This window comes from Citrobacter tructae (assembly GCF_004684345.1).
Classification (GTDB): domain Bacteria; phylum Pseudomonadota; class Gammaproteobacteria; order Enterobacterales; family Enterobacteriaceae; genus Citrobacter; species Citrobacter tructae.
Window position 1 is genome coordinate 2697576 of record NZ_CP038469.1, and the last position, 57310, is coordinate 2754885.

The window sequence follows — 57310 nt, forward strand, 5'->3', positions numbered from 1 at the left end:
TATCGCGACGATGTCCCCAGGAAGAGTCGAAATCAACGAAGTTAGTGAAGACAATGGTCTTATCACCCGCTTCTTTCATTTCTTTGATGGTGGCGTCAAACAGCGCGTCCAGACCGGTAGCTTTCACTTTTTTGGTAATGCCACAGTTAGCGTAGATATCCGCGATTTTACCTACGGAAACCACGTGACCGTCTTTCTCGTCGACCAATTTCTGCAGAACGGTCGCCGCTGGCGGTTCTACGGCCAGATCGTGACGGTTACCGGTACGCTGGAAGTTACCGGCTTTATCGCCGATAAACGGACGGGCAATTACGCGACCAATGTTGTAGCCGCCTTCGGTCAGTTCTTCACGGGCGATTTCGCAAAGCTCGTAGAGTTTATCCAGGCCATAGGTCTCTTCGTGACAGGCAATCTGGAACACGGAGTCAGCGGAGGTATAAAAAATCGGCTTGCCGGTTTTCATATGTTCTTCGCCCAGTTGATCCAGAATGACCGTACCGGAAGAGTGGCAGTTGCCGAGGTAGCCCGGCAGATTAGCACGCTTAACCAGCTTATCCAGCAGCTCCTGCGGGAAGCTGTTTTCATGATCGGAGAAGTAACCCCAGTCAAAGAGAACCGGCACACCGGCGATTTCCCAGTGACCAGACGGCGTGTCTTTGCCGGAAGAGAGTTCATGTGCCCATGCGTAGGCACCAATCACTTCTGCATTACCGTCCATCCCGGCAGCAATTTTACCGGTAGAACCTTCGTGAGCTTTCACCAGGCCCAGACGGGTCAGGTTAGGCAGATTCAGTGGACCTTTGCGACCATTGTCAGCTTCGCCTTTAGCACAAGCTTCTGCAATATGTCCCATAGTGTCTGAGCCTACGTCGCCAAAGCGATCCGCATCTTCAGTCGCACCAATACCAAAGGAGTCCAGCACCATAATAAATGCACGTTTCATCTTGTTCTCCATACATCTGCGCCGCAAAAAAGCGATCAGATCAGTATACAGTTATTCGGTAATACGACGATAGACTGTCGGTGTAATTTCTGGCGCTTTGTCGTCAAGGCTGATTGCCGCTTTGACCGCTTTCGCCGCTTCCTGCCAGCTGGCTTCGTCTTTGGCGTGGATTACCGCCAGAGGGCGCTGGCCGTCTACGCTGTCACCCAGACGCGCCATGTCGCTAAAGCCGACGCTGTAATCAATGGTGTCCGATGCCTGACGACGACCGCCGCCCATGGAAACTACCGCCATCCCCAGCGCACGGGTATCCATTGCGCTGACAAAACCTTCGGTATCAGCATATACCGCTTTGCTGAGCATTGCCGTCGGCAGATACTTCGCATAATTTTCCACGAAGTCGGTCGGGCCTTTCTGTGCCGCAACCATACGGCCAAAAATTTCCGCCGCTTTACCGTTATCCAGCACCGCCTGCAGCTTCGCGCGGGCTTCAGCATCGTCTTTCGCCAATTTGCCGGAGATCAGCATTTCCACGCACAGCGCCATGGTAACGTCTAACAAACGCGGATTACGGTATTCACCTGTCAGGAACTGTACGGCTTCGCGGACTTCTACCGCGTTACCGGCGCTCGAGGCCAGCACCTGGTTCATATCGGTTAACAGCGCGGTAGTGCGTACCCCCGCACCGTTCGCCACGCCGACAATCGCTTCGGCAAGGGCTTCGGAAAGCTCATAGGTCGGCATAAAGGCACCGCTGCCGACTTTCACATCCATTACCAACGCATCCAGCCCTTCTGCCAGCTTTTTCGCCAGGATGGAACCGGTGATCAGCGGAATGGAATCCACCGTCGCGGTAATATCGCGAGTGGCATAAAAACGTTTATCCGCCGGTGCGAGCGAGCTGGTTTGCCCAATAATCGCCACACCCACGTCTTTAATAATTTCACGGAAACGCGCGTCGTCCGGGAAGATGTCAAATCCCGGAATGGCTTCCAGTTTATCCAGCGTACCGCCAGTATGGCCCAGGCCACGACCGGAAATCATCGGAATATAGCCGCCGCATGCTGCGACCATCGGGCCTAACATCAGTGACGTCACGTCACCCACGCCGCCGGTAGAGTGTTTATCCACAATCGGGCCGTTCAGCTGCAGGCTTTTCCAGTCAAGCACGGTTCCTGAATCACGCATTGCCATGGTCAGCGAAACGCGCTCAGGCATTGTCATATCGTGGAAGAAAATGGTCATCGCCAGGGCGGCGATTTGCCCTTCAGAGATGGTGTTGTCGCGAATCCCATTGATAAAGAAACGAATTTCTTCATCGCTCAGCGCATGACCATCACGTTTTTTACGAATAATTTCTTGTGCGAGAAACAAGGTAACCTCCCGATTATGGGCCGGGTAAGCAATGTGCCACCCGGCAAGTCGTATTAATGCCGGATAGCGGCTTACGCCTTATCCGGCCTACGATGGGCAATGAAAACTTAGTAGCTGCTTGCGCTCTTACCGTCGCCGTGACCCAGCGCTTTCAGCAGGCTTGCCAGCAGGCTGGATGCACCGAAGCGATAGTGACGGGAATCCGCCCAGTCGGCACCGAACAGTTCGTCAGCAATGGCGAGAAACTGCTGTGCGTCTTCCGCAGTACGTACGCCACCTGCCGGTTTGAAGCCAACGGTTTTAGATACGCCCATATCGCGGATCACTTCCATCATGATGCGTGCGCTTTCCGGCGTCGCATTGACCGGTACTTTACCGGTAGAGGTCTTGATGAAATCAGCCCCTGCTTTGATGGAGATTTCAGACGCTTTGCGAATCAACGCTTCTTCTTTCAGCTCACCGGTTTCGATGATCACTTTCAGCAGCACGTTTGCCGCCGCACACGCGTCTTTACAGGCTTTAACCAGATCGAAACCAATCTGCTCGTTACCGGCAATCAGCGCACGATACGGGAATACCACGTCAACTTCGTCAGCGCCGTAGGCAATCGCCGCGCGAGTCTCCGCCAGCGCAATGTCGATATCGTCGTTGCCATGCGGGAAGTTGGTTACTGTTGCAATACGGATGTCCGGCGTGCCCTGCTCGTTCAGCGTCTTACGCGCAATAGGGATGAAACGCGGATAGATGCAGATTGCCGCCGTGTTACCTACCGGGGTTTTTGCCTGATGGCACAGCGCGATCACTTTTTCATTGGTGTCGTCGTCATTCAGGGTGGTCAGGTCCATCAGTTTCAGGGCACGCAGGCTGCTTGCTGTTAAATCGGTCATAACATTCTCCAACGGCATCGCCGTATAAAATTTCACCTTGCGAGTTTGTTAGTATTCTAACATCCGCTCGCTATTACACTTCGATATACATCACAGTTAATGAAAACCACATACAGATTTGCATTACTCTAATGAGATCCACTTCAAATAAATCACCTTTCCAGAGGTGATGCGTTGGCATCAGGCGCATCCGGATCAAAGGTTGTGGCGGCGTTGCTTTCTACAATGGCGTTACACCTTCGGGATAAAAAGGAATCAACGATGCCCACTTCAAGCGAACTCGCGCTGCAACAGCGTTGCCAACAAATCGTGACCAGTCCGGTGCTCAGCCCTGAGCAGAAACGCCACTTTTTGGCGCTGGAGGCTGAAAACGCGCTGCCTTACCCGCAACTATCTGCCGAAGCACGCCAGGCGCTGGATGACGGGGTTATCTGCGATATGTACGAAGGTCATGCCCCGTTCAAACCGCGCTATGTTTTACCCGACTACGCGCGTTTTCTGGCCAACGGCTCATCATGGCTGGAGCTGGAAGGAGCACAGGATCTTGATGACGCGTTATCCTTACTCACCATCTTGTACCACCACGTACCATCAGTGACGTCGATGCCGGTCTACCTCGGTCAACTCGACACCCTATTGCAACCATATGTTAGAATTCTAACACAAGATGAGATCGATATTCGAATAAAACGTTTCTGGCGTTATCTCGACAGAACCCTGCCAGACGCCTTTATGCATGCCAATATTGGCCCAACCGACACGCCGATTACACGCGCAATTTTACGAGCAGATGCAGAGTTAAAGCAGGTTTCACCTAATCTTACCTTTATTTATGATCCGCAAATCACCCCTGATGATCTGCTGCTCAACGTGGCACAAAATATCTGCGAATGCAGTAAACCGCACATTTCTAACGGCCCTGAAAATGATAAAATTTTCACAAAAGGCCACTATGGCGTCGTCAGTTGTTACAACTCACTGCCGCTGGCTGGCGGTGGAAGTACGCTTGTCAGGCTGAATCTGAAAGCCATCGCAGAGCGCAGTACATCTATCGATGACTTCTTTACGCGCACCCTACCGCACTACTGCCAGCAGCAAATCGCCATCATTGATTCGCGGTGTGAATTCCTCTATGAGAAATCACATTTCTTTGAGAATAGCTTCCTGGTGCAGGAAGGGTTGATTGATCCCGAACGTTTTGTGCCTATGTTCGGTATGTATGGCCTGGCGGAGGCGATAAACTTGCTGTGTGAGAAAGCCGGACTGAACGCACGCTACGGAAAAGATGAGCACGCCAATGAGTTGGGCTATCGTGTCAGCGCTCAGCTTGCCGACTTTGTCGCAAACACGCCGGTGAAATACGGCTGGAAGCAGCACGCGATGCTGCATGCGCAGTCGGGGATCAGTTCCGACATCGGCACCACGCCGGGTGCACGTCTGCCTTATGGCGACGAGCCGGATCCCATCACCCATCTGCAAACCGTAGCACCGCATCACGTGTATTATCACGCCGGGATCAGCGACATCCTCACGCTGGATGAAACCATTAAGCGTAATCCCCAGGCGCTGGTACAGCTTTGCCTGGGGGCGTTTAAAGCCGGAATGCGTGAATTTACCGCCAACATCAGCGGCAACGATCTGGTTCGCGTCACCGGTTATATGGTGCGTCTGTCGGATCTGGAAAAATACCGTACCGAAGGCTCACGCACCAACACCACCTGGCTGGGCGAAGAGGCCGCGCGCAATACGCGTATTCTGGAACGTCAACCTCGTGTGATTAGTCATGAACAGCAGATGCGCTTCAGTAAGTAAAATCATCCCTTTCTCCTGCGTCGACGGGCCAGGCAGTCGTCTGGCCCTGTTCCTGCAGGGGTGCAATCTGCGCTGTAAGAATTGCCACAATCCGTGGACGATGGGCCGCTGCAATGATTGTGGGGAGTGTGTGCTGCATTGTCCGCATGACGCACTAAGTCTGAGTGCAGGGAAAGTATGGTGGCAATCCGATGTTTGTCAGCAGTGCGACACCTGCCTGCAGATGTGCCCGCAGCAAGCCACGCCGATGGCACAGACGATGAGCGTCGATGAGGTGTTGCGACATATTCGTAAGGCATCGTTATTTATTGAAGGGATTACCGTTAGCGGCGGTGAGGCAACGACACAGCTTCCCTTTGTGATTGCGCTGTTCTCAGCGATCAAAGCAGCTCCTCAGCTGCAGCACCTCACCTGCATGGTGGACAGCAACGGCTGGCTTGGTGAAACCGGCTGGAAGAAGCTACTGCCGGTTTGCGACGGTGTGATGCTGGATTTAAAAGCCTGGGACAGCGCATGTCATTTACAGCTTACCGGACGCGATAACGCGACGATCAAACGCAGTATTCTCTTTCTGGCTGAGCGAGGAAAACTGGCGGAGCTACGCCTGCTGGTGATCCCCGACCAGGTAGATTATCTGCAACATATCGATCCGCTGGCGGCGTTTATTAACCGCTTGGGCAACATACCCGTGCGGCTTAACGCGTTTCATGCACATGGCGTGTATGGTGAAGCTAAAGCCTGGTCGAGCGCTTTACCTGAGGATGTGGAGCGACTGGCTGGCGCATTGCAGGATCGAGGAGTGGATAACCTGATTTTCCCGGCGTTATACCTGTAGGTTTGTCAGCCGACAATCAAACATCAAACAACGTCGTCGTATTGCGATACAGCGCCTCGGCAATTACATCCGCCGGTTCCGGGCGCAGTTGGCATAATACGTCAAACACCCCGACTACCTGCTCCGGACGATTAGGCTGCCCCTGAAAGCCGTTCAGTGGCATATCCGGCGCGTCGGTTTCCAGCAGTAGTGATTCCAGCGGTAACCGCGCCATTACCTCTCGCGTTTTGCTGGCGCGGGGATAGGTAATGGTCCCGCCCACGCCAATTTTATATCCCAGTTGCACAAAGCGCTCCGCCTGCTGCATGCTTCCTGCAAAACCGTGTACTACACCGGTTCGCGGGAGGGCGTGGTGTTTAAGATGCATCGCCAGCTTGTCATGGGTGCGGCGCGAATGCAGGATCACCGGCATATCGTAGCGTTTCGCCAGTTGAAGCTGCGTATCCAGCACCCGCTCCTGCTTGTCAAACTGCGGATCGTCACGATACAGATCCAGTCCTATCTCCCCCACCGCCACCAGCTTTTGCGGGCGCTTTTCCAGCACCTGTTGCAGCCGGTCCAGGGCGTCGTCGTTATGATGTTCAATCACAATCGGATGTAAACCCAGCGCGGCAAACAACGGGGGGTAGGTTTGCGCTAACGCCAGCACACGGGTAAAGTTCGCCGCCTCGGTAGCCGGAACGATAATACTGCCCACACCGGCTTCACAGGCACGTTGCAGGCTGGCGGATTCGTCTCCGGTAAAAGGCGGAAAATCAAAATGACAATGCGTATCGATGAACCGATAGCTCACGCCAGATCCTCATGGTTAAACGTGGTGTCGTTGGCCTGAGGCGCATCGGCTACCACTGGCGCAAGAACATCGTTGGCAACTGGCGCCGGAGGGACCACCACCGATCCAGGCACCATAATCTTCGGCGTCTGGCGGGGCAACGGCACATTTTTCGCCAGCAGTTTACCGATGGTTGCCAAAAAGTAGCGTCCGCACAGGCGCCCGGTTTTGTAGTCTTCACGCAGGGCCGGGATACGGCTCCCCAGCGCCATACTGTGGAGCGGTTTTGGCGGATAGATCTCAAAGAGACGCAGCTTACCCGGCGGTTTTTCAATAAAGCTTTGAATCGCGCGGTAGCTGGCCTCATGGTGCTGAACCAGATTCACTAATGGCTGCAGGCTGCTTTCCCCCAGCCAGCGCTCCATGCGCTTAAACCACTGTGGGGTGTAGTACATTTGCGACGGCACGGTGCGGATCACCACCAGCGTTTTTGCCCCCTGCTTTACTGCTTCCTGAACAGGGATGGCGTCACTTACCCCACCGTCCAGATAGTTCACACCATCCAGGGCTACCCCGCTACGATAAAATCCCGGAATGGCGCTGGACGCACGGAGGAGGTCAAGCCAGTTTTGTCGGTTCGGTGCAAAATAGCCCGGTGTGTAGTCATCACCACGACAGGCGCACATGTAAAACGCTTTTCCTGCGGCAAACAATTGTTCTGCGTTGTCTATTGCCAGCGGCATCTGCGCGGCGGTGGCTTCCACTAGCCAGTCGAGATCGATAAGATTTCCCCCGCGCACAAACCGAACCGGGTCAAAGAATTCGCGTCGGGTGGTGTAGCGCATAATCACTTTGCGCCCGTAACCCGGTTGGTTGCAGAGATAGGCCGAAAGATTTTGTGCGCCAGCGGACGTTCCGTAGAAGAGATCGAAGGGATTAAACTGCGCGCGCATGAACTCATCCAGCACACCTGCGGTGAAAATCCCCCTTTGTCCTCCGCCCTCACACACCAGCGCCATACTGCCAGGTTGAAACGGACGTAACGATAACGGCGCAATATTACCGAGCGTGACGGGTATTCTCTGCCCCACCTCTGCCTTCCTGTTATTTTTTTATGATAGAGCGACAAAGTAACGCAAATTGCGCATCACTAAAACCGTAAAAGCCAGTCCACTGGACTGGCTTAGTAGCAATTTTTCTTTACGGTTGGTACAGCTAGGGTCGTTTACGTCCGGTGAACAAGCTTACCAGGAACAGAATAATCCCCACGACGAAGACAATTTTTGCTGCACCTGCAGCGGTACCCGCCAGTCCACCAAAGCCCAGAGCGGCAGCAATTAACGCGATAACCAGAAATATGATGCCCCAACGAAACATACGCTTCTCCTTTACCATAGTTAATGTCAACCGCTTGAAATGGGCGCTCAGGCCGCCCATTGCGATATTTTAGTGTGGTGCACAACGCGCCTTCCGACAAACATCAGGACGGTGAATTAAGTCGAATTACTGAGTTTTGAGGTCATTTTTGACGCTTTTCACGCCATCAACGGCTTTGGCGATGCTCTCAGCACGCTCGCTTTGCGCCTGTGAATCGACGGTTCCGGAAAGCTGAACCACACCATCGGTAGTCTCCACTTTCACTTTACGGGAAGGGACTATGTCATCAGCCAGCAGTTTCGCTTTCACTTCGCTGGTGGTTGCCGTATCGCCTGCATAGCCTTTTACAGTCGTACTTTTGCTATCCCGAACGTGCAGTTTGTCGCTAACGGAGGTCACACCTTCAACGCCTTTCGCCACCTTCACAGCCTCTTCAGCCTGCGCCTGGCTTTCAACAAATCCGCTTAGGGTGACCACTTTCTGGTCTGTTTTGACGGAGATATCGGTGCTCTTGATGCTTTCGTGATCCACCAGCGCGGCTTTCACTTTTGCGGTGATGGAGCTGTCATCCATGAAATCACCGACTTTGTTCATCGAGCTATCGACTTTCTGCCCTGCGCTTTCAAGACCGGATTGCCCTTTATCTGTCGTCGCGTTTTCTGCAAATGCAGAACCCGTTGCAACAGCAGAGGTCAGCATCACAGCCAGCAGCGTTTTAGAAATCTTCAATTTTGTCATTGTCATCGATGTAATCCTTTTTTGCTCATATCGATGCTCTGCCGCTTATCGGGCTGAGCCAGCAACTAATCTCGTAATCAAAATAAATATCAGCTAAAACAACTAAGATGAGAATTTAACGTAGAATTTAAAGCCGATATTTATGTCATCACATTGTTAAATATAGATCACAATTTTGATGTCGCAGATAAATACGGTTAAAAAACAGACAAAATGAGGAAAAAGCGCGGGATTTAAGAACATTCCGTAAGGGATTAATAAGGCAGGGAAAGTCACAGGGTACGGCACAAGCCGCACCCTGGAGGGTCGATTAGTGTTCGCGCGTTTTACGGAACGTAACGTCAGGATAACGTTCCTGGGTGAGGTTCAGGTTAACCATGGTAGGCGCGATATAGGTGAGATTATCGCCGCCATCCAGTGCCAGCTGAATTTCGTTTTTACGCTTAAACTCTTCGAATTTCTTCACGTCTGAGCATTCTACCCAGCGCGCAGTTGCCACATTGACCGACTCGTAGATTGCTTCAACGTTGTACTCGCTTTTCAGACGCGAAACGACAACGTCAAACTGCAGCACACCGACGGCGCCGACGATCAGGTCATTGTTAGCAATCGGACGGAAAACCTGCACCGCGCCCTCTTCAGAAAGCTGCACCAGCCCTTTCAGCAGCTGTTTTTGCTTCAGCGGATCTTTCAGGCGAATACGACGGAACAGTTCTGGCGCGAAGTTCGGAATGCCGGTGAACTTCATCATTTCACCTTGAGTAAAGGTGTCGCCGATCTGAATGGTGCCGTGGTTGTGCAGACCAAGGATATCCCCCGGATACGCTTCTTCCACATGAGAACGGTCGCCAGCCATAAAGGTCAGTGCATCGGAAATCACCACGTCTTTACCAATACGCACCTGGCGCATTTTCATGCCTTTCTCGTACTTGCCGGAAACCACGCGCATGAACGCCACGCGGTCGCGGTGTTTCGGGTCCATATTGGCCTGAATTTTAAACACAAAACCAGTGAACTTCTCTTCTGCTGCCTCGACCACGCGGGTATCGGTTTTGCGTGGCATTGGCGCAGGCGCCCACTCCACCAGACCGTCCAGCATATGGTCAACGCCGAAGTTACCCAACGCAGTCCCGAAGAAGACCGGGGTGATTTCACCGGCAAGGAACAGCTCCTGGTCAAACTCGTTAGAGGCGCCCTGCACCAGTTCCAGTTCGTCACGCAGCTGCTGCGCCAGATCTTCGCCCACGGCGGCATCAAGATCCGGGTTGTTCAGACCTTTAACAATACGAACGTCCTGGATAGTGTGGCCTTTACCGGTCTGGTACAGGTAAGTTTCGTCTTTATACAGGTGGTAAACACCTTTGAACAACTTACCGCAGCCAATCGGCCAGGTAATCGGCGCGCAGCCGATTTTCAGTTCGTTTTCGACTTCATCCAGCAGCTCCATCGGATCGCGGATATCACGGTCGAGTTTGTTCATAAACGTCAGGATCGGCGTATCACGCAGACGCGTAACTTCCATCAGCTTGCGGGTACGGTCTTCGACACCTTTCGCGGCGTCGATGACCATCAGGCAACAGTCGACCGCCGTCAGGGTACGGTAAGTATCTTCGGAGAAGTCTTCGTGTCCCGGGGTATCCAGCAGGTTGACTAGGCAATCATGATACGGAAATTGCATGACAGAGGTGGTAATGGAGATACCACGCTGTTTTTCCATCTCCATCCAGTCAGATTTCGCGTGCTGGTTTGAACCGCGGCCTTTTACTGTACCGGCGGTCTGGATAGCCTGTCCGAATAACAGCACCTTTTCGGTGATAGTTGTTTTACCGGCATCCGGGTGAGAAATAATGGCAAAAGTGCGGCGTTTGGCCACCTCTTGCAAAAAAGGAGACAACGTCATAGTCAAATCTTCTTAGGTAAGCACGGCGTCAGGCCGGGCATGTTGAATACGAAAAATTGCGGCTATTTTACCCATCAACGGGGGGGAGGCAATCAGTGTTTACACAGCAGTTGCTCCAGTTCGCTTAATGAAGCCACGGTCCAGGTCGGCTGGATGCCCGCCGGTTGCACGCGTTGGTGCGCATTTAGCCAACAGGTTGATAACCCGGAATTGATGCCACCCAGAATATCGGACTCCGCCGTATCACCGACCATCAGCACGCGAGAGCGGTCAGGATTACCCGCCTGCTCCAGCGCATAATCAAAAATGCGCGGGTCGGGTTTTGCCACGCCAACCTCTTCAGAAATGACCATCAGGTCGAAGTGGTCACGCAGCCCGGTGCGTTCAAGACGGATTTGCTGCAATGCGGTAAAGCCGTTGGTAATAATGCCGATTTTCGTTTTGCCACGAATCGCATTCAACAGCGACACCGCCCCCGGTAACGGAGAGCAAATTTCTGCCATCGCATTAATAAAAGCATCATTGAGAGAACCCGGCGGCACGTTCAGACGTTCAGCCCAGCTCAGGAAACGGGCATGTTGCAGTTGTAATGAAGTAATCGCACCATTTTGATAATCCACCCACAGTGGTTTATTCACGGCCTGGTAGTCCTGAAAATCCTCAGCGGTAAAGGTAATGCTGTAGTCAAGAAACATCCGCTGTAGGCCGGTAAACGCATCAAATGTGAACAGCGTTTCGTCGGCATCAAAGAAAATCCAGTCCCACTTCATCATCATTACACCTTGTCTTACATACTGATTGGCAATGCCATAATAATGGCGTCTTCGTGACCGTCGGCTGTCGGATAGTAATTGCGGCGGATCGTCGCCTCGTTAAAGCCCAGGCTTTCATACAGCGCAATCGCCGCAGCGTTCGAGGCACGCACTTCTAACCACAGCGTCAGAATGCCACGTTTTTCCAGCTCGTCGATCAGGTACTCCAGTAGCTCACGCCCCAAACCCCGCCGCTGAAAATCAGGATCGACGGCGATGTTAAACAGCGTTGCTTCATCCAGCACAACCTGCGTGATCGCAAAGGCGGCCATCGTTCCGTCAACCGTTAACTGATAGTTGAGATAGCGATCGCCCTGGTTGCTGGCAAATGTTTTTTCGCTCCACGGAAAGGCGTGGGCGCGTTTTTCAATCTGAAATGCTGCAGGTAAATCAGTCGGGCTGAGGGAAGAAATCGTGTTCATATGCGCAGATTTGTTGCCATAACGCGGCGCGTGCCGCTGGGTTTTCCCGTAATTCATTAAACGCAGGACTGGCGACCTGAGCGCCATCCAACGGCAGAGGCTCTTCGGTTCCCAGCCGCCAGCTGTTACAGCGACTGCCTTGCGGCAGCATGGCGACACGGTCAGGTGTCAGTTGTAAAACCTGATCCGCACTGACGGTCAATGCGCGTAAAATATCGTTCATCAACGGTTCGGTTAACGCGGGTAACTCTGCAGCAACCATCACCAAACGGACATGCGCAGGAATTGAAATCGCGATCTCGCCCTGCAGTACGCCAGGACGACGCAGCGACCACTGCGTAATGCCCAGTTGCTGTAACTGCCAGTTTCGTCGGGATGTCATAGCGAAACACTCCTGTCTATCAGGGGCGCAAATATAGCAAATCTGTCGAATCGACGCCAACAAACAACGATACACATCATCCCGCATGCCGCCTTGATTCAGCTTGACTGATTTTGTGTATATAATCGCAACCTGTATAAATTGAGGAGCATTCCATGTCTGCTTTTACCCCGGCAAGTGAAGTCTTGCTGCGTCACAGTGATGATTTCGAACAAAGCCGTATTCTGTTTGCCGGTGATTTGCAGGATGACCTGCCTGCCCATTTCGAAAGTGCCGCCAACCGCGCACATACCCAACAACTCCACCACTGGCAGGTTTTAAACCGCCAAATGGGTGACAACGTACGCTTTAGCCTCGTTGCAAAAGCCGAAGACGTCGCCGACAGCGATACGCTGGTCTACTACTGGCCAAAGAATAAGCCGGAAGCCCAGTTCCAACTGATGAATATTCTGTCGCTGCTGCCGGTCGGTACCGATATTTTTGTCGTTGGCGAGAACCGTAGCGGCGTACGCAGCGCGGAACAGATGCTGGCCGAATACGCACCGCTGAATAAAATCGATAGCGCACGCCGCTGTGGTCTTTATCACGGTCGCCTGGAAAAACAGCCGGTCTTTGATGCAGAAAAATACTGGGACGAATACAGCGTCGACAATCTGACCATCAAAACGCTGCCGGGCGTGTTCAGCCGTGATGGTCTGGATGTCGGTAGCCAACTGCTGCTTTCAACCCTGACGCCGCACACCAAAGGTAAAGTGTTGGATGTCGGCTGCGGCGCAGGTGTTCTCTCCGTAGCATTAGCCAGCCATTCACCGAAAGTGCGTCTGACCCTGTGCGATGTCAGCGCATCGGCGGTTGAAGCCAGCCGGGCAACGCTTGCGGCAAACGGTATTGAAGGTGACGTCTTAGCCAGCAATGTTTTTTCTGACGTGACCGGGCGCTTTGACATGATCATCTCTAATCCACCGTTCCATGACGGGATGCAAACCAGCCTCGATGCAGCACAAACGCTCATTCGCGGCGCGGTGCGTCATCTGAATAGCGGCGGTGAACTGCGTATCGTGGCCAACGCCTTCCTGCCGTACCCGAAAGTACTGGATGAGATGTTTGGCTTCCATGAAGTCATCGCCCAGACCGGTCGTTTTAAGGTGTATCGCACGGTATTGACACGCCAGGCGAAGAAAGCCTGACGGGAATCAATCACGGCCATGCACATGGCCGTTTTTGCACCAATCGGCCCGGACTGCACAATTAACTATTGACGAAAAGCTGAAAACCACTAGAATGCGCCTCCGTGGTAACGATACTTTTTGAGTGTCGATGGTATGCGAAGGTGGCGGAATTGGTAGACGCGCTAGCTTCAGGTGTTAGTGTCCTTACGGACGTGGGGGTTCAAGTCCCCCCCCTCGCACCATAATCCACGTTTGATATTGCTCGCACTGGGCGAAGGTGGCGGAATTGGTAGACGCGCTAGCTTCAGGTGTTAGTGTCCTTAGGATGTGGGGGTTCGAGTCCCCCCCCTCGCACCAACGAGGCGATATCAAAAATAGTAAGATAACTGTGCGAAGGTGGCGGAATTGGTAGACGCGCTAGCTTCAGGTGTTAGTGTCCTTAGGATGTGGGGGTTCGAGTCCCCCCCCTCGCACCAATTATCTTATTTTCCTCTCGATTTTCTTTCCTGTTTTGCTCATCCCTGATTCCAGTTCATCATCATCAAAACCACACCACCGATCAGCGCTGCACATGAAGGCAATAAAACAAAATGCCGTAAACGCTTGTGGTACAGCATGAGTGAAGTTAACAGTAATCCTAATACAATCATCGCCTTCCATGCGTAAACTGACAGGTCAGCAAAAGCCAGACCCGCAATGAATATCCCCGGCAGCAGCACACCCCATCCACTGCCCAGCGCACGTTGCAACATGGTTTCACCTACAGTATCGATAATGATAACCAATATCATATGGTATATTTTCTCATTTGTCAGCCATGAAGGGCTATCAATTATATGAGTTTTACTTAACGATTGATGACATGAATAATTGAAGGTGATAAATTGCTCGGCGGTTAGCTTATCAACAAAAAAACAATAATGATCTGGGGGGAATAATTTTCCGCACGTTATTTTTCCTTTACAAACACACCTTCGCATATTGCAGATAAATAACAATATTTACCTATGACAGTACAATCCTGGCGAACTCTGCGCACCAAAAAATACCAACTCTCTTTACGATTGTTTCTGCTACTCAACGCAGTTTCCGCGTTGTTCACGCTTTTTTTCCCGCTTTTTTCCGTCAAAGCCTTATCAGTGCCGACATTGCTGATCCTTGTGATGAGTACGTTGTTGCTGATATGGCATGGGAAATATACGGATAAAAGAATTAATCTTCCTTTTATTTCAATCGTTTTTGGCTTGTTATGGGCATTGCATATTTTCCTGAAATTTAACGCGCTAGGTCATAATGATTATTATTTTCTGTTAATAGCACTTCTCAGCGTGCTGTTTATTGGTTCTATCGCTTTTGCCAATAATATCATCGCCTTTACCCTCCATTCACTCCCCTCAGTTGCCGTGTGCTTGTGGCTGAATGGCAGTGAACATGGGCTGCGAGTGATCTATTTCATGGCGCTACCGATGGCTGGGATCGCCATTCAACATGTAATACAAAAGCGCTACGACGGTTTTGCTCAGCAACTGATGTACAAACTTTTAGAGGAGCGAGAAACGCTGAACGGTCTCAGTATGCTTGATCCGCTAACTGGTCTGTATAACCGCCGGGGGCTGCAACATCGACTTGATACGCTGCTGGCCCTGAGCAACGCCAAGCATTACGTGGTGCTACTGGATATCGATCATTTCAAAGCCTATAACGACCATTACGGACACATGATGGGCGATCAGGCGCTGATTCGCGTTTCCGCCGCCATTCGAGATTCCGTGCGTTCGCGGGATGTTGTGGCACGCTTTGGCGGTGAGGAGTTTATGGTTTTACTGACGGCAGTCGACCCGCAGCAAGCTCAGGCCGCCGCCGAACGTATTCGTCAGAAAGTCTACGATCTTAAAATTCCCCACATGTTTAATGAAAACGTCGCAACCAACGTGACCGTCAGTATCGGCATTGCTCCGTTGGTGGATCAGGATATTGATGCCGCAATCAGCAAAGCGGATAAAGCCCTTTACGAAGCCAAAAATCAGGGGCGCAATAACACGCTGGTCAGTGAAGATCTGCTGATAAGTTAACCCCTGACTACGTAATCTGTGCGCTGTCGCCCGACACCACGACAAAAATCTTGCCATCGCAGGCCTTCGCTTATAGGATTAGAAATCATTATCATTTAGATTAACATCCTTATATAACCATGGTTTATCGTTCCGCACCGATTGTTGAAGATGTCATCTGGCGCAGTCACCTCCCCCCGGAGATGCCTTCGCTGGCCGATTCTGTGCGCGCGACCATCGCCCAAACCCGTGAGCACCTGCTGGATTTTATTCGTCTTGATGAGACGCCTCCACAAGGTGCCATGACGTTGCATGAATGGACCCAATCCACAACGCTGAGCTCACTCCTCGCGGTCTATTCCGATCATATATATCGCAACCAGCCCACGTTACCCCGTGAAAACAAACCGCTGATTTCACTCTGGGCACAATGGTATATCGGCCTGATGATGCCCCCGCTGATGGTGGCGCTGCTGACACAAAAAGATGCCATTGACGTTGCACCAGAGCATATGCACGTCGAGTTTCACGAAACGGGCCGGGCAGCATGCTTCTGGATAAACGTTCATCAAGATATGCAGACCACCGCCCGTTCTCCCCAACAGCGGATGGAAACGCTGATTCTTTCTGCGCTGACGCCAGTCGTCCGGGCCCTGGAGGCGACGGGCGAAATCAACGCTAAGCTTATCTGGAGCAACACCGGATACTTAATTCACTGGTATTTGACAGAGATGAAGCCATTACTGGGTGATGAACTGCTTGCGGCACTACGCCAGGTCTGTTTCTTTGAGAAGCAGCTCTTCTGCGGCGAGGATAATCCACTATGGCGCACAGTGGTTCCGCGTGATGGGCTATTAGTTCGCAGAACCTGCTGCCAGCGCTATCGTCTACCAGATGTCCAACAATGCGGCGACTGCACGCTGAAATAAGCGCGAAGCCTCCCCCCCTCTCTGCCCGCTTTAAACGTCCTGCTGATGTTGCGATGTTGTAACAATAAAATATTTACAGCGACGCTTCCTCTGTGACAAATTACGCCATGCGGTTTTCTGCTGTGCAGGACTGCTTGTACGCGATCGGGAGAGAAGAATGAGTTTGCAATCAGTACGGCAATTTTTAGCGGAACATGCCCCAGATATTGAAATCATCGAACTGGATCAAAGCACGGCAACTGTCGATCTGGCAGCGAAAGCCCATAACGTCGAGCCTGGTCAGATCGCTAAAACGCTTTCTCTAAAGGTGAAAAACGACATTATCCTGGTTGTCGCCAAAGGAGATGCACGTCTGGATAATAAGAAGCTAAAAAGTACGTTTGGCGCGAAAGCACGCATGCTGAGCAGTGATGAAGTTGTCAATGCAACGGGTCATCCCGTTGGTGGCGTCTGTCCTTTTGGGCTGGAAACGCCACTTTCGGTATACTGCGACATCTCTCTGAAGCACTACGCTGAAGTGCTTCCCGCTGCAGGGGCTACGCACAGTGCGGTTCGTATCACGCCGGACAGAATGGCGGAACTCACTTCCGCCACCTGGGTCGATGTGTGTCAGTGATAAATTCTTACCCCGAATCCGGCCCACACCACGTAAATAATGCACGTTATGGAACCGCATGGAGAAATGGCGTTGATTCCCCGGCACGCAGATACAGCAGAATATCAGCAGCATCCAACAATCCAGCGTCGGAGTTCACACCCAGTTTAGACATCACGTTAAATTTATGCGCCCGAATGGTTTTAATATTCCGTTCAAGCTGAATGGCGATCTGCGGCATCGAGTATCCATTCGACATAAAACGCAGTATTTCGCGTTCTGTGGGGCTTAACATACGATTTTGATTAATAAACCAGAGGTTTTTTGTACTTTCTGTTCCCTGGCCAACGCAATCCAGGGCTGTGAGTAATCCATCCTGTAAAACATCTAATGACGATGCTTTGCTGATGACACCGTCCAGTGGTAGCGGAGAAAGAGAGCTAATTAAACGAACTTCAGCATCATCATCGGCGATAACCACACGCCGGATGCGCGGGTAATTGACCGCAAGATCAGTCAGGTAGACCAGTCCTGCTCGACGGTCAGCTCTTAATGCAGAAAGTGAAAAAATGACCGCAGAAAAAGACGTTTTTAACATTTCCTGGCTAAAGGCTGGTTGATTAGAAAACTGATAAAGTTTATATGGGCTATTTGGCATGGTATTAAATAAACTCTTAATACCGACACGACTCATCGCACATTTTTCTACCAGTGCGACATTTCTTTTACTACTTCTGCTTTCCATTCCGTGGTTTCTCCATAAACTGAAGGTAAATTCAGTTCTCGTGCTCCTTGAGAACTGTTTATCCAAGCATACATTTCTGCGTTGCTATGGACAGACAAGCGACGCATCGCGCTATTTTTCTGAGCGCTGATTGTTTTATTACTTTTCTTCAGTAACATCGCAATCTGGTTAATTCCCCAGCCTTTTCCCAATAGCCGTAACACTTTTCTTTCAGAAAGCGTGAGAACAATTGACCGTGCGCTATGCTCCAGCATTTCAGATGCTATTGGCGGAGAGAGCAGCGTCTTGCTGATTCTCTCCGCGCGAGTATTCCCCGCATGAATAACATTCACTAAACTTTCAATCGATTCCGCATCAGATAACAATGAACTAACAGGGCACATGAGCAATTCAACGGCCAGAGGATAAAACAGGCGTGAAACGAGAAAAACCCAGTGGATATCGCGGTATTGAGACAATAAAGAATAGTATTGTTCGCAGATTGAACGCGGGTTAGTACACTCCCCGGTTAAATCGGCAATCACCAGATCAGAGCAGCGCAACTGCAGCAAAGTAAGCTCTTCTACGGAGCGGCAGTAGGTCAGTTCATAATCGGAGAACTGCCCTTTCATCACGCCTTTAAGCCCAGTTTGTATGATTGGTAATTTACTAATGATAATTGCGTTCTTGCAGCGTCCTGGCAACATAATCCCTCCATATTCACACGTCTTTAATCTTGCTCACCTGAATATCATCTACGAATAATAAAAAATTAATAAGGTGGCAGGCAAAAAGATAGATAGCATGAATTATTTATCTTTGGTTTTACTTTAAATATATGTAAAAGTGATGAAACTACAATCCTAATAGCATCACACTATAAAACCATTTTAACACACTCGCTTAAAAGAATATTAATTGTACAATTAAAATAACTACATTAATTTATTAGTATTGCTTACGTAATCGCTAAGCAGATGAATAACCACAGCGGGGAAGTTAACCCTTTAGCCGAGAAAACAGAGCCGTACATCGGTCAAACTTACCGCTCTGTCTCTTTTTTCAACATAAAGATTGATCTTAGCCCGAGCCAACGGGATCATGCTTCATGATAAAAAGAAGACAGTCGTCATTCAGAGAGTATCTTTTCAGTCAGAGCGAGCCATGCAAACAGAGCAGTCGTCACAGCGAACGGTTACACGGTTATGTATACAGTGCGGACTTTTTTTACTGCAACACGGGGCGGAAAGCGCTCTGGTTGACGAACTCTCCACCCGCCTCGGTCTGGCACTTGGCATGGACAGCGTAGAAAGCGCGATCTCCTCTAACGCCATCGTCCTGACCACCATTAAAGACGGGCAATGCCTGACATCGACTCGAAAAAATCACGATCGCGGCATTAATATGCACGTTGTGACCGAAGTTCAGCATATCGTTATTTTGGCCGAGCACAAGTTGCTGGATATTAAAGGCGTTGAGAAGCGCTTTAGCCAGATTAAGCCGCTGCGCTATCCAAGATGGCTGGTTGCCTTCATGGTCGGTTTGTCCTGCGCCTGTTTTTGTAAGCTCAATAAGGGGGGCTGGGATGGCGCGGTAATCACCTTTTTCGCCAGCATGGTCGCTATGTATATCCGCCAGATTCTGGCCTCCCGGCATTTGCATCCGCAAATCAACTTCTGTATCACCGCCTTTGTAGCTACAACAATTTCTGGTCTGCTGCTGACTCTGCCAACGTTTAATCACACCCCTACCGTAGCCATGGCGGCCAGCGTACTGCTGCTGGTTCCGGGTTTTCCGTTGATCAATTCAGTCGCAGATATGTTTAAGGGTCACATCAACACGGGTCTTGCGCGCTGGGCCATTGCCAGTCTGCTGACGTTAGCGACCTGCATTGGCGTAGTAATGTCGATGACCCTGTGGGGACTTCGCGGATGGGCATAATCGATTTCATTTTGGCACTCATGCAGGACATGATCCTCTCGGCGATCCCCGCCGTAGGCTTTGCCATGGTATTTAACGTACCGCATCGGGCACTCCCCTGGTGTGCGTTACTCGGCGCACTCGGGCATGGTTCACGAATGGCCATGATGACCGCAGGATTCAACATTGAATGGTCAACCTTTATGGCTTCCCTGTTGGTTGGCTGCATCGGGATCCAGTGGTCGCGCTGGTATCTGGCGCATCCGAAAGTCTTCACCGTCGCGGCGGTGATCCCCATGTTTCCAGGAATTTCCGCCTACACCGCGATGATATCTGCTGTAAAAATCGGTCATTTCGGCTATAGCGAGGAACTGATGATTACTCTGCTGACTAACTTTCTGAAAGCCTCATCGATTGTGGGCGCACTGTCCATCGGGCTTTCCGTGCCGGGGTTATGGCTGTATCGCAAACGCCCGCGCGTGTGACGATTCACCTGACAAATTCCGAGCAGATAGAGGTAATCGTCCTCATCCTGCTGCTCTCCTTCTTCTCTGTGTTACTATAAAAGCAGTCTCCTTCTCGGTTGTTGTTCAATATTGAGAAACAATATGTCCTGCAAAGTTTTGACGCCAGACGTCATCGGTATTGACGCCTTATTACACGATCACAACGCGGTGCTGGCAAAGTCAGCATCTGGCGCGGTGGCCGTTTTCGCCAACAATGTGCCCGCCTTTTACGCAGTAACCCCTGCCAGGTTGGCTGAACTATTGGCGCTTGAAGAAAAGCTGTCACGCCCGGGAAGCGATGTAACATTGGATGCGCAGTTTTATGAAGAGCCGCAAGCGGTACCTGTTGCCGTGCCAATGGGGAAATTTCCGATGTACGCTGACTGGCAGCCCGATGCTGACTTTCAGCGCCAGGCCGCCTTGTGGGGCGTAGCGCTCAGAGAGCCGGTTACCGCCGAAGAACTGGCCTCATTTGTCGCCTACTGGCAGGCCGAAGGTAAAGTTTTTCACCATATTCAGTGGCAGCAAAAACTGGCGCGCAGCATCCAGATTGGCCGGGCCAGCAATGGCGGAATGCCGAAGCGCGATGTGAACAGTGTCAGCGAACCTGACAGCCATATTCCACCGGGTTTTAGAGGATAACGATGAAAAACGTTGGCGACCTGATGAAACGTCTGCAAAAAATGATGCCGCCCAATGTCGAGCCCGCATTCAAAACGGGCGAGGAATTGCTGGCGTGGCAAAAAGAACAAGGTGAAATCCGTGCAGCGGCGCTAGCTCGCGAGAATCGGGCCATGAAAATGCAGCGCACGTTCAACCGCTCCGGTATCCGCCCGCTGCACCAGAACTGCTCGTTTGAGAACTATCGGGTCGAGTGCGAAGGGCAAATGAACGCTCTGAGCAAAGCCCGTCAGTATGTTGAAGAGTTTGATGGCAACATCGCCAGCTTTATCTTCTCCGGCAAGCCAGGCACCGGAAAAAACCATCTGGCCGCCGCCATCTGCAACGAACTGTTGCTGCGCGGCAAGTCGGTGCTGATCATTACCGTGGCTGACATCATGTCGGCGATGAAAGAGACGTTCAGCAATCGTGAAACCAGCGAGGAGCAGTTGCTCAACGATCTCAGCAACGTAGATCTGTTGGTGATCGACGAGATCGGCATGCAGACCGAATCCCGCTATGAAAAAGTGATCATCAATCAGATCGTCGATCGTCGTTCTTCCTCCAAGCGCCCGACCGGCATGCTGACAAACAGCAATATGGATGAAATGAACAAACTGCTGGGTGAACGCGTGATGGATCGTATGCGACTCGGCAATAGCCTGTGGGTGATTTTTAACTGGGAAAGCTATCGCAGTCGCGTAACCGGCAAAGAGTATTAAGACCATTCCTAACATCAGCAGCGCTATACTGCGCTGAAAAGGCATAACACGAGTTGCATATAATGATGAAAACAACCAAACGTCTGCTGTGCTGTGCGGTTGCCGCCAGCACGCTGATCTCCACCAGCGTTTTCGCTGCCTCCTGGCAGGATTCGCTCTCCAGCGCGGCTGGCGAACTGAGTAAGCAAAGCACCGGTTCACAAGGCAGCACCTCACTCTCGTCCCTGACCAGCCTGCTGAGCAGTAATCAGTCGCTCACCTCAAACAGTATGAATAACGCGGCCGGGATTCTGGAGTATTGTGCAAAACAGAAACTCGCCTCGGTCACCGATACCGAAAAAGTCAAAAATCAGGTGCTGGATAAACTAGGCCTGGGCGCGACGGAGCAGAAAAAAGATACCAACTACCTGGACGGTATTCAGGGCCTGCTCAATGCCAAAGATGGTCAACAACTTAACCTGGACACGATTGGTAACAGCTCGCTGGCAAAGCAAGTCAAAACCAAGGCCTGCGATCTAGTGTTAAAACAGGGTATGAACTTCATTTCCTGATGTGACAAACGCCGCGCACGGTTTATCACTGCCTGCGCGGTATCATTCTATTTTCTACATATATTCCGCAAAATAATCAGTAATGCCCGCCTACACCCTGCATATCTAAACCAATTCTGAATAACAACGTAATTAAATGTCACTACAATTGCAGCAATATAACAACGCTATTACATTGTACTGTCCAGAAATGATTAGCCTGCCAGGCATTTGCCCGGCTTACTGAGGATCGTCCGTTGTCTGAATTATTCTCCATCACTCTGTTTCTCGCTTCGGTACTGATTTATGCCTGGAAAGCGGGTCGCAACACCTGGTGGTTTGCCGCCACGTTAACGGTGCTGGGGATTTTTATTGTCCTGAATATCACGCTGTATGCCAGCGACTATTTCACAGGCGATGGCATCAACGACGCGGTGTTATACACACTGACTAACAGCCTGACCGGTGCGGGCCTTGGCAAATATGTTCTGCCAGGCGTCGGGGTTGCGCTGGTGCTGGCTGCTGTCTTTGGCGCACTCGGTTGGGTACTTCGCCGACGTCGTCACCACCCTCATCACGTTGGTTACAGCCTGTTGGCGTTGATGCTGGCCCTGGCGTCGGTTGATGCCAGCCCGGCATTTCACCAGATAACCGAACTGGTGAAATCCCAGTCGCGCGATGGCGATCCGGACTTCGCGACGTATTACAAAGAGCCGTCGAAAACCATTCCCAACCCGAAGCTGAATCTGGTGTATATCTACGGCGAAAGCCTGGAGCGCACCTATTTTAACAATGACGCGTTCCCGGATCTGACCCCGGAACTCGGCGCATTAAAAAGCGAAGGAATGGATTTCAGCAATACCATGCAACTTCCGGGGACAGATTACACCATCGCGGGCATGGTCGCCTCGCAGTGTGGCATTCCGCTGTTTGCCCCGTTTGAAGGTAACGCCTCAGCATCGGTTTCCAGCTTCTTCCCGAACAATATTTGCCTCGGCGATATCCTGAAGAACTCCGGCTATCAAAACTACTTTGTGCAGGGGGCCAATCTGCGCTTTGCCGGGAAAGACGTGTTCCTGAAATCCCACGGTTTTGATCATCTGTACGGCGCAGAAGAGTTAAAAAGCGTGGTTGCGGACCCGGCTTACCGTAACGACTGGGGCTTTTACGACGACACGGTGCTGGACGAAGCGTGGAAAAAATTCGAATCACTGTCGCGCTCGGGCCAACGTTTTTCACTGTTTACCCTGACGGTAGACACACATCATCCGGATGGGTTTATCTCACGTAGCTGCAACCGTAAACGCTATGACGTCGACGGAAAGATAAATCAGTCTTTCAGCGCCGTCAGTTGCAGTCAGGAAAACATCGCTGAATTTATTAATAAAATTAAAGCCTCGCCGTGGTTTAAAGATACCGTTATCGTTGTTTCTTCCGATCATCTGGCGATGAACAACACCGCATGGAAGTACCTGAACAAGCAGGATCGCAACAACCTGTTCTTCGTGCTGCGCGGTGACAAACCGCAGCAGGAGACGCTGGCGGTGAAACGCAACACCATGGATAACGGTGCGACCGTCCTGGATATTCTCGGCGGCGATAACTTTATCGGTCTCGGGCGCAGTAGCTTGTCGAGCGAGTCCGTGTCAGAAGTGTTCCTGAATATCAAAGAAAAAACGCTGGCCTGGAAGCCCGATATTATTCGTCTGTGGAATTTCCCGAAAGAGATGAAAGAGTTCACCGTCGACCAAGACAAAAACATGATCTCTTTCTCCGGCAGCCATTTCCGCCTGCCGCTGCTGCTGCGTGTGTCGGATAAACGCGTTGAGCCGCTGCCGGAAAGTGAATACTCTGCCCCACTGCGCTTCCAGCTGGCTGATTTCGCCCCGCGCGATAACTTTGTCTGGATCGACCGCTGCTACAAAATGGCCCAGCTGTGGGCACCGGAGCTGGCGCTCTCCACCGACTGGTGCGTATCGCAAGGACAACTGGGCGGGCAGCAAATCGTGCAACACGTCGATAAAGCTAAATGGCAAGGTAAAACCGCGTTTAAAGATACGGTGATCGACATGGAACGCTACAAAGGTAACGTCGATACGCTGAAAATTGTCGATAACGACATTCGCTACAAAGCCGACAGCTTCATCTTTAACGTGGCAGGCGCGCCGGAAGAGGTGAAACAGTTTAGCGGGATTTCACGCCCCGAATCCTGGGGACGCTGGTCCAATGCACAGCTGAGTGAAGAGGTAAAAATCGAATACAACGCGCCGTTACCAAAGAAATTCGATTTGGTGATCACCGCTAAAGCCTTCGGTGACAACGCTAATCGTCCCATCCCGGTACGCGTCGGCAACGAAGAACAAACGCTGGTGTTAAGCCATGATGTTAGCACCACCACGCTGCATTTTGATAACCCGGCAGACGCCGACACGCTGGTCATTGTCCCGCCCGATCCCATCGCCACCAACGAGGGCAACATTCTGGGCCACTCACCGCGTAAGCTGGGGATCGGGATGGTTGAAATCAAAGTCGTGAACGTGCAAGGGTAAAAAAAACAGCGCCCAACACACCTCCGGGCGCTGCATGGCAACCTTATCAGAACGTGATCACGCCTTTAATCAGCTCACGGTTGTTAATCACATCCCGCTCGTAGATTTCTGCAAGCTGGGCAAACGCGTAACAGTGCGTAAGCATGATGTCCGCCGTCAGTTTACCTTCAGACATCAGGCGGCCAACTTTGGCGAAGTCTTCCGGTGTGGCGTTGCGACTGCCCATCATGGTGGTTTCTTTCTTGTGGAACTCGGGGTCAGAGAACTGCAAATCACCTTTGAACAATCCAACAAACACAATGCTGCCGCCGTGGCGAATCAAATTCACCGTGTTATTCATCGCATGCTGATTCCCCGTCGCATCAATCACTTTTTGCGCCAGCGAACCGTCAAACTGCGCACGTAGCTGCGCATCAAAATCTTCAGCAGAAGGATCGACAACCGGAAGTCCCAGCCGGGAGACCACATGCTCCCGGCGCGCAGGGCTGGTATCCGCCACCACCACCTGAGCACCATCGGCTTTGGCAATCGCCGCCGCGCCAAGACCAATCGGCCCCGCTCCCACCACCAGTACCTGCTCGCCAGGCAGTACGGCAGCCCGGCGCACCGCATGTGCGCTGATGGCATACGGTTCGATCAGTGCCGCAGCCTGCGGGTCAATGCCCTGCGCATCCAGCAGGTTCGTCGCCGGTACGGACAGGTATTCACTGAAGCCACCATCCTGGTGCACACCAATTACCGAAATCTTCTCACAGCAGTTAGTGCGCCCGCTCTTACACGCCGGACACTGCTGACACGCCATGTAAGGAATAACCGCAACTTGCTGACCTGTTTTCAAATCTTGTATATTTTTACCTAGCTCGACAATTTCGCCACATATTTCATGACCTAACACTCGCGGATAGCTGAAAAAAGGTTGATTGCCGCCCCAGGCATGAATATCGGTGCCACAAATCCCGACGGATTTTATTTTTATTAATGCCTCACCCTCACCCGGAATAGGTATATTACGTTCTTTCCAGACTAATTTTTTAGGTTCCTGGCAAATTAGCGTATTCATCGTAGACATGATTCTGCTCTCCTGTTTTCTGTTGCCTCAGATATCGATGAAAATAAAAATGCCAGCGCAAGTAGAAACATAATCTGTGAAATCCACCTCATAAAAATGTTTTAAATCGGGTTTTAATGGACAAAAAAGGAGACGCCATGAGCCGTTCACAGAACCTACGCCATAATGTGATCAACCAGATAATTGATGACATGGCGCGGGGTCATATTCCTTCTCCTCTCCCTTCGCAAAGCGCGCTGGCAGAGATGTACAACATCAGTCGCACCACCGTACGCCACATGTTGAGCCATTTAGGCGAATGCGGTGTGTTAACGCAGGTGGGCAGCCACTACGTGATCGTGCGTAAACCCGATCATGACGACGGTTTTGACTGCACCACGGCCTCAATGACCGAGCAAAATCGCATTTTTGAGCAGGCCTTTTTCACCATGATTAACCAGCGTCAACTGCGTGCTGGCGAGAGTTTCTCCGAGTTGCAGCTTGCCAGAGCGGCGGGCGTCAGCCCTGTCGTTGTGCGGGAATATCTTTTAAAATTCGAACGTTACAATCTGATTAAAAATGAAAAGCGCGGTCAGTGGAGCATGAAGCAGTTTGATCAAGCCTACGCCGAGCAGTTGTTTGAACTGCGAGAAATGCTGGAAACGCATTCCCTGCAGCATTTCCTGAACCTGCCCGACGATGACCCGCGCTGGCTGCAGGCCAAAACGCTGCTTGAGCGCCACCGGATGCTGCGCGACAGCATTGGCAGTAGCTTTCGTATGTTCTCGCAATTAGACCGAGAGTTCCACGCTCTGCTGCTCTCCGCCGCTGATAATATATTTTTTAATCAATCACTTGAGATTATTTCTGTGATTTTCCATTTCCACTATCAGTGGGATGAAAGCGACCTCAAGCAGCGCAACATCATTGCCATTGATGAACATATGACTATTCTCAGCGCACTGATCTGCCGCAGCGATCTGGATGCCACCCTGGCGCTGTGTAACCATTTGAATTCAGCCAAACAATCGATGATTCGCTCTATTAACCAAACCAGTGACAGCACGCATTAAGAACGGATAAAAAACAGTAAACCACTACCGGGAGCACGATTTTATAAAAATAAAAACGCCAGAAAAAAACCTCTTGCCTATGCTCACGCTAAGTCGACTGCATTAAAAACTTTTGTGAGCGGTGATGAATAAATTGATTTATCACTGGTATTTTTTCAATACAGCATGGCCTGGCGCTGTGTAAAAATAAATTATTGAGGTTCAGGAGTCCGGCGTGGAAAAAAATAATATTACCCTCGACCCGAGTTCTTCGTTTGGCACCTCGCCATCTGCGGATATTAATGTTCCGCCAGACGGCATGGTTCAACGCAGCAGTCGAATAAAACGCATTCAGACCACAGCAATGATTTTATTATTTTTTGCTGCAGTCATTAATTATCTCGACCGCAGTTCACTGTCGGTAGCAAACCTAACGATTCGTGAAGAACTGGGACTCAGTGCCACACAAATCGGTATCCTGCTGTCTGTGTTCTCTCTCGCTTACGGCATTGCACAGCTGCCCTGTGGCCCGCTGCTGGATCGTAAAGGCCCGCGTATTATGCTGGGGCTGGGCATGTTTTTCTGGTCGCTGTTTCAGGCGATGTCCGGCATGGTACACACCTTCACTCAGTTTGTGCTGGTACGTATCGGGATGGGGATTGGTGAAGCGCCAATGAACCCGTGCGGCGTGAAGGTAATCAACGACTGGTTTAACATCAAAGAGCGTGGCCGCCCGATGGGATTATTCAACGCCGCCTCGACCATCGGTGTCGCCATTAGCCCGCCAATTTTGGCTGCCATGATGCTGGTGATGGGCTGGCGCTGGATGTTTATTACCATTGGTGTGCTGGGTATTTTCCTCGCCATCGGCTGGTACATGCTGTATCGCAACCGCGAGCAGATTGAACTGAGCGCTACTGAACAGGCGTACCTGAACGCCGGTAGCGTCAATGCCCGCCGCGATCCGCTGAGTTTTGCCGAATGGCGCAGCCTGTTCCGCAACCGTACCATGTGGGGCATGATGCTGGGCTTTAGCGGCATCAACTACACCGCATGGTTGTATCTGGCCTGGCTGCCGGGTTACCTGCAAACTTCCTATAATCTGGATTTAAAAAGCACCGGATTAATGGCGGCGATCCCGTTCCTGTTTGGCGCAGCCGGAATGTTGATTAACGGTTTTGTCACCGACTGGCTGGTGAAAGGCGGCATGGCGCCGATTAAGAGTCGTAAGATTTGTATTATTGCCGGGATGTTCTGTTCTGCTGCATTCACCTTCGTGGTCCCGCAGGCGACAACGTCGATGGCCGCAGTGTTACTTATCGGGATGGCGCTGTTCTGCATCCACTTCGCCGGAACGTCCTGCTGGGGTCTGATTCACGTTGCGGTGGCGTCGCGCATGACCGCCTCCGTGGGCAGTATCCAGAACTTTGCCAGCTTTATCTGTGCGTCGTTTGCACCGATTGTCACCGGATTTATTGTTGATACCACTAACTCTTTCCGTCTGGCGCTGATTATCTGCGGCTGCGTGACGATGGTCGGGGCGTTCGCTTATATCTTCCTGGTCCGCCAGCCAATCAGCGATCCGCGCCAGGAGTAATCCCTTGTAGCCCGATGGCAGCAACGCCAGACCGGGCTACAATACTCTTCCCCAGTAAGCCGGATAAGCGGCAGTAAACTGCGCCATCCGGCATCACAGGTTTAAAACGTTTCCCAGTTCTCACCAGCATCCGTCACCGCAGCTTTACGCGGTTGGGCTGTAGTCGATACCGGTTTTGCTGCAGCAACGTCGCGCGCACGCTTTTGATCGTGCTGAATACGGAACACCGCAACGGCCTGGGTCAGACGGCTGGCCTGTTCTTCCAGCGCCGCAGCGGCGGCAGCGGACTCTTCCACCAGCGAGGCGTTCTGTTGCGTCACGCGATCCATCTCCGCAACAGCCAGACCAACCTGATCAATGCCACGACTCTGCTCGTCAGATGCTGAAGCTATTTCGCCCATGATATCGGTCACGCGGGTCACCGCATTGACGATCTCATCCATGGTTTCACCAGCGCTTTCGACCAGCGTTGAACCGACATCCACGCGGCTGACCGAGTCTTCAATCAGGCTCTTGATCTCGCGCGCGGCCTGCGCACTGCGCTGGGCCAGGTTACGCACTTCACCGGCAACCACCGCAAAACCACGACCCTGTTCACCCGCGCGTGCCGCTTCTACCGCTGCGTTGAGTGCCAGAATATTGGTCTGGAAAGCAATGCCGTCGATAACGCTAATAATATCGGCAATTTTCTGCGAACTAGAGGCGATGTCACGCATGGTTTGCACCACGTTATCCACCACTTTGCCGCCTTTCTGCGCCGTTTCAGAAGCACTTAGCGCCAGATGGCTGGCCTGGCGCGCATTTTCGGCGTTCTGCTTCACGGTTGCCGTCAGTTCTTCCATGCTGGCAGCGGTTTCCTCGAGAGAAGCCGCCTGCTGCTCGGTACGCGAAGAGAGATCGTTATTGCCCATCGCGATCTCGCTGGCACCGCTGTAAATCGCATTGGCACCGTTACGCACATCACCTACGGTGCTCATCAGCTCACCTTGCATGTGACGCAGGCTTTCGGCCAGTTGCCCAATCTCGTTGGAACCTTCCACGTCGATACGCTTCACCAGGTCACCGCTGGCAATATGGCGAATGCTGTCGATCAGACGATTCATCGGAGAGATAAGGGTAAGTTTGATGCCAAACCAAACCGCGACAATTGCCGCCAGCACGGTGAGCAGCACAATCACCAGTACCCACATCGCCTGGCTGTAAGAGCTGTTGTTATCGGCAACTGCGATGTCATACAGGCGATCGTTCTGCTGCATATAGCTGATATATGCTTTCTCAAAACCATCCTGATAACTTTGCGTAGGTTGATCAAAGAACGCGTTGATCTTCCCGTCACCCAGCAACTGGATCAGTTCCGCCAGCGCGCCGTGGTAGATGTCATAGGTGCGGTTGATCTCCTGAAACGCGGCTTCGCTTTGACGCGGATCGCGCGGCAGCGATTCATAAACTGCCCAGTTCTTTTCCGTCAGTTTCAGCGCTGTGCTCGCCACTTGCATCAGTTCCGCCACGGTCGCACCGCTGCCAATATTGCTCTGATCCATCATGTAGCGAATACCCGCCCGGTTAAGGGTATTACGCGTTTGCAGCAATTCAACCCAGGTCCCATTAAGAGCAGACTGCTGCTGGCGAATGGTTTGCAGAACGGTAAAATTCTCTTTGTCATTCTTCAGTGAGTTAAAGAACAACCCGCCCGAGGCAAGTTGTAAAAGGCCAAACAGCGCCAATACCAGCAGTAAGCTGGTAACAATCTTCATTCGTTTTAACATGTTTTCTCTTTCCGCTAGACAGATGTCAGAATTTTCGGCCTGAAAAGAGAAAACTTTACGAAATTCGTGCTAACTGAATCGATCTCAGCATCGACGAATTGTCGTTCCCCGCCACCCGACAGAGATCAAAACGGGATTATTAGTGATCTAAATCACATAATAATCCCCACTTACCGGCCCCCGAAACCACTTGCTGACACTAGGGACCGCTTAAGCTGACATACAACCACTCACTTATTTACCTTACTTTACGCGCGTAATTGTCTGGCAAGATCCTCTGCAGCATAGCAGTCAATTTATCTCCTCAAACACAAGATCAAACCCAAGCGGCTTCGGCCAATTATTAATCTAATACCAGGTTTTACTATGGATACGAAAAAGATATTCAAGCACATACCTTGGGTGATTCTCGGAATCATCGGTGCTTTCTGCCTCTCGGTAGTGGCCTTACGTCGGGGTGAACACATCAGCGCCCTGTGGATCGTGGTCGCCTCTGTCTCCGTTTATCTGGTGGCCTATCGTTACTACAGTCTGTACATCGCCCAGAAAGTGATGAAACTTGACCCCACGCGTGCCACGCCGGCGGTCATCAACAACGACGGTTTGAACTACGTACCGACCAACCGTAACGTATTGTTCGGTCACCACTTTGCCGCTATCGCTGGTGCTGGTCCGCTGGTTGGGCCGGTACTGGCCGCACAGATGGGCTACCTGCCCGGTACGCTGTGGCTGCTGGCGGGCGTGGTGCTGGCCGGTGCGGTGCAGGACTTCATGGTGCTGTTTATCTCTTCTCGCCGTAACGGCGCGTCTCTCGGTGAGATGATCAAAGAAGAGATGGGCCCGGTACCGGGAACCATTGCGCTGTTCGGCTGCTTCTTAATCATGATCATCATCCTGGCGGTGCTGGCGTTGATCGTGGTGAAAGCGCTGGCGGAAAGCCCGTGGGGTGTATTCACAGTCTGCTCAACCGTACCAATCGCGCTGTTCATGGGTATCTACATGCGCTTCCTGCGCCCAGGACGCGTGGGCGAAGTGTCAGTGATTGGTATCGTGCTGCTGGTTGCCTCCATCTACTTCGGCGGCGTGATTGCTCACGACCCGTACTGGGGCCCGGCGCTGACCTTTAAAGACACCACCATTACCTTTACGCTTATCGGCTACGCATTTATCTCCGCGCTGCTGCCGGTATGGCTGATCCTCGCCCCGCGCGACTATCTGGCCACCTTCCTGAAAATCGGCGTTATCGTCGGTCTGGCGGTAGGTATCGTTATCCTTAACCCAGAGCTGAAAATGCCGGCGATGACCCAGTACATTGACGGTACCGGCCCGCTGTGGAAAGGTGCGCTGTTCCCGTTCCTGTTCATCACCATCGCCTGTGGTGCGGTGTCTGGCTTCCACGCGCTGATCGCCTCCGGTACTACACCGAAGCTGCTGGCCTGTGAAACCGACGCGCGTTTCATTGGTTATGGCGCGATGCTGATGGAATCCTTCGTGGCGATTATGGCGCTGGTTGCCGCTTCCATCATCGAGCCAGGTCTGTACTTCGCAATGAACACCCCGCCTGCGGGCCTTGGCATCACCATGCCGAACCTGCATGAAATGGGTGGCGAGAACGGGCCGCTGATTATGGCGCAGCTGAAAGACGTTACCGCACACGCAGCGGCAACCGTCAGCTCTTGGGGCTTCGTGATTTCGCCTGAGCAGATCCTGCAAACCGCGAAAGACATCGGCGAGCCGTCCGTTCTGAACCGCGCAGGTGGCGCACCAACGCTGGCTGTCGGTATTGCTCACGTGTTCCACAAAGTACTGCCGATGGCTGACATGGGCTTCTGGTACCACTTCGGTATTCTGTTTGAAGCGCTGTTCATCCTGACCGCACTGGATGCAGGTACCCGTTCTGGCCGCTTTATGCTGCAAGATTTACTGGGTAACTTCGTTCCGTTCCTGAAGAAAACTGACTCCCTGGTTGCCGGTATTGTTGGTACTGCGGGCTGTGTAGGCCTGTGGGGCTACCTGCTGTATCAGGGCGTGGTTGACCCATTGGGCGGCGTTAAGAGCCTGTGGCCGCTGTTCGGTATCTCTAACCAGATGCTGGCCGCCGTGGCGCTGGTTCTGGGCACCGTGGTACTGGTTAAAATGCAGCGTACCAAATACATCTGGGTAACCGTGGTTCCGGCAGTATGGCTGCTTATCTGCACCACCTGGGCGCTGGGTCTGAAACTGTTCAGCACCAACCCGCAGATGGAAGGCTTCTTCTTTATGGCAAGTCAGTACAAAGAGAAGATTGCTAACGGCGGTGAACTGACAGCACAGCAAATCGCCAACATGAACCATATCGTCATCAACAACTACACCAACGCAGGCCTGAGTATTCTGTTCCTGGTGGTGGTGTACAGCATCATTTTCTACGGGTTCCGTACCTGGCAGAAAGCCCGCGCCATCAACGGTCGCTCTGATAAAGAGACACCGTATGTACCGGTGCCGGAAGGCGGCGTGAAGACCTCTTCACACCACTAAGATGTATTCAGCCCCGCTCCGGCGGGGCTTTTCGCTTATCAGGATTGTTTATGTTTGGTACTTTAGGTCAGGCAAAAAAATACCTCGGTCAGGCAGCGAAGATGTTGATTGGTATTCCGGACTACGACAACTACGTCGAGCACATGAAGACCAACCATCCCGATAAGCCGTACATGACCTACGAAGAATTCTTCCGCGAGCGCCAGGAAGCCCGCTACGGTAGCGGCGGAAGCAGTTGCTGTTAGAAGGAGAAATGAATGACCCCGATTGCAGTCACCCTACTCACCGGTTTTCTCGGCGCGGGTAAAACTACCCTGCTGCGCCATATTCTCAACGAGCAGCACGGTTACAAAATTGCCGTCATCGAAAACGAATTCGGCGAAGTCTCGGTGGACGATCAACTGATTGGCGACCGCGCCACGCAGATCAAAACCCTGACCAACGGCTGTATCTGCTGCACCCGTTCGAGCGAGCTGGAAGACGCACTGTTAGACCTGCTCGATAACCTCGACAAAGGCGCCATCAATTTTGACCGTCTGGTGATTGAGTGCACCGGCATGGCCGATCCCGGCCCGATTATTCAGACCTTTTTCTCCCATGAAGTGATTTGCGAACGCTACCTGCTGGACGGCGTGATTGCGTTGGTTGATGCGGTACATGCCGACGAACAAATGAATCAGTTCACCATCGCTCAGTCGCAGGTGGGCTACGCCGACCGCATTCTGCTGACTAAAACTGACGTCGCTGGCAACAGTGAAAAATTGCGCGAGCGCCTGGCGCGCATCAATGCCCGCGCCCCGGTATATACCGTGACTCACGGCGATATAGACCTCGCGCAACTGTTCGACACCAATGGTTTTATGCTGGAAGAGAACATCGTCAGTGCCAAACCGCGCTTCCACTTTATCGCCGACAAGCAAAACGATATCTCCTCGATCGTCGTCGAGCTGGATTACCCGGTAAACATCAGCGACGTGTCGCGAGTGATGGAAAATCTGCTGCTGGAATCCGCCGAGAAGCTGCTGCGCTACAAAGGCATGCTGTGGATTGACGGCGAACCAAACCGCCTGCTGTTCCAGGGCGTGCAACGCCTATACAGCGCCGACTGGGACCGCCCGTGGGGCGACGAACAACCGCACAGCACACTGGTGTTTATCGGGATTAATTTACCGGAAGACGAGATCAGAGCAGCGTTTGCGGGATTGAAGAAGTAACGCCCTGCTGATTTGCCCGGTGACGCTACCACTTACCGGGCCTGGTAATTCCGCTTCCCATAGGCCGGAAAGGCGCAGCCGCCATCCGTCACTCACTCCCCACTCACTCCGTAATCACAAACCGCGTCGCGGCAAAGCAGTTCAAAACCCGGTGCACCAGAAATACCATCGTCAGCGTTGCCACCAGCGCGACGGTGACGGAGGTGATGCGGTACAGATCGCTGAATACCAGGTCCTGATCCGGGTGCAGGTTCTGGCCAAACATAATGCCGATGGTGGTGATACTGGCAAAGCCCACGCCTGCGCCGACTTTTTCCATTACGTGCAGGCGGGCGCTGAACGCCAGCCCGAGGCCAATCAGCGGCATCATCAACACCATATGGTTGCTGAAATCATAGATAAGCAGCTGCACCAGCAGAATATACAGGCAGGCCAGCACCACGCCGACCACGCGCCAGAGAGAACTGATCACCGCGCCGCGGTAGTGCATCGGAAACAGGATCAAAATGCCCGCCATCAGCGCCGACAGCGAATCACTCAAATCACAGATCTGGAAGATCACAAAAATCATCGTCGCCACCGTACCGGAAAGCAGCGACTCATGGCGGACCCGGGCGGCATCTTTCTCAATGCGCGGCGGCGGCTGGCGGGGTTCTACGTCCGGGATCAGATAATTCAGCAGCGCGCTCAGCGCCACCGCCATTACGCAGGCCTCCATATTGGAGAACATCAGCGTATGCCAGTTGGTGGTGGGATAGCTCATAAAGTTGAGCATCGTGCTCTGGCACACCACGCCCATCGAACCGAGCAGAAACAGCGGCCCTTTGCTCATAAAACGAAAACGCATCACGTACAGGCCGAACACCACCAGCGTCATAATCAGCGGCCACTGCGACAGATAACCGACGATCAGCACCATTTCAACACAGTTCACCGCTGCGCTGAACACGAACTGTTTTGCCACATGGCGGTTGAACACCGGCACCAGCGACAGCAGCATCAGCGGATAAACCACAAAAAACACGCCGTACTGCACGTTGTAGAAGGTCGATATACTCAGCGCGATTGTCCCGGCAACGGAAATACGCAGGGTCTGGCGAAAATCATTGGCGGTGTAGACAATATTCCCGTGCGGTGTAAAGACGTGGGCCAGAGTGTTAATAGACATAATGAAGCCAGCTAACGAGGTGGATCTGCGCCCCCGCAAAGGTGCGGGCGAACATCCCCTCGCTGTTATACAGCTGTACCGTGGCGCGTGCCCCGGTCGGTAACGGCGTGTCGAGCGGTTGGTTCAGCGCTACGTGAATGCGCATACGCTGGGCATCGCGCACCCAACGGGTGGACTGTTCCGGTTGCGACAGCTGGCCGTTGACCTGTTCCTGGCCCGCCAGAATACCGGCATCACTGCTGGTGACACGGGCAGAGAAAACCTTGCCCGGCATAGCGTCGAAAACCACGGCGGCATCGGTATCCACGCGAGTGTGGCGCAGGCTTTTCTCGCGAAAATCAGCCACGATATCGGTCTGATTGCTGACCAGCGCCAGCAGCGGCGTGGCGGCGGTCGCGTAAAGTCCGGGGCTAAGCTGAAGGTTGCTCACCGTGCCGTTGGTCTCTGCATACACTTTGCTCCAGCCGAGGTTCAGTTGCGCCTCTTCCAGCGCGTTACGGTATTTTTGCAGCGTCACGTTACGCTTGTCATCGCGCTCACCGCGCTGAATCAGCAGGTTCTGAATACTGGCATTGAGCGCCGCCACCGACTGCTCGCTGGTCTGCCAGGCGGTACGCACCTTGTCGAGATCGGATTGCGACACGTTCTGCATGGCACTCAGGCGCTGATAGCGATCAAGGGTGGTCTTATCGTTATGGGCGTTGAATTGCGCGGTGCGCAGGTTGGCGCGCGCAGAGGAGATCTGCGCATCCAGCTGTTGGTTGCTCAGCCTCGCCTGCTCAAGGGCGATTTGCGCGGCCTCGACCTTATTGAAAAACGGCGTCGGATCCAGTTCGTACAGCAAATCGCCCTTCTTCACCTGGCTATTATTGTGTACATGCACCTGCGAGACGTATCCGGATACGCGTGAGGAAACGGGCGTTACCACGCGCATCACCGTGGAGTCCGGCGTCAGCGGGATCCAGATATCGGCAACGATAAACCAAGCAAATACTACCAGGAAAGCGGCAATACTCACCCTTACCCAACGGGCAAATTTTTGTTCTGGGGTCATCATAGTTTTTTAGTGTTGATTGTCTTCTTCGCGGATTGTCCGCAAATTGCAGGCGAGTTGATTTAAGGTCGCGCTGAAAGAGGCAAGCTCCGCTTCAGGAATGGTGCAGGTGACGCGATGTTGGTATGTCTCAATCACCCGGTTAAGTTCTTCAAGCCTTAAGCGGCCTTGCTCGGTCAGCGTTAGCAGGCGGATGCGTTTGTCATAAGGCGATGTGGAACGCAGCAGATACCCCTGCTTTTCCAGCTGCGAGAGGGTGCGCATCAGCGGCGGCAGTTCAATGCCCTGCATTTGTGCCAGTTCACTGACCGAAACGTTGTCTCCCAGTTGATACAACTGCATCAGTACCGTCCAGCTTGACTGCGTCAGGCCAGTATCAGTGATGGCAGCATCAATAATAGCCCGCCACTGGCGCACCACCATTGCCATGCGCATCCCCATCGGTCGGCGGGCAAACAATTCATCTTCAGTCATCTTATTTTCCCCTCATCGCTGAAAAGAAAATAATACTTATCATGGTAAGTATCAAGAAACGAACTAACCAGAAGCATGAATTGATAAATATCGTGAATATAAAAAAGGCCAGGGCGATAACCACCGGCCTTTGTCATCGAAAGAAAAATTATTCCACCTGATCGCGTCGCAGCCCGACATCCCGCAGCCGCTCGTCGCTCATCTGCTGCAATATACGCCGCGTTTGCGCCCGCAGATGCCAGCGTTTTATCGCCTGCCAGATCTGCAGCAAACCAATAAACGGCTGTTTTGCTTTATTCTCGTGAAATTCCATACTTTGCCTCCCCGCCTTGCCAGAGGCTTTATCTTCGCGGATTTACCGCCAGACAATACAGATTCAAAAAGTACTTTTATTTAACATACAGATTGATTAAAACAGTATCTGCATACGGTTTTTTCCATCGTTCTGTATTGGTTTATCCATCTGTATGGCAACAATGAGGGATACAGCATGACGCGTTACCAACATCTGGCCACACTACTGGCCGAACGCATTGAGCAGGGGCTGTATCGCCATGGTGAAAAACTGCCGTCGGTGCGCAGCCTGAGCCAGGAACACGGGGTGAGTATCAGTACCGTACAGCAGGCGTATCAGATGCTGGAACAGCGGCAGCTGATCACCCCGCAGCCACGTTCCGGTTACTTTGTCGCGCCGCAAAAAGCGCAGCCGCCCGTACCACTGATGTCGCGCCCGGTCCAGCGTCCGGTAGAGATAACCCAGTGGGATCAGGTGCTGGACATGTTGGCAGGTCATGCAGACAAATCGATAATTCCTTTCAGTAGCGGCGTCCCCGATATCAATCAACCCAGCCTGAAACCACTCTGGCGCGAATTAAGCCGCGTAGTGCAGCACAATTTAGGAGCGGTGCTGGGCTACGACGAACTGGCTGGATGCCGCGAACTGCGTAATCAGATTGCCCGTCTGATGCTGGACGGCGGCTCGGTAGTAGCTGCGGATGATATCGTAATCACCAGCGGCAGCCAGAGCGGAATGTCGCTGGCGCTACTGACGGTCTGCCAGCCAGGAGATATCGTCGCCGTAGAATCGCCCGCCTACTACGGTACGATGCAGCTACTGCGCGGTTTAGGGATTAAGGTTATTGAGATCCCAACCGATCCGGATACCGGCATCAGTGTTGAGGCGTTGGAACTGGCGCTGGATCAGTGGCCCATTAAAGGCGTGATCCTGGTCCCCAACTGCAATAATCCCCTCGGATTTATTATGCCGGATGCACGTAAGCGGGCGGTCCTCGCCCTCGCTCAGCGCCACGATATTGTTATTTTTGAAGACGATGTGTATGGCGAGCTGGCAACAGAATACCCGCGCCCGCGCACCATCCACTCCTGGGATATCGACGGTCGGGTACTGTTGTGCAGTTCGTTTACCAAATCCGTAGCGCCGGGCCTGCGCGTGGGTTGGGTTGTTCCTGGCCGCTACCATGACAAACTTCTGCATAAAAAATACGCCGTTATCGGCACCAACGTTCCTGCCACGCAGTTGGCAGCGGCAACCTTTGTGCGCGAGGGCCACTATCATCGCCATGTCCGGCGTATGCGTCAGATTTACCAGCGAAATATGGAAATCTACACTTGCTGGGTACGCGAATACTTCCCCTGCGGGATCTGCGTCACCCGACCAAAAGGCGGTTTTATGCTTTGGGTCGAACTGCCATTGCAGGTCGATATGGTCTGCGTAGCTAAACAACTCTGTCGGCTGAAAATACAGGTCGCACCGGGATCGCTGTTCTCCGCATCCGGAAAATATCGCAACTGTGTGCGCATCAACTGCGCGCTGCCACCCAACGAGAAACATCGAGAAGTGATGCAAAAACTCGGGGACGCGGTAAAAGTGGCGATGGAGTAAATCGGCGTATTGAGTGGATTGTTTAGCATTACCTCAATACACATTCCCGCTTTTTCATCTTGCTACCTGTGCTATAACAAACCATCACTTTCAGCAAGGACACGATGTGATGCACACCCGGGATATTCCACAATCGTTCTGGCGTGATGAACAACTCCCATGGCTGGAGCTGCGCAGCACTTGGCGGAGTCAGCAGGCCTATAAGCGTCATCACCACTCTCAGCTCTCGATTGGGGCGATTCTTGAGGGTGAAACGTGCTGCTTGTGCGATGGCAAGGATTACCACCTGAAAGTGGGCGATCTCATCGTGATCCCACCACTGGCACCTCACAGCTGCAACCCCGCTAACGAGCAGTTTCGTAGCTACCACATGCTCTATCTTGATGCCCAGTGGTGTCTTGCCCATCTGCCTGCGCTGAGCAGCAATCAGCAGCTTTGCTCGCACGATCCCGTTATTCGCGATCCGCAATTATTCCTGCGCTATGTGAACCTCGTGGCGCTTATGCAGCAACGGCAAACGACGCAGATAACTGATGCCACACAAGCATTGCTGCGCGCGTTGCCCTTGCAGTCGGTAAGACAAAAAAACATGAGCACCGCCAGTCAGTATCTGCGTGAACAGTTGCAGACCAACCTGCTGGCTCCGCCCTCGCTGGAAGATCTGGCGCAAGAGTGCCGCATGCGTAAAGAAACGCTGATCCGTACCTTTAAACAGGACACCGGACTCACGCCGGCAAGTTACCTGAACATCATGCGGATTGATTATGCCCGCAGGCGGCTTCGTGCCGGGGATGAGATTGCCGATGTCGGCTACCAGAGTGGGTTTGCCGATCAGAGCCATTTCCACCGCACCTTTGTCCGCTACACCGCAGCCACACCGCGTCAGTACGCGTTGGGACGATCAATATCAGACAATAAATAGCGTTATGTCAGGCGTAGGGTGATCGCAGGTTCATTCTCTGAGGTCGCTATGTCACTGCTTTCTTTACTTTTTTCGTCTGCTTTTCCCGCGTTGGCACTGGCGCATTTTGTTGCACTGCTTAGCCCCGGGCCGGACTTCTTTTTACTGGTCGGTTACGCCGTACGCTACCGAATGCGCGGCAGCGCCGGGCTGTGCGTGGGTATCGCCATCGGCAATGGGCTGTATATTCTGCTGGCTATTATCGGTTGGGGGATCCTGCGCCAGCTTCCCCTGCTGTTCACAGTCATTGAGCTGCTGGGTGCACTCTATCTATTGTGGATTGGCAGCCTGCTGATCCGCAGTCGCCCGCAAACCCTGACCAGAGCAGACGCCCAGTCCACTTGTCCAGCATTTGGCAAACAGCTATTACTGGGGTTAGGTTCGTCACTACTCAACCCTAAAAATGCGCTGTTTTATCTGGCGCTGATGACCGCCCTGCTCGGCCCGTCGGTGACATTGCTGCAACAAGCCGTGAGCGGGATCTGGATGTCCAGCGTGGTGCTATTCTGGGATCTGCTGATTGTGATGTTCATCGGTTTACCGCAGATCCAACAGCGGCTTACCAAAGGGATCCTTTGGATCGAGCGTATCGCCGGTGGCGTGCTGATCGTCTTCGGCATTGCGATCGCGCTGCGGTTTATGCAGAGCCTTACTCTTTGTTAAGCGTGGTGATTTTCTACAAATAAAGAGGATAAACTCGTTTAATTAATATCCAGTCCGCATTACACTGCGGATGACTATTATCCGTTCAACTTATTATTCCCGAGGTGCGATGTGCTGATGATTACCTGTAATCGTTACGTTTTCTGACCTGAGTCTGAGAACGTTTCTCCTGTTTGCGCCTCGCGCAGGCAGCGTTTTTGATTACATGAAATTCAGTACATTTGCAGTCTGCTTTTTTTCTGTCATCGGTCTGACGTCTCAAAGACGGTATTGAATTTCGCTATTCCCGTTGAGGGTTTTCTCCCGACAAGGAGCTGTTTTATGCAACGGATTTTCGCGTTTTTCTCCCAACGCGCCACGACGCTATTTTTCCCCATCGCGCTGATTCTGTACGATTTCGCCGCCTATCTGTCGACGGACTTGATCCAGCCCGGCATCATCAATGTCGTGCGCGATTTCAACGCCGATGTAAGCCTGGCACCGGCTGCGGTCAGCCTTTATCTGGCAGGCGGGATGGCGTTGCAATGGTTGTTAGGCCCGCTTTCCGACCGGATTGGCCGCCGACCAGTGCTGATCGCAGGGGCGTTAATCTTTACACTCGCCTGCGCGGCTACGTTGTTCACCACTTCGATGACACAATTTCTGGTTGCGCGTTTCGTTCAGGGCACCAGCATCTGCTTTATCGCCACTGTGGGCTATGTCACGGTACAGGAGGCATTTGGTCAGACAAAAGCCATCAAGCTGATGGCGATTATCACCTCCATTGTGCTGGTTGCCCCGGTGATCGGCCCGCTCTCCGGGGCGGCGCTGATGCACTTTGTCCACTGGAAGATTCTGTTTGCCATTATTGCCGCCATGGGGCTTATCGCCTTTGTTGGCCTGCTGCTGGCAATGCCGGAAACCGTCCAGCGCAGCGCGGTGCCATTCAGCGCGCGCAGCGTACTGCGTGATTTTCGCGACGTTTTCCGCAACCGGGTTTTCCTGTTTGGCGCAGCCACGCTGTCGTTAAGCTATATCCCGATGATGAGTTGGGTAGCGGTCTCACCGGTGATCCTGATTGATGCTGGCGGCATGACCACATCGCAGTTTGCCTGGGCGCAGGCTCCGGTGTTTGGCGCAGTGATCGTCGCCAATATGGTGGTCGTGCGTTTTGTGAAGGATCCAACGAAGCCACGCTTTATCTGGCGCGCTGCCCCCATTCAACTGAGCGGACTGGCGGTACTGATTGGCGGTAATTTACTGTGGCCGCATGTGTGGCTGTGGTCGGTGCTGGGGACCAGCCTGTATGCGTTTGGCATCGGGATGATCTTCCCGACGCTATTCCGTTTTACGTTGTTTTCTAACAACTTGCCGAAAGGTACGGTCTCCGCGTCGCTAAACATGGTGATCCTGACAGTAATGGCGGTTTCGGTCGAAGTCGGACGCTGGCTGTGGTTTAACGGCGGCAGGCTTTCGTTTCACCTGCTGGCGGTCGTGGCGGGTATTGCCGTGGTGTTCACGCTGGCCGGATTATTGAAGCGAGTGCGTCAGCATGAGGCAACAGCGTTAGCCACCGAGAACTAAATCTGCCGGATGCAGTGCAAACACTGCATCCGGCATTTATCACTGTACGTTACGCGATGCGTGCAAATCCCGCTTCCAGATCGGCAATCAGGTCGCCAATATCCTCAAGGCCAATATGCACTCTGACCAGCGTGCCGCTGAAATCGACATCCCCGGCCGGGCGAATACTGTTCAGCTCTTCCGGCTGGTTAGCCAGAATGAGCGACTCGAATCCGCCCCACGAATAGGCCATGTGGAATAGCGAGAAGTTATCGAGGAAATCCGCCATCTGCTCGTCAGTCAGTCGCTTTTTCAGAACAAACGAGAACAGGCCCGAGCTGCCGGCAAAGTCACGCTGAAAATATTCGTGTCCCGGACACTCCGGTAATGCCGGATGGTTCACCCGCGCCACTTCCGGCCTTGCCGACAGCCAGCGGGCAATATGGATGCTGCTTTCCTGATGCTGTTTAAGACGCACCGCCAGTGTACGCAGCCCACGGCTGCCGTTATAAGCCGTGTCGGCATCTAGCGTTTGCCCCATCAGATAGGAGTTCTCACGAAGGCGATCCCAACAACGGGCGTTGGAAACCGCCGTCCCCAACATACCATCGGAATGCCCAATGGTGTATTTCGTGCCTGCCTGAATAGAAATATCCACGCCAAAGTCCAGCGCTTTAAACAGCACGCCTGCCGCCCAGGTGTTGTCGATCATGATGACGATCTCTGGGTTCACCGCGCGGATCACCTTCACCATTCCCGGCACGTCCTGCACTTCCATGGTGATTGAACTGGGAGATTCCAGGAACACCACTTTCGTCTCAGGGCGCAGAAGATCGACAATACCCGCGCCAATCAGCGGATCGTAATAGGTAGTTTCAACGTTGAATTTACTCAGGATCTTATTACAAAAATCCTGAGTTGGTTCATAGGCCGCTCCAGTCATCAGGATATGATCGCCGCTTTGGACAAACGCCAGAATCGCATTGGTGACCGCTGCTGCACCGCACGGGTACAGCGCGCAGCCCACACCGCCTTCCAACTCACTCATGGCCTTCTGAAAAGCAAAGTGCGTGTAAGTGCCGCGACGACCGTAAAACAGTTCGCCATTTGCACGATTGGCGGTGGCAAATTTCTTGTCCTTCACGGTATCAAACACCAACGAAGAGGCCCGTTGGATAACCGGATTCACCGCGCCCTGGGTGTAACGTTTGTCGCGACCCGCAACCACCAATTGTGTCTCAAGCTTCATTGCGTCTTTCATAACATCTCCTGTTTCTTAATCTATACAACGGCGGCAGTAGAATTCAGTTCAGCGTTGGTCTGCTTTTTTCCAGCGAACCGTTCGACAATCTGTGCCGCATTCAAATCGTGAATTACGTTAATCAGCGTGGCTGGCGCATCGGTAATCGTGCCCAACACCACCAGCATCGGAATGGCTTCCATCGGCAGGCCGAGCGTCGTCACGATAAAGATCTCACCGAGGAACGCCCCACCCGGTACACCGCCGACGATAATGGCGGAGAGCACCGCAATCAGCATCGTCAGGAAGAATGTCTCGGTGGTGAACTCCATGCCGAGCACGGAATAGATAAAGACGATTTTCAGCGCGGCAATCATCGCCACGCCGCCTTTGTTCAGGTTAACCAACAGCGGAATGGACACATCAACGATTTCTGGGTTAATCCCCATCGCCTTACCGGCGCGCAGGGTTACAGGTAGCGTCCCCAGTGAAGAACAGGTCCCCAACGCGGTGGCTGAAGGTTCAATCGCATTACGCCAGAACGCCCTGACCGCCGGAACACCACCGCCAATATACGAATAGAGAATGGATCCGAAAACAAAGTAGACCAGCGTGGCGACCATAAACAGGCCGATGGCGCGGGCAAAAGTTAACAGCAGAGCTGAATCCTGGCTGGCCATGGTGGCGGCGAAATAGCAGCCAAGGCCAACCGGCGCCACTTTCATAATGATTGAGACAATCTTCATGATCACGGTATTGGCATCTTCCAACAGTGATGCAATGCGTTTACCCGCCTGATCCGATTGCCCAATCGCCACACCAGCAATAATCGCCATCACGATCAGGGCCAGAATATTGGACTTAGAGAACAGCCCGATAAAGTCACTGGTAGTGATCATGCTGACAAAATCCATCTTACCGCTGCCCGCCTGCACGGACTGCGAGAGATCGATAGTGACGCCCTGCGCCGGGTTATACCATAGCGCCAGTGCCACAATCCCGGCGGCAGGAATAAAGGCCATCGCGATCGAAACAATGAAGATAATCGCCATAATGCGGCCCAACCTTTTCAGGTCGGTCATACTGGCGATGGAAGACATAACGCTGATCCCCACCAGCGGCACAATGATCATGAATAACAGGTTTAGAAAAATCTGACCTATTGGCTGGAGTGTACTAGCAAACGATGGGGCATAAATACCTAATAAGCCGCCAATCACCAGAGCAAATAATAAAATAATCGACGATCTGTAGGGTTCGAGTCGTGACCACATAATCGGTACCTTTTAATTTTAAATAATATTAAATGAGATTAAATTCACAATTTGATGAGTTTTCGCGGTGCCTCCTTATATTTTGTGACGTAACTCACTTAAGTTGTTATTTTTTCATTTTGCTAGCGAGTTGTTTCCTGTGATTCAATAGTTGCATGTTTAAAACGCGAATGTAACGGCCTATTCGTACCGTTTTTGCAAATCACTTGTGAATCAAAGGAAACTATGAGCACGCCGATTTCACTCAAGCACCTGGAGTTTTTCGTCAAAATCGTCGACTGCGGAGGGTTATCGGAAGCCGCAGCGCAGCTCAACGTCTCGCCTTCAGCGGTCAGCAAAAGCCTAGCGGCAATGGAAGATACGCTAGGGACGACATTAATTAAACGCACCACCCGCAGTATTACCCTGACCGATGCCGGGCAATATTTATTTAACCGTGCCAATAAGTTACTAGCAGAATTTGATGAAACTCTGAATACCACATCAGGTTATTACCACAGCCCGCAGGGCGAATTACGCATTACCTGTTCCATTGCTTTTGGTTATTCGCGGCTGGTAAACCTGGTGGATAAATATCGCGCTCAGTTTCCTGATGTGAATTTGTACATTGATCTCAACGATAACTTCGTCAATCTAAACGAAACGGACTTCGACATCGCCCTGCGTATCTCCACCGCACCGCCACAGAACTATGCAATGCGCAAGCTGGTGCCCATCCGCTGGGCTTACTGCGCGTCGCCCGGCTACCTCGCTAAAAAAGGCATGCCCCAGCGTCGCAGCGACCTGGTGAATCATGATTGCCTGGTTTACCCCGGCCTTACGCCAATGTTGAAAGTGGCAGATGAGCAGGATCGTCTGCACCAGTTGAAACTGCATATGCCGATCCAGGCCAACAGCAGCCTGGTACTATTGAAGTCGGTGTTAGAAGATCAGGGGGTGGCATATTTACCCACCTATCTGATTGGCGATCATATTCAAAAAGAGGAGATAACGCCGCTGATGCTCGACGGCACCATCACCTGTGAAACTCACGCCCTGTATGCGCTGTATTTTCCCAGCAAGTACAGCAATCCGAAGGTGCGATCGTTTATCGATTTTCTGGTCGCAGAACTCGGTCCCTTGCCCGCGTGGGATAACTGGATCCCCGGATAAACGCTTCTCGCCTAAAAATGGGAGACGCGCCACAATTTTTGCGCGATCCCCCCGTCTGGCTCTATCCTTAAGTCTATGAATAAAATTGCTGAACTCAAACGCGCCAAGCGACTGGCGCTCTCTCTGCTGCTGATCGCTGCCGCTACGTTCGTCATCACGCTGTTTTTGCCGCCCAGCTTCTGGGTACTCGGGATCAAAGCGATTGCCGAAGCGGCGATGGTCGGCGCGCTGGCGGACTGGTTTGCCGTGGTCGCGCTTTTTCGCCGGGTGCCGATCCCCTTTATCTCGCGCCATACGGCGATTATCCCGCGTAATAAAGACAGAATCGGCGAAAATCTTGGTCAGTTTGTGCAGGAGAAATTCCTCGATACCCAATCCCTGGTGGCACTGATCCGTCGTCATGAACCGGCGCTGCTGATCGGGAACTGGTTCTGCCAGCCGGAGAATGCTCAGCGCATCGGCCAGCATCTGCTGCAAATCATGAGCGGCTTTCTGGAACTGACCGACGATGCCCGCATCCAGCGGCTGATCAAACGCGCGGTGCACAAGGCCATCGATAAAGTTGATCTCTCCGGCTCCAGCGCGTTAATGCTGGAAAGCATGACCAAAAATAATCGCCACCAGGTATTGCTCGACACGCTAATTACGCAACTGATCGCCCTGTTGCAGCGCGACAGCTCGCGGGCGTTTATTGCCCAGCAGATCGTGCGCTGGCTGGAGACAGAGCACCCACTCAAAGCGAAGATCCTGCCGACTGAATGGCTGGGTGAACATAGCGCCGAGCTGGTCTCTGATGCGGTCAACTCCTTGTTGGATGACATCAGCCATGATCGGGCACATCAGATCCGCCACGCCTTCGATCGCGCCACGTTGAACTTGATCGACAAACTCAAACACGATCCGGAGATGGCCGTGCGCGCGGAAAGTCTCAAAAGTTACCTGAAAGAGGACGAAGCCTTTAACCGTTACCTCGGCGAACTGTGGGCAGACCTGCGCCAGTGGGTGAAAACCGACATTAACGCCGACGATTCCCGCGTGAAACAACGCATCGCCAGCGCCGGGCAGTGGTTTGGCGAAACGTTGGTTGCCGACGGTGCCCTGCGCGCTTCGCTGAATGAGCATCTGGAGCAGGCCGCGCAAAAGGTCGCGCCGGAGTTCGCCGCTTTCCTGACGCGCCACATCAGCGACACGGTGAAAAGCTGGGATGCACGGGATATGTCACAGCAAATTGAGCTCAACATCGGCAAAGATTTGCAGTTTATTCGCGTCAACGGCACGCTGGTTGGTGGTTCAATCGGGCTGGTGTTATATCTGTTGTCGCAAATTCCGTCCCTGCTGACGCTGTCGAATTTTTAAGGAGAAAAATGACTGAAATCACCTTGTCCCCAGCGGAGCGCGATCGTCTGCGCAATGAACTGGAAACCTATTGTAGCGACCACTTTGATCTCGATCTTGAGCAGTTCGATGCCGAGTTCTTTATTGATTTTATTATCGAAAAACTGGGGCCTGCGTTTTACAACGCGGGTATTGAAGAAGCGATCCGCACCCATATCGCCTGGAGTGAACGTATCCAGGAAGAGATGGATTTGAAGAAAATCCTCTGATGGCAAATCTTTGATTATTTAACTTTTCATTATCATTTGCATATGTAATATAACAAATATCAACATAACAGCATGAAGTGAGTGTTCGCATGCCTCAGGGAAGTCCTGGTTCAAATCATCATTCCATCCGCGTGGCGCTGTTTGGCCTGCTGGTCTTAACGCTGGGCATGGGGATTGGGCGCTTTCTGTATACCCCAATGCTGCCGGTACTGCTGTCGGAAGGTCAATTTACGTTTGACCAGCTTTCGTGGATTGCCAGCGCCAACTACGCCGGGTATCTGGCGGGCAGCCTGCTCTTTTCCTTCGGCCTGTTCCACCAGCCCTCACTCCTACGCCCGATGCTGCTAACCTCTGCGATCGCGACAACCGGGCTTATCCTGGCGATGGCGCTCTTTATCCATCCCATGTTAGTAATGCTGATCCGTTTTCTGGCGGGCGTCGCCAGCGCCGGAATGATGATCTTTGGTTCGATGGTTGTTCTGCACCACACCCGTCACCCGTTTGTGATTGCAGCCCTGTTCTCCGGCGTGGGTGCCGGTATTTTTCTCGGCAATGAATATGTCATCGCCGGTTTACACCATGCGCTGTCATCGCACACGCTATGGCTGGGCGCCAGCGCCATCTCTGGCCTGCTGTTCCTGTTGCTGGCCATGCTGCTCCCTTCTCGCGACCGCGCTCTGCCCGCCGCACCGCTGGCACAAACCGCACATCAGCCCATGTCATGGTGGCTGCTGACGCTGCTTTACGGGCTGGCCGGTTTTGGCTACATCATTGTCGCCACCTACCTGCCGCTGATGGCGAAGAGCGCCGGATCGCCACTGCTGACCGCGCACCTGTGGTCGCTGGTTGGCGTGGCGATTATTCCGGGATGTTTCGGCTGGTTATGGGCGGCCAAACGCTGGGGAGTCCTGCAATGCCTGACGGCCAATCTGCTGATCCAGAGCGCCTGCGTGGTGTTAACGCTCGCCAGCAACTCGTTGTTCCTGCTGGTTCTCAGCAGTATCGGTTTTGGCGCGACGTTTATGGGGACCACCTCGCTGGTGATGCCACTCGCTCGCCAGCTCAGCGTACCGCGAAATATTAATTTACTGGGTTTGGTCACACTGACTTACGGTATCGGGCAAATTCTCGGGCCGCTATTGACCAGCCTGCTGGGAAGCGGCGCAGCTGCCATCGTCAACGCCACGCTGTGTGGCGCGGCGGCACTGCTTTTCGCCGCACTGATTAGTGCCGCACAATTATACAAACAACGATTCATCACCGCCAAAAGAATATAATCTTAAACAGCAAAAATATATCCGGGAAAATACCTGTCACGGCTTAAAACATAATCCGTGAGTGAATAACGTTGTCAGGTTGAATACGTACATTGAAAAATGATTATAACTATCGACTGCACGTAAAAAAGGCGTCTGACTAAAGACGCCTTTTTCATAATATAACAAAAAGTTAGAACTGGTAGGTCAGCCCAGCAACCACTTCGTTGTCACCGTCTTTACCATTGAGCAGGTTAAACTTGTAACCTACATCCGCCACGATGTTTTTGTTGAAGTAGTAATCGGTACCCAGCGCCACGTACTCGGTCAGGTCAGTATTGTCGTTATCACGTGTGTGGACGTAAGCCACATTCGGACGCAGACCAAAATCAAACACATACGCCGCCATGGCTTCAAAGTGCTGTGCTTTATTCGCATCCTGGATCAGGTTGTGGGATTCACCGTACAGGGTCGCAACATAAATAGCGTTGGCGTCATACTTCAGTCCCGCCCCCCAGAATTCTGCGTTTTCACCGTCCCAACCGCTTTGTTTTTGCTTCGCTGTCACTGAGCTGTTTGTATAGGCAGCAATGGCAGACACGCCAGAATCCGCGATGTTGTCATAGCCCAGAGAGAAGCCGTAGCCATTGCCGTGCTGTTTCGCCGGGTCAGAGTTGGTGTCATCCTGGCCCTGATATTGCGCACCAACGTTCAAACCATCAACGGCACCAAACAAATTTTTGGTGCGAAGTGTTGCGACGCCAGAAGTGCGTGTAGTAAGGAAGCGGTCAGTACTTTCATAGGAGTCGCCGCCGAACTCTGAGAGAGTATCAGTGTAAGCTCCCACGTCGTAAGCGATACCATAGTTACGACCGTAATCAAAACTGATGTCATGACCATAATCCAGACCAGCAAACGCCAGACGTGTATTAACGCCATTCTGAGAACCTTCTGCTTTAGAGGCATCAAACTGACTTTCAAATTGGCCATAACCGGTCAGTTGATCGTTGATTTGTGTCTCACCACGAAAACCCAGGCGCGCATAGGTACCGTCGGCGTCGGTGCCGTCAGTCCAGGAATGAACCGCTTTGACTTTGCCGTACAGATCCAGTTTATTGCCATCTTTGTTATAAATTTCCGCTGCATGAACGGACGTTACCCCTAATGCCATCACGGTTAATGCCACTGCTGTCTTTTTCATTTTTTTACTCACTTTTAATTGTGAATTTTGCTATCAACTTTGTTATGCAGGCAGAATACCAGCATAAAAAAGTCCCCTATAAATTAAGGGGCAATACCAATAACACACCAAAAAATACCGATGGAGGTAATAATGAAGTGGCAAGACATATTTCATTTTTGGGTTTTAAATAAAACCCAGACAGAGAGTAATTACTCGAGACTTTCACTCTCATTAACAGAGCGGTGTAACATTAATGCTTCAGCAATAATATCTTGTTTACTTTTTCGTGTTTCAAATGCCAACGTTCGTACATATTCCCACAAAGCGGTATCGACACGGGCGCTTAAAAGAACCATATCTTTCGATCGGCTCCCTCTGGGTTTTCGAATATCTGGATAATCTCGGGAAGGCATTTTCAACTCCTGAACGCAATCGCACGCTTATGGCGATGAAATATGCAGTCAGTGTAAAAACATGTCAACGGCAAAATACAGCAACAATAGTAATGAAACTGTTAATAACAGAGATTAAAAATGGAACATTATTTCAAGTGAAAGACAACATTATTATAGAATAATGTGTAAGCTTAGCGTTACGCATACTCATTCTTACTCATTTGATTAAAAAGTTCGGCATGAAAGAGGATAGTGACAGCGTGCCATCAAAACATCATCCAAGCCAATAAGTTACACACCGTTATTAATGTTTACTTTTACGCGAAACGCCTGTTTTTATGCGGTGTTAAGCAAAAATACGTCGTCCTTTCCCCCACGGAAATCACTTCGATTCTCACTTGAAATTAACCTTTTTTGTCTAAAAATAAGCACGAAAAGGTAAAGATAAGGTAAATAACACATTTTTTCGCATGCAAAAATAAGTCGCTTTTAATTGATGTTAATCAATTTCCACCCTACTGCCACGCAAAAAAAGATCGTTAACAAAGGTGGTGGAAACCCATTTTTACGCTGAATTCTGAGCATGAAAAGGGTCGTTGGACCAGCAAGAAAGGCGATACGCGGACCAAGATGGCCCGCGTGACAGGGGTGTGGAAATCAGGCGTTAACCTTATCTAACGGCCAGGACTCAAACAGATAGCCATCAAAGTCGAGGTCATCGACATTCGAAAACTCCAGCAGACGCTGTTTGACGTTTTCCAGATGCTGCCACATCGCCAGCTTGGCCGCACGGGCGTCCTTTTTGATTAAGGCCGCCAGGATCTGTTTATGGTCGCTCATCCATTCTTTGCGGTAATGGGTATCGTCCAGATGACTGTGAAGTTGGATCCACATCGGGTTATTCTCACGCCACTGCCATGACTGGCGAAATAGCTCCACCAGCATGCTGTTATGCGTGGCCTCGGCAATCGCGAGGTGGAACTGCATATCACCGCTTTCTGAGCCGTTCGGTTCGCTGGAGGCCAGTTCCCGCTCTTCCAGCAGCAGCGCCTGCCGCATTTTAACGATGTCTTCGCGCGTGGCCTGCAGGGCGGCAAACTCAGCGATGTTGCTTTCCAGCAGTTGACGCGCCTGTAACAATTCAAACGGTCCCGCATCATTGCAATGGTTAGCATCCGTACTGTCGATAGTCTGCGCATCGGCATTGTCGAGCACGTAGATCCCGGCACCACGGCGCACATCCACCAGCCCTTTAATTTCCAGCATAATTAACGCCTCGCGTACCACCGTACGGGTGACATTAAGCATCTCGGCAATTTCGCGCTCCGGCGGCAAACGCTCACCGGCCAGGTACGGCGTCTGGACAATCAGATCGCGGATCATAGCACCCACTTCCTGATAAGGTCTTTGCTGAGAAGTGTTCGATTTCATAGTGTTATGTCCGTTAGATGCGTGTAATCAGATACGCTGAATAGGTATCGAACTATAGCAGTTGCGGCAAGCCAAAAACAGAAAACGGGTCAACCAAATAAACATTTTGATTGACCCGTCATGGTTCGGGGGGGTTATGCGTCGGCGCTTAACGCTGCAACGCACTCACGCGCGCCCTGCTCGCACAACTGTTGATACGTGGCGATGACCACCGCTACAAAGTCTCTGTTTTCCGCTAAGTCATGACCAAAAATACCGCTCAGCCCCAGCAGTGCCTTCACGCGTTCAGCGCCCTGATACTGCTGATTGATACGCTGAAATTCGGCCAGCAGCGGGTCAACAACATCAATCACCTGCCCCTGCTCATCCACGCCGTGTGTGTAGCGCATCCAGCCCGCCACACCCAGCGCCAGGTGACGCCAGTCACTACCGTTTTGCAGATGCAAACGCACCGGATCCAGCAGACGCTGTGGTAACTTCTGGCTGCCATCCATCGCAATCTGCCAGGTCCGGTGGCGCAAGGACGGATTACTGAAACGCTCGATCAGCAGCGTCGCATAAGCGTTGAGATCGGTGCCTTCCGGCATCGCGAGCGTCGGTGCCTGTTCCTGCATCATCAGCGCAAACGCCGCCTGGCGATACGCCGGGTTGGTCATGGTATCGGCGATGGTTTCATAGCCGCCAAGATAGCCCAGATACGCGAGGAAAGAGTGGCTACCGTTGAGCATACGCAGTTTCATCATTTCAAACGGCACCACATCGGCCACAAACTGCGCGCCAACTTTATCCCAGTCAGGACGACCGTTAACAAAGTTGTCTTCAATCACCCACTGACGGAACGGCTCACAGGCGATGGCACACGGATCGTACACGCCCAACTGGTCGGCAATCTCCTGTAAGGTTTCTGACGTCGCCGCCGGAACAATGCGATCCACCATGGTGCACGGGAAAGTGGCATGGGTTTCAATCCACTGCGCCAGTTGTGGGTCGCGCGCCTGCGCCAGTCCCAGTACCGCGACTTTCGCCACATGACCATTTTCACGGACGTTATCGCAGGACATCACGGTAAAGGCCGTCAACCCCTGCTCACGACGCAGATGCAGCGCCTGCACGATGTAGCCAATCGCCGATTTCGGCATCTCCGGATTCGCCAGATCGTGTTGAATCAGCGGGTTATTGAGATCTAACTGACCGCTGGCAGCGTCAGTGCAGTAGCCTTTTTCCGTGACCGTCAGCGAGACAATCGCCGTCTGCGGGCGCGCCATAGCGCGTAAAATGCCGTCACAGCCGTCAAGCTCCGGATGCAGCGCTTCTTTCATTGAGCCAATCACTTTCAGCACGGTGTTATCCGCGCCTTTTTCCGCCACGGTATACAGCAGTTGCTGTTTTTTCAGATTCTCAATCAACACGCGGTCGTTACCCGGCATCAGGTTAACTTCACAGATGCCCCAGTCACTGTCGGTGGTTTCCAGCAGATGATGAGTGTATAGCGCCTGGTGCGCGCGGTGAAAAGCCCCACATCCCAGGTGAACAATGCGGGATTGTAGGCGAGAATGCTCCCAAGCTGGGCGCGCAACCGGCAGGTTGCTATTGGCAATTGTCGTTGTCATCGTGAACTCCGAAAAGAAAAAAGCCGGCCAGAGAGGTGACCGGCAAATCTGATTTAGCGGCTAAAGAAAGCGCGCTGGATAGCCATCTCAACGCCGCGCACTTCCGCCAGCCCTTTCAGGCGACCAATCGCGGAGTAACCTGGGTTGGTTTTCTTTTTCAGGTCGTCAAGCATCTGGTGACCGTGGTCCGGGCGCATCGGGATCAAATCCTCTTTGCCTTCGGCTTTACGGCGCTGCTCTTCTTCGACAATCGCTTTCACCACTTCATACATATCGACGTCGCCGTTAAGATGCGCCGCTTCATGGAAGGTTTTCGGATTGTCTTCACGCAGCGTGGAGCGCAGATGGGTGAAGTAAATACGCGGGCCAAACTGTTTGATCATATCGACCAGGTCGTTGTCCGCACGCACACCATAAGAGCCAGTGCACATGGTGAAGCCATTGGCCATGCTGTTGACCGTATCGACCATCCACTGCATATCTTCCACGGTGGAAACAATGCGCGGCAGGCCGAGGATCGGGCGCGGTGGATCGTCCGGGTGTACCGCCATACGCACGCCCACTTCTTCGGCCACCGGAATAATCGCTTTCAAAAAGACAGCAAAATTCTCGCGCAGTGCGGCCTTATCAATATCTTTGTAGCGCGCAAGATGCTGGCGGAACTGGTCGAGGGTATAGCCTTCTTCTGCTCCCGGCAAACCGGCAATGATGTTGCGGGTCAGGCGCGCTTTATCTTCTTCGCTCATGGTGGCAAAACGGTGGTTCGCCTGGGCGACCTCCTCAACGGTGTAGTCCGCTTCTGCGCCCGGGCGTTTAAGGATATGCAGCTCAAAGGCGGCAAATTCAATCTGGTCAAAACGCAACGCTTTGGAACCGTCCGGCAGGACGTATTCCAGGTCGGTACGCGTCCAGTCGAGAACCGGCATGAAGTTGTAGCACACGGTACGAATGCCGCACTGGGCCAGGTTACGCAGGCTTTGCTGGTAGTTGGCAATCCACTGCAAATAGTTGCCGGAACGGGTTTTGATGTCTTCATGGATTGGTACGCTTTCGACAACCGACCACACCAGACCCGCCTGTTCAACAATAGCTTTGCGCTTTTGGATCTCCTCAACTGACCACACTTCCCCGTTCGGGATATGGTGCAATGCGGTCACAACGCCCGTCGCCCCCGCCTGACGTACATCAGCCAACGTGACCGGATCGTTCGGACCGTACCAGCGCCATGTCTGTTCCATGCTTTTAACCTCTTCACATTGCCGGCCCCGACGCAAACACCGTGAGCCACTGCGTTTATTCAACTGCCGGATTGCTCTCATACAAAGCCCGCAAACCGGACGACATGGCGCATAAATTCTACTTTTTGGTCTTACATGTCAACCTAAACAATGAAATTGGTTAACCAAATCACAGAAACATGTCAGACAGATTTACGGAGGTGGTGAGTTAGCAGGGGGAAGATATAAAAAAAGGCCGTCGTAGCGCGGCTAAATGCGCATGAGCGGCCATCAACATGAATCTCAACAATCTTCAATAATCAGATACACCGCCTTCACCGGACCGTGCACTCCAACCACCTTGATAAGTTCAATATCTGCCGTCGAGCTAGGCCCGCTAATGATGTTAATGCACGATGGCATACGCTCACCGGCCTGCGCTTTCTGGTGCAGAATGTCTGACAGTTGCGCCACGCGCGGCAGAATGGTGCTTTTACGCAATACGAAAATGGAGGACTCCGGCAGCAAACTAACTGAACGCCCGCGCTCCGGTGCGGAAAACAGCACCACGCCACCGGATTCCGTTAAACCATACTCGGCATACACCACGCCCACTTTCGCCTGCTCGGCCAGGGTAATATTCTCTGCACCGCGGGCGGGATCCCAGACCACGGCGTTGCATTCCTGCTGTAAACGTTCGGTAATACCCAGCGCCACCAGCCGACTATCGCCGCTCAACACCACCGGCTGATGCCCCAGTTGTTGGCACAGCCGTAAGGCCGCTTCCGCTACCTGTTCCTCACTGGTCAGTTCGCACTGCGCCAGCATCACCTCGCTGGCGAACTGGATAAACGCATCGCAGCGCTGCTGCGGGCTGAGTTCGGTCAACCGCTCGTTGGCATAGTTGTTCACCGGCGCGGCTTCGGCCTGTGGTTCAAAGCGCAGCGGGCGACCCAGCGCCTGGGCGATGGCGTTTAAAAATGCGGTACGGTTATCCATTCTTTTTCTCCTGCGCCTGATGTTTCTTAAACCAGCTACGGAAGCTCTCTCCGTCAGCATCAGGAAGATCGCGCGCTTCCATCCAGTCTCCAATCGCGCCAACCTTAAGCGGCGTTTTGCCGCCATTGATAAACCAGCTCGCCGCGTGGGCACCCGCCATCATGCCGACTTTCCACAGCCCCGGATGGCTATTGGCATAGGCGAACATTTTGATCGCCCGTCGTTCCGCTTTCGGGGTAATACCCTCCTCGGCCATCACCCGGCGATGACGCAGGATCAGTTTTGACAGCGGAATCTGTACCGGACAAACGCTGTCGCAGGCCGTGCATAGCGAGCAGGCATACGGCAGGTCTTTAAAATCTTTATAGCCGCCAAGCAGCGGAGAAATCACCGCGCCAATGGGGCCAGGATAAATAGAGCCATAACCGTGTCCACCGATGTGACGGTATGCCGGACAGGTGTTCATACAGGCCCCGCAGCGGATGCAGCGCAGCACATCGCGAAATTCAGAGCCCAGCACTTGCGAGCGACCGTTATCGACAATCACCAGATGGAACTCCTCCGGGCCGTCGACGTTATCCGCTTCGCGTGGACCGGTCAGCCAGGTGTTGTAGCCCGTCAGGCGTGCGCCCACGGCGCTGCGCGCCAGCATGGTGATCAGTACATCGACGTCGGCAAACGTCGGCGCGATACGCTCCATGCCCATCACCGCTATATGCGTTTTTGGCAGCGTGGTGCACATCCGCGCGTTGCCTTCGTTGGTCACCAGGCATACCGAGCCGGTTTCCGCCACCGCGAAGTTACAGCCGGTAATGCCGATTTCGGCGCTGAGGAAATCCTCGCGAATCTTCTGGCGGATGAATAAGGTCATCGCCTCGGGCGTTTCCGGACCGTCATAACCCAGACGCTCGTTCAGCACGCGACGGATCTGGTAACGATCTTTATGGATAGCCGGGACCACAACGTGTGAAGGCGGATCCTCATCCAACTGGAGAATGTATTCACCCAGATCGGTTTCAATCACCTGGATACCGGCATCCTGCAGCGCAGAATTGACGCCGATCTCTTCGGTCACCATCGACTTGGACTTCACCACCTTGCGCGCATTTTTACGCTGGGCTACCTGCAGAATATAGTCGGTAGCCTCTTTTTTGGTTTTGGCGAAATAAACGTGGCCGCCGTTTTCCGTCACTTTCTCGGAGAGTTGATACAGATAAGCGTCGAGGTTATTCAGAACATGGTCGCGGATCTGACTGGCACGATCGCGCCAGTCTTCCCAGTGGCCTAACTCATCGACCATTTTTTGCCGATTCGCGCCAATGCGCTCCTGGGCGTTAGCCACGGCTTTGCGCATGATCGGATCTTCAATTTGCTGACGAATGCGCGTTTTAAACGCAACATCGCTGGTTTTTATCGACATCTCATTCTCCTCAGCGGCTCATCAGCACTTCAGCAATATGCATCACTTTGACCGGCTGACCTTCTCGTTGCAGTCGGCCACCAATGTTCAGCAGGCAGCTGACGTCAGCACCAATCAAATATTCCGGCTTCGCATCCATCATATGGACAACCTTCTCTTTCACCATCTCACCGGATATTTCGGCCATTTTGATCGAAAAAGTACCGCCAAATCCGCAGCAGGTGTCCTGATCGGCGAACGTTAGCAACTCCAGCCCACGCACGTTATGCAACAGCCTGAGCGGCTCTTCTTTCACGCCCAGTTTGCGGGTCAGGCTGCACGAAGGGTGGTACACCGCTCTGCCCTGCAGACTGGCACCGACATCCACCACGCCCAGTTTGTTGACAATAAAAGAGGTGAGATCCTGCATGCGTGCGGCAACCTTCTCGGCACGCAATGCCCATGCGGGCTCATCGGCCAGATACGTCGGGTAACTTTTCACCGCGTAGGTACACGAGCCTGCCGGAGAGATTATCGGGTCGTCGTTATCCTCCAGCGCAGCGATCAGGTTTTTCATCCCAGGGATCGCTTCTTTGATATAGCCGCTGTTGATAGCGGGTTGACCACAACACCCCTGCTTCTCGGGGAAATTAACGCGACAGCCGAGCTTTTCCAGCAACAATACGGAATCTCGTGCCATCCGTGATTTCAGCGCGTCACCAATACAGGTGACAAAGAAATTTACATTCACCATCAATACTCCGTTTCTGTTTTGTCCTGATGGCAATTCGGCATCAGGTTACAAAGCAAATATCGTCACCTTATTTGTATGACAAATAAAATAATCCTCCGTTCACCCGTCTCAAGCAATACCCCTTTTTATTTCTTTCGGCACCGCTCACATTTTTTTATTGAATTTCGCCACTTGCCAGAATAGTTCTAACTCTTTGTTTCATTGCGTTAATCCTGATCTCATTTATTC

The 57310-nt window shown here is 52.5% G+C and carries 55 protein-coding genes and 3 tRNA genes (1 of these 58 running past the window's edge); 28 read left to right on the top strand and 30 right to left on the bottom strand.

The features are described 5' to 3' along the window. The 3 genes from deoB to deoC form a co-directional block, all read right to left on the bottom strand. A protein-coding gene (gene deoB, locus E4Z61_RS13650) for a phosphopentomutase (protein ID WP_135323245.1) crosses the window boundary here: on the bottom strand, positions 1–943 show its 5' portion. 281 nt of this gene lie to the left of the window's left edge; the window shows 943 of its 1224 coding nt (coding positions 1–943); it begins with the start codon at positions 941–943; the stop codon falls past the left edge of the window. Between the two features lie 51 nt (positions 944–994). Then, positions 995–2317, bottom strand: a complete 1323-nt coding sequence (deoA, locus tag E4Z61_RS13655; RefSeq protein ID WP_043018339.1) for a thymidine phosphorylase — start codon at positions 2315–2317, stop codon at positions 995–997. Between the two features lie 107 nt (positions 2318–2424). Beyond that, positions 2425–3204, bottom strand: coding sequence for a deoxyribose-phosphate aldolase (gene deoC / locus E4Z61_RS13660; RefSeq protein ID WP_196207797.1), 780 nt, complete (start codon positions 3202–3204; stop codon positions 2425–2427). Between the two features lie 261 nt (positions 3205–3465). On the opposite strand from deoC, the gene E4Z61_RS13665 reads away from it, so the two are divergent. Further along, positions 3466–5016 (top strand): YjjI family glycine radical enzyme, encoded by a 1551-nt coding sequence (locus tag E4Z61_RS13665; RefSeq protein WP_135323246.1) that lies wholly within the window; start codon positions 3466–3468, stop codon positions 5014–5016. After that, positions 4988–5851 (top strand): YjjW family glycine radical enzyme activase, encoded by an 864-nt coding sequence (locus E4Z61_RS13670; RefSeq protein WP_135323247.1) that lies wholly within the window; start codon positions 4988–4990, stop codon positions 5849–5851. Before E4Z61_RS13665 ends, E4Z61_RS13670 begins: the two co-directional genes overlap by 29 nt. A gap of 16 nt (positions 5852–5867) precedes the next feature. On the opposite strand, the gene E4Z61_RS13675 is transcribed toward E4Z61_RS13670, so the two are convergent. The 8 genes from E4Z61_RS13675 to E4Z61_RS13710 all read right to left on the bottom strand — a co-directional run bounded on the left by E4Z61_RS13675 (position 5868) and on the right by E4Z61_RS13710 (position 12254). Then, positions 5868–6644: a metal-dependent hydrolase gene (locus E4Z61_RS13675; RefSeq protein WP_135323248.1), complete on the bottom strand. Its 777-nt coding sequence runs from the start codon at positions 6642–6644 to the stop codon at positions 5868–5870. Further along, positions 6641–7714: a patatin-like phospholipase family protein gene (locus E4Z61_RS13680; RefSeq protein ID WP_135323249.1), complete on the bottom strand. Its 1074-nt coding sequence runs from the start codon at positions 7712–7714 to the stop codon at positions 6641–6643. Before E4Z61_RS13680 ends, E4Z61_RS13675 begins: the two co-directional genes overlap by 4 nt. A gap of 124 nt (positions 7715–7838) precedes the next feature. Next, positions 7839–8000 (bottom strand): DUF1328 domain-containing protein, encoded by a 162-nt coding sequence (locus E4Z61_RS13685; protein WP_003019081.1) that lies wholly within the window; start codon positions 7998–8000, stop codon positions 7839–7841. A 126-nt stretch (positions 8001–8126) separates the two neighbouring features. Continuing rightward, the gene (gene osmY / locus E4Z61_RS13690) at positions 8127–8744 is read right to left on the bottom strand and encodes a molecular chaperone OsmY (protein WP_135323250.1); all 618 of its coding nucleotides are present in this window, start codon (positions 8742–8744) and stop codon (positions 8127–8129) included. A 304-nt stretch (positions 8745–9048) separates the two neighbouring features. After that, positions 9049–10638, bottom strand: a complete 1590-nt coding sequence (prfC, locus tag E4Z61_RS13695) for a peptide chain release factor 3 (protein WP_135323251.1) — start codon at positions 10636–10638, stop codon at positions 9049–9051. A 92-nt stretch (positions 10639–10730) separates the two neighbouring features. Then, the gene (gene yjjG / locus E4Z61_RS13700) at positions 10731–11408 is read right to left on the bottom strand and encodes a pyrimidine 5'-nucleotidase (RefSeq protein WP_167817581.1); all 678 of its coding nucleotides are present in this window, start codon (positions 11406–11408) and stop codon (positions 10731–10733) included. Positions 11409–11425: 17 nt separating this feature from the next. After that, positions 11426–11872 carry a ribosomal protein S18-alanine N-acetyltransferase gene (rimI, locus tag E4Z61_RS13705; protein ID WP_135323252.1) on the bottom strand — a complete coding sequence of 149 codons (447 nt, stop codon included), beginning with the start codon at positions 11870–11872 and terminating at the stop codon, positions 11426–11428. Then, complete coding sequence (locus tag E4Z61_RS13710; protein ID WP_135323253.1) at positions 11841–12254, bottom strand: DNA polymerase III subunit psi; 414 nt, start codon at positions 12252–12254, stop codon at positions 11841–11843. The genes rimI and E4Z61_RS13710 overlap by 32 nt, the downstream gene beginning before the upstream one ends. A gap of 155 nt (positions 12255–12409) precedes the next feature. On the opposite strand from E4Z61_RS13710, the gene rsmC reads away from it, so the two are divergent. The 4 genes from rsmC to E4Z61_RS13730 all read left to right on the top strand — a co-directional run bounded on the left by rsmC (position 12410) and on the right by E4Z61_RS13730 (position 13899). Further along, positions 12410–13441 (top strand): 16S rRNA (guanine(1207)-N(2))-methyltransferase RsmC, encoded by a 1032-nt coding sequence (gene rsmC / locus E4Z61_RS13715; protein WP_135323254.1) that lies wholly within the window; start codon positions 12410–12412, stop codon positions 13439–13441. Between the two features lie 137 nt (positions 13442–13578). Further along, positions 13579–13665, top strand: a tRNA-Leu gene (locus tag E4Z61_RS13720). Positions 13666–13694: 29 nt separating this feature from the next. Next, a tRNA-Leu gene (locus tag E4Z61_RS13725) sits at positions 13695–13780 on the top strand. A 33-nt stretch (positions 13781–13813) separates the two neighbouring features. Beyond that, positions 13814–13899, top strand: a tRNA-Leu gene (locus E4Z61_RS13730). 39 nt (positions 13900–13938) lie between these two features. Here the strand turns inward: E4Z61_RS13730 and E4Z61_RS13735 are convergent. Next, positions 13939–14175, bottom strand: a complete 237-nt coding sequence (locus E4Z61_RS13735) for a DUF1435 domain-containing protein (protein ID WP_135324943.1) — start codon at positions 14173–14175, stop codon at positions 13939–13941. A 255-nt stretch (positions 14176–14430) separates the two neighbouring features. On the opposite strand from E4Z61_RS13735, the gene E4Z61_RS13740 reads away from it, so the two are divergent. The 3 genes from E4Z61_RS13740 (at position 14431) to E4Z61_RS13750 (ending at position 17019) form a co-directional block, all read left to right on the top strand. Further along, a complete protein-coding gene (locus E4Z61_RS13740; protein WP_135323255.1) occupies positions 14431–15495 on the top strand; it encodes a GGDEF domain-containing protein in 1065 nt (354 codons plus the stop codon). 119 nt (positions 15496–15614) lie between these two features. Continuing rightward, positions 15615–16403, top strand: coding sequence for a siderophore-iron reductase FhuF (gene fhuF, locus E4Z61_RS13745; RefSeq protein ID WP_135323256.1), 789 nt, complete (start codon positions 15615–15617; stop codon positions 16401–16403). Between the two features lie 157 nt (positions 16404–16560). Continuing rightward, entirely contained in the window at positions 16561–17019 is a 459-nt protein-coding gene (locus tag E4Z61_RS13750) for a YbaK/EbsC family protein (RefSeq protein ID WP_135323257.1), read from the top strand. Positions 17020–17065: 46 nt separating this feature from the next. On the opposite strand, the gene bglJ is transcribed toward E4Z61_RS13750, so the two are convergent. Both bglJ and E4Z61_RS13760 read right to left on the bottom strand, forming a co-directional pair. After that, positions 17066–17743: a DNA-binding transcriptional activator BglJ gene (gene bglJ / locus E4Z61_RS13755; RefSeq protein WP_135323258.1), complete on the bottom strand. Its 678-nt coding sequence runs from the start codon at positions 17741–17743 to the stop codon at positions 17066–17068. Beyond that, positions 17704–18429, bottom strand: a complete 726-nt coding sequence (locus E4Z61_RS13760; RefSeq protein ID WP_135323259.1) for a helix-turn-helix transcriptional regulator — start codon at positions 18427–18429, stop codon at positions 17704–17706. The genes bglJ and E4Z61_RS13760 overlap by 40 nt, the downstream gene beginning before the upstream one ends. Before the next feature lie 457 nt (positions 18430–18886). Here E4Z61_RS13760 and E4Z61_RS13765 point away from each other — a divergent pair, with 457 nt between their 5' ends. From E4Z61_RS13765 to opgB, 6 genes are all read left to right on the top strand, one after another. Beyond that, positions 18887–19663 (top strand): threonine/serine exporter family protein, encoded by a 777-nt coding sequence (locus E4Z61_RS13765; protein WP_135323260.1) that lies wholly within the window; start codon positions 18887–18889, stop codon positions 19661–19663. Then, a complete protein-coding gene (locus E4Z61_RS13770; protein ID WP_135323261.1) occupies positions 19654–20127 on the top strand; it encodes a threonine/serine exporter in 474 nt (157 codons plus the stop codon). Before E4Z61_RS13765 ends, E4Z61_RS13770 begins: the two co-directional genes overlap by 10 nt. A gap of 123 nt (positions 20128–20250) precedes the next feature. Next, positions 20251–20790, top strand: a complete 540-nt coding sequence (gene dnaT / locus E4Z61_RS13775; protein ID WP_135323262.1) for a primosomal protein DnaT — start codon at positions 20251–20253, stop codon at positions 20788–20790. Positions 20791–20792: 2 nt separating this feature from the next. After that, positions 20793–21530, top strand: coding sequence for a replicative helicase loader DnaC (dnaC, locus tag E4Z61_RS13780; RefSeq protein WP_003019133.1), 738 nt, complete (start codon positions 20793–20795; stop codon positions 21528–21530). A 62-nt stretch (positions 21531–21592) separates the two neighbouring features. Further along, the gene (locus tag E4Z61_RS13785; protein ID WP_135323263.1) at positions 21593–22081 is read left to right on the top strand and encodes a YjjA family protein; all 489 of its coding nucleotides are present in this window, start codon (positions 21593–21595) and stop codon (positions 22079–22081) included. A 236-nt stretch (positions 22082–22317) separates the two neighbouring features. Beyond that, positions 22318–24609 (top strand): phosphatidylglycerol--membrane-oligosaccharide glycerophosphotransferase, encoded by a 2292-nt coding sequence (gene opgB, locus E4Z61_RS13790; RefSeq protein WP_135323264.1) that lies wholly within the window; start codon positions 22318–22320, stop codon positions 24607–24609. A 46-nt stretch (positions 24610–24655) separates the two neighbouring features. On the opposite strand, the gene E4Z61_RS13795 is transcribed toward opgB, so the two are convergent. Continuing rightward, positions 24656–25678: a zinc-binding alcohol dehydrogenase family protein gene (locus tag E4Z61_RS13795; RefSeq protein WP_135323265.1), complete on the bottom strand. Its 1023-nt coding sequence runs from the start codon at positions 25676–25678 to the stop codon at positions 24656–24658. A gap of 137 nt (positions 25679–25815) precedes the next feature. Between E4Z61_RS13795 and E4Z61_RS13800 the strand changes: the two genes are divergently transcribed. After that, positions 25816–26730, top strand: coding sequence for a GntR family transcriptional regulator (locus tag E4Z61_RS13800; protein WP_135323266.1), 915 nt, complete (start codon positions 25816–25818; stop codon positions 26728–26730). A 214-nt stretch (positions 26731–26944) separates the two neighbouring features. Beyond that, the gene (locus E4Z61_RS13805; RefSeq protein WP_135323267.1) at positions 26945–28306 is read left to right on the top strand and encodes an MFS transporter; all 1362 of its coding nucleotides are present in this window, start codon (positions 26945–26947) and stop codon (positions 28304–28306) included. Between the two features lie 101 nt (positions 28307–28407). On the opposite strand, the gene tsr is transcribed toward E4Z61_RS13805, so the two are convergent. After that, on the bottom strand, positions 28408–30072 hold the full coding sequence (tsr, locus tag E4Z61_RS13810; protein ID WP_135323268.1) for a methyl-accepting chemotaxis protein: 1665 nt from the start codon (positions 30070–30072) through the stop codon (positions 28408–28410). 366 nt (positions 30073–30438) lie between these two features. On the opposite strand from tsr, the gene btsT reads away from it, so the two are divergent. The 3 genes from btsT to yjiA are packed head-to-tail and all read left to right on the top strand — an operon-like array spanning position 30439 to position 33803. Further along, complete coding sequence (btsT, locus tag E4Z61_RS13815) at positions 30439–32589, top strand: pyruvate/proton symporter BtsT (RefSeq protein WP_135323269.1); 2151 nt, start codon at positions 30439–30441, stop codon at positions 32587–32589. Positions 32590–32639: 50 nt separating this feature from the next. Further along, complete coding sequence (locus E4Z61_RS13820) at positions 32640–32834, top strand: YbdD/YjiX family protein (protein ID WP_003830038.1); 195 nt, start codon at positions 32640–32642, stop codon at positions 32832–32834. Between the two features lie 12 nt (positions 32835–32846). After that, positions 32847–33803, top strand: coding sequence for a GTPase (yjiA, locus tag E4Z61_RS13825; protein ID WP_045439401.1), 957 nt, complete (start codon positions 32847–32849; stop codon positions 33801–33803). Between the two features lie 103 nt (positions 33804–33906). Here the strand turns inward: yjiA and E4Z61_RS13830 are convergent, their stop codons facing one another. The 4 genes from E4Z61_RS13830 to E4Z61_RS13845 form a co-directional block, all read right to left on the bottom strand. Next, the gene (locus E4Z61_RS13830) at positions 33907–34971 is read right to left on the bottom strand and encodes a DUF2955 domain-containing protein (protein WP_135323270.1); all 1065 of its coding nucleotides are present in this window, start codon (positions 34969–34971) and stop codon (positions 33907–33909) included. Then, on the bottom strand, positions 34961–36028 hold the full coding sequence (locus E4Z61_RS13835) for an HlyD family secretion protein (RefSeq protein WP_135323271.1): 1068 nt from the start codon (positions 36026–36028) through the stop codon (positions 34961–34963). The genes E4Z61_RS13830 and E4Z61_RS13835 overlap by 11 nt, the downstream gene beginning before the upstream one ends. A 6-nt stretch (positions 36029–36034) precedes the next feature. Beyond that, positions 36035–36499, bottom strand: a complete 465-nt coding sequence (locus E4Z61_RS13840; protein WP_135323272.1) for a MarR family winged helix-turn-helix transcriptional regulator — start codon at positions 36497–36499, stop codon at positions 36035–36037. A gap of 148 nt (positions 36500–36647) precedes the next feature. Then, on the bottom strand, positions 36648–36812 hold the full coding sequence (locus E4Z61_RS13845; RefSeq protein WP_135323273.1) for a DUF1127 domain-containing protein: 165 nt from the start codon (positions 36810–36812) through the stop codon (positions 36648–36650). Positions 36813–36989: 177 nt separating this feature from the next. On the opposite strand from E4Z61_RS13845, the gene E4Z61_RS13850 reads away from it, so the two are divergent. The 4 genes from E4Z61_RS13850 (at position 36990) to mdtM (ending at position 41589) form a co-directional block, all read left to right on the top strand. Beyond that, a complete protein-coding gene (locus tag E4Z61_RS13850) occupies positions 36990–38402 on the top strand; it encodes an aminotransferase-like domain-containing protein (protein WP_135323274.1) in 1413 nt (470 codons plus the stop codon). Between the two features lie 106 nt (positions 38403–38508). After that, a complete protein-coding gene (locus E4Z61_RS13855) occupies positions 38509–39324 on the top strand; it encodes a helix-turn-helix transcriptional regulator (RefSeq protein ID WP_135323275.1) in 816 nt (271 codons plus the stop codon). 48 nt (positions 39325–39372) lie between these two features. After that, positions 39373–40026 (top strand): LysE family translocator, encoded by a 654-nt coding sequence (locus E4Z61_RS13860; protein WP_135323276.1) that lies wholly within the window; start codon positions 39373–39375, stop codon positions 40024–40026. 321 nt (positions 40027–40347) lie between these two features. Then, the gene (gene mdtM, locus E4Z61_RS13865; RefSeq protein ID WP_135323277.1) at positions 40348–41589 is read left to right on the top strand and encodes a multidrug efflux MFS transporter MdtM; all 1242 of its coding nucleotides are present in this window, start codon (positions 40348–40350) and stop codon (positions 41587–41589) included. A gap of 49 nt (positions 41590–41638) precedes the next feature. Here the strand turns inward: mdtM and metC are convergent, their stop codons facing one another. Together metC and E4Z61_RS13875 are read right to left on the bottom strand one after the other, a co-directional pair. After that, positions 41639–42829, bottom strand: coding sequence for a cystathionine beta-lyase (gene metC, locus E4Z61_RS13870; protein ID WP_135323278.1), 1191 nt, complete (start codon positions 42827–42829; stop codon positions 41639–41641). Between the two features lie 20 nt (positions 42830–42849). Then, on the bottom strand, positions 42850–44082 hold the full coding sequence (locus tag E4Z61_RS13875) for a dicarboxylate/amino acid:cation symporter (protein WP_135323279.1): 1233 nt from the start codon (positions 44080–44082) through the stop codon (positions 42850–42852). 225 nt (positions 44083–44307) lie between these two features. On the opposite strand from E4Z61_RS13875, the gene E4Z61_RS13880 reads away from it, so the two are divergent. The 4 genes from E4Z61_RS13880 (at position 44308) to E4Z61_RS13895 (ending at position 48115) form a co-directional block, all read left to right on the top strand. Further along, a complete protein-coding gene (locus E4Z61_RS13880; protein WP_135323280.1) occupies positions 44308–45234 on the top strand; it encodes a LysR family transcriptional regulator in 927 nt (308 codons plus the stop codon). Between the two features lie 75 nt (positions 45235–45309). Further along, on the top strand, positions 45310–46590 hold the full coding sequence (locus tag E4Z61_RS13885) for a DUF445 domain-containing protein (protein WP_135323281.1): 1281 nt from the start codon (positions 45310–45312) through the stop codon (positions 46588–46590). Between the two features lie 8 nt (positions 46591–46598). After that, positions 46599–46838, top strand: coding sequence for a DUF2164 domain-containing protein (locus tag E4Z61_RS13890; RefSeq protein WP_135323282.1), 240 nt, complete (start codon positions 46599–46601; stop codon positions 46836–46838). A gap of 89 nt (positions 46839–46927) precedes the next feature. After that, positions 46928–48115, top strand: coding sequence for an MFS transporter (locus tag E4Z61_RS13895; RefSeq protein ID WP_135323283.1), 1188 nt, complete (start codon positions 46928–46930; stop codon positions 48113–48115). 172 nt (positions 48116–48287) lie between these two features. Here the strand turns inward: E4Z61_RS13895 and E4Z61_RS13900 are convergent, their stop codons facing one another. The 8 genes from E4Z61_RS13900 to E4Z61_RS13935 all read right to left on the bottom strand — a co-directional run bounded on the left by E4Z61_RS13900 (position 48288) and on the right by E4Z61_RS13935 (position 57079). Further along, positions 48288–49295 (bottom strand): porin, encoded by a 1008-nt coding sequence (locus E4Z61_RS13900; protein ID WP_135323284.1) that lies wholly within the window; start codon positions 49293–49295, stop codon positions 48288–48290. A gap of 191 nt (positions 49296–49486) precedes the next feature. After that, complete coding sequence (locus E4Z61_RS13905) at positions 49487–49690, bottom strand: hypothetical protein (RefSeq protein WP_135323285.1); 204 nt, start codon at positions 49688–49690, stop codon at positions 49487–49489. A 639-nt stretch (positions 49691–50329) separates the two neighbouring features. Further along, positions 50330–51103, bottom strand: coding sequence for a Uxu operon transcriptional regulator (gene uxuR / locus E4Z61_RS13910; protein ID WP_135323286.1), 774 nt, complete (start codon positions 51101–51103; stop codon positions 50330–50332). A 134-nt stretch (positions 51104–51237) separates the two neighbouring features. Continuing rightward, positions 51238–52713 (bottom strand): fructuronate reductase, encoded by a 1476-nt coding sequence (locus E4Z61_RS13915; RefSeq protein WP_135323287.1) that lies wholly within the window; start codon positions 52711–52713, stop codon positions 51238–51240. Positions 52714–52766: 53 nt separating this feature from the next. Beyond that, positions 52767–53951, bottom strand: a complete 1185-nt coding sequence (uxuA, locus tag E4Z61_RS13920; RefSeq protein WP_135323288.1) for a mannonate dehydratase — start codon at positions 53949–53951, stop codon at positions 52767–52769. Positions 53952–54233: 282 nt separating this feature from the next. Beyond that, positions 54234–54929, bottom strand: a complete 696-nt coding sequence (locus tag E4Z61_RS13925; protein ID WP_135323289.1) for a LutC/YkgG family protein — start codon at positions 54927–54929, stop codon at positions 54234–54236. Then, on the bottom strand, positions 54922–56349 hold the full coding sequence (locus E4Z61_RS13930) for a LutB/LldF family L-lactate oxidation iron-sulfur protein (protein ID WP_135323290.1): 1428 nt from the start codon (positions 56347–56349) through the stop codon (positions 54922–54924). Before E4Z61_RS13930 ends, E4Z61_RS13925 begins: the two co-directional genes overlap by 8 nt. A 10-nt stretch (positions 56350–56359) precedes the next feature. Next, entirely contained in the window at positions 56360–57079 is a 720-nt protein-coding gene (locus tag E4Z61_RS13935; protein WP_135324944.1) for a (Fe-S)-binding protein, read from the bottom strand. Between the last annotated feature and the right edge of the window lie 231 nt (positions 57080–57310).

Coding starts and splice junctions, on each gene's coding strand:
- metC (WP_135323278.1), bottom strand. CDS start 42,829: ATGAAAGACGCAATGAAGCTTGAGACACAATTGGTGGTTGCGGGTCGC.
- E4Z61_RS13820 (WP_003830038.1), top strand. CDS start 32,640: ATGTTTGGTACTTTAGGTCAGGCAAAAAAATACCTCGGTCAGGCAGCG.
- E4Z61_RS13740 (WP_135323255.1), top strand. CDS start 14,431: ATGACAGTACAATCCTGGCGAACTCTGCGCACCAAAAAATACCAACTC.
- tsr (WP_135323268.1), bottom strand. CDS start 30,072: ATGTTAAAACGAATGAAGATTGTTACCAGCTTACTGCTGGTATTGGCG.
- dnaT (WP_135323262.1), top strand. CDS start 20,251: ATGTCCTGCAAAGTTTTGACGCCAGACGTCATCGGTATTGACGCCTTA.
- btsT (WP_135323269.1), top strand. CDS start 30,439: ATGGATACGAAAAAGATATTCAAGCACATACCTTGGGTGATTCTCGGA.
- rsmC (WP_135323254.1), top strand. CDS start 12,410: ATGTCTGCTTTTACCCCGGCAAGTGAAGTCTTGCTGCGTCACAGTGAT.
- E4Z61_RS13750 (WP_135323257.1), top strand. CDS start 16,561: ATGAGTTTGCAATCAGTACGGCAATTTTTAGCGGAACATGCCCCAGAT.
- rimI (WP_135323252.1), bottom strand. CDS start 11,872: ATGAACACGATTTCTTCCCTCAGCCCGACTGATTTACCTGCAGCATTT.
- E4Z61_RS13670 (WP_135323247.1), top strand. CDS start 4,988: ATGAACAGCAGATGCGCTTCAGTAAGTAAAATCATCCCTTTCTCCTGC.
- E4Z61_RS13880 (WP_135323280.1), top strand. CDS start 44,308: ATGAGCACGCCGATTTCACTCAAGCACCTGGAGTTTTTCGTCAAAATC.
- E4Z61_RS13915 (WP_135323287.1), bottom strand. CDS start 52,713: ATGACAACGACAATTGCCAATAGCAACCTGCCGGTTGCGCGCCCAGCT.
- E4Z61_RS13905 (WP_135323285.1), bottom strand. CDS start 49,690: ATGCCTTCCCGAGATTATCCAGATATTCGAAAACCCAGAGGGAGCCGA.
- E4Z61_RS13765 (WP_135323260.1), top strand. CDS start 18,887: ATGCAAACAGAGCAGTCGTCACAGCGAACGGTTACACGGTTATGTATA.
- E4Z61_RS13885 (WP_135323281.1), top strand. CDS start 45,310: ATGAATAAAATTGCTGAACTCAAACGCGCCAAGCGACTGGCGCTCTCT.
- prfC (WP_135323251.1), bottom strand. CDS start 10,638: ATGACGTTGTCTCCTTTTTTGCAAGAGGTGGCCAAACGCCGCACTTTT.
- E4Z61_RS13930 (WP_135323290.1), bottom strand. CDS start 56,349: ATGTCGATAAAAACCAGCGATGTTGCGTTTAAAACGCGCATTCGTCAG.
- E4Z61_RS13830 (WP_135323270.1), bottom strand. CDS start 34,971: ATGTCTATTAACACTCTGGCCCACGTCTTTACACCGCACGGGAATATT.
- E4Z61_RS13895 (WP_135323283.1), top strand. CDS start 46,928: ATGCCTCAGGGAAGTCCTGGTTCAAATCATCATTCCATCCGCGTGGCG.
- uxuA (WP_135323288.1), bottom strand. CDS start 53,951: ATGGAACAGACATGGCGCTGGTACGGTCCGAACGATCCGGTCACGTTG.
- E4Z61_RS13890 (WP_135323282.1), top strand. CDS start 46,599: ATGACTGAAATCACCTTGTCCCCAGCGGAGCGCGATCGTCTGCGCAAT.
- E4Z61_RS13685 (WP_003019081.1), bottom strand. CDS start 8,000: ATGTTTCGTTGGGGCATCATATTTCTGGTTATCGCGTTAATTGCTGCC.
- E4Z61_RS13800 (WP_135323266.1), top strand. CDS start 25,816: ATGAGCCGTTCACAGAACCTACGCCATAATGTGATCAACCAGATAATT.
- deoC (WP_196207797.1), bottom strand. CDS start 3,204: ATGACCGATTTAACAGCAAGCAGCCTGCGTGCCCTGAAACTGATGGAC.
- E4Z61_RS13845 (WP_135323273.1), bottom strand. CDS start 36,812: ATGGAATTTCACGAGAATAAAGCAAAACAGCCGTTTATTGGTTTGCTG.
- yjjG (WP_167817581.1), bottom strand. CDS start 11,408: ATGAAGTGGGACTGGATTTTCTTTGATGCCGACGAAACGCTGTTCACA.
- osmY (WP_135323250.1), bottom strand. CDS start 8,744: ATGACAATGACAAAATTGAAGATTTCTAAAACGCTGCTGGCTGTGATG.
- bglJ (WP_135323258.1), bottom strand. CDS start 17,743: ATGGAAAGCAGAAGTAGTAAAAGAAATGTCGCACTGGTAGAAAAATGT.
- uxuR (WP_135323286.1), bottom strand. CDS start 51,103: ATGAAATCGAACACTTCTCAGCAAAGACCTTATCAGGAAGTGGGTGCT.
- E4Z61_RS13795 (WP_135323265.1), bottom strand. CDS start 25,678: ATGTCTACGATGAATACGCTAATTTGCCAGGAACCTAAAAAATTAGTC.
- E4Z61_RS13760 (WP_135323259.1), bottom strand. CDS start 18,429: ATGTTGCCAGGACGCTGCAAGAACGCAATTATCATTAGTAAATTACCA.
- E4Z61_RS13665 (WP_135323246.1), top strand. CDS start 3,466: ATGCCCACTTCAAGCGAACTCGCGCTGCAACAGCGTTGCCAACAAATC.
- E4Z61_RS13735 (WP_135324943.1), bottom strand. CDS start 14,175: ATGTTGCAACGTGCGCTGGGCAGTGGATGGGGTGTGCTGCTGCCGGGG.
- E4Z61_RS13875 (WP_135323279.1), bottom strand. CDS start 44,082: ATGTGGTCACGACTCGAACCCTACAGATCGTCGATTATTTTATTATTT.
- E4Z61_RS13835 (WP_135323271.1), bottom strand. CDS start 36,028: ATGATGACCCCAGAACAAAAATTTGCCCGTTGGGTAAGGGTGAGTATT.
- fhuF (WP_135323256.1), top strand. CDS start 15,615: ATGGTTTATCGTTCCGCACCGATTGTTGAAGATGTCATCTGGCGCAGT.
- dnaC (WP_003019133.1), top strand. CDS start 20,793: ATGAAAAACGTTGGCGACCTGATGAAACGTCTGCAAAAAATGATGCCG.
- E4Z61_RS13860 (WP_135323276.1), top strand. CDS start 39,373: ATGTCACTGCTTTCTTTACTTTTTTCGTCTGCTTTTCCCGCGTTGGCA.
- E4Z61_RS13850 (WP_135323274.1), top strand. CDS start 36,990: ATGACGCGTTACCAACATCTGGCCACACTACTGGCCGAACGCATTGAG.
- E4Z61_RS13925 (WP_135323289.1), bottom strand. CDS start 54,929: ATGGATAACCGTACCGCATTTTTAAACGCCATCGCCCAGGCGCTGGGT.
- E4Z61_RS13900 (WP_135323284.1), bottom strand. CDS start 49,295: ATGAAAAAGACAGCAGTGGCATTAACCGTGATGGCATTAGGGGTAACG.
- yjiA (WP_045439401.1), top strand. CDS start 32,847: ATGACCCCGATTGCAGTCACCCTACTCACCGGTTTTCTCGGCGCGGGT.
- mdtM (WP_135323277.1), top strand. CDS start 40,348: ATGCAACGGATTTTCGCGTTTTTCTCCCAACGCGCCACGACGCTATTT.
- E4Z61_RS13840 (WP_135323272.1), bottom strand. CDS start 36,499: ATGACTGAAGATGAATTGTTTGCCCGCCGACCGATGGGGATGCGCATG.
- E4Z61_RS13770 (WP_135323261.1), top strand. CDS start 19,654: ATGGGCATAATCGATTTCATTTTGGCACTCATGCAGGACATGATCCTC.
- E4Z61_RS13785 (WP_135323263.1), top strand. CDS start 21,593: ATGATGAAAACAACCAAACGTCTGCTGTGCTGTGCGGTTGCCGCCAGC.
- E4Z61_RS13710 (WP_135323253.1), bottom strand. CDS start 12,254: ATGACATCCCGACGAAACTGGCAGTTACAGCAACTGGGCATTACGCAG.